Below are 55,675 nucleotides of genomic sequence, written 5' to 3' on the forward strand. Positions count from 1 at the left end.
GCCTTCACCGGTGGGAGAGTCGGTCGCCGCCAACCTTACACAGGAAATCCTCTTGGATGCTTTCACCAGCAACCAAGAGGATTTTTGCTGTCTGGACCGTACTTGGTCCTCATGTATTCATTTTGAGTTAAATTGTCATACTTATAAATAGCCGTTGGCTACCTATTAACCTACTGTAATAATTTCTTCTCTGATAGATGCGCTTGTTATATCCTTGGTTTTTGTTGGGCTTGTTCGCTGTTGCGGTACCTGTTGTTATACATCTGTTGCAGTTAAGGCGGCCGCAGCGAGTGTTGTTTACTAACACAGCCGTGATTAGACAGGTCGAACTTGTATCGACACGTCATCGGAAGGTGCAAAATTGGTTTATTTTGCTTGCTCGAGTGGGAGCGGTGGCAGCTTTGGTGCTTGTTTTTTGTCAGCCATTTATTCCGGCTATGGAAGGAAGTGATGTTAGAGGAGTTGATGTGGTGGTAGATAACTCTTTGAGTATGCAGTTGTCTGATGCTGAATCGGGCTCATTGTTGGATAAAGCTGTGGGCGAAGCTCGGCGGATAGGCAATGAAGCAGGAAATCAGTTGCGACTATTGACTGCAGGACCGGGTTTATTATCTAAGGCTGTTTATGATAATAAGTTGGATGAACTTCGTCCTACTTCGAAAGCGGCTTTTGTTAGTAAGTATGTTGTTGGCAGTGGATTCGGAGGTAGTAGCTCGACCTACTTATTTTCCGACTTTCAGAAGACGGCATTTTCGGCTGATATGCTTAATAAGTTGGCCACTGGTAGAGAAATAATACTTGTGCCATTAAGCGGACAGGAAGTTGGTAATATTTTTGTGGATAGTATATGGGTTGATGATGCTTTTTTGCGGATGCGCACTAACGTGGCGATGCATATCCGACTGCGGAATGGTGGACGGGCAGCGGTTTCCGATTGTCCGGTAAAAGTGTTTTTGGGGAATCAGCAGGTGGCGGCGTTTCGGGTGACGGTGGGAGCGGGGCAGGCAGTGGCATCGGTTGTGCAGGTGCAACTTGCGGATGAACAACTGGCTTTGGGGCGGGTGGTTACTGAGGATGTGCCAGTTATGTTTGATAATACGTTCTACTTTACGTTGCGGCCAGCGGCGGTTATTCGTGTGCTGGAGATTGGGGGGGAACCGATGGCGCGCCAAGTGTACGCTAATGAGCCGCTGTTTAATTATAGCTTTTCAAAGGTGCAGAATATCGATTATGGGATGCTGAGACAGGCTAATTTGGTGTTGCTGAATGAAGTGGACAGGCTGGATGCCGGTTTGCGCGATGCATTGCGAGGTGTAGTGAAGCGTGGTGGGAGTGTGGTATTGGTGCCGACGGCGACGACGACTGCACGGCAATCGTACGAGCAGTTGTTTCGGGATTTGGGATTGGGAACGGTGCAGTGGGAAGATGCCGGGGCAGCGCCAGCACTACGCGAAGTCGCAATGCCTAATGTGAGGGAACCGTTCTTTAGAGATGTATTCGGGGCGCAGTCACGGACGGTGACCATGCCACGGGTGGCACCCGTATTGCGGTGGTCGCGGACGGGAACGGACATTTTGCGGTTGCGGGATGGGGAGAGCTATTTGGCAAATTTTGCAAGTGGGGCAGGACAGGTGTATGTGTTTTCGGCACCATTTGCCAAGGAATATTCGGATTTTACGGCACAGGCTCTGTTTGTGCCGGTGATGTATAGAATGGCCATGCTCAGCTATAAAAGCGAGCAGCTACCGGCATACAAGTTGACGCAGGAGGCGGTGAGCTTGCACCTGCCGGCCGCAGTTGGAAGTGTGGGTGGGCCGGCAGATGCCGTGAACTTAAAACTGGTGAAGGATAGTCTGACCTTGATTCCAGGGCAGCGGGTGGTGGGGCAGGAAGTACGGATGGAGTTGCCGGTGGGTATTAGCGAGGCGGGATTTTACCAGGTGCAGCGGCAGGGCAAAGTGTTGACTACGCTGGCGTTTAACCAAGACCGGCGCGAATCGGAACTAGCGGCGTATTCGGCAGAGGAACTGCGGCAACTGGTGGGACCGAACCGGCCCAACGTGCGTGTAGTAGAGGCGGGGAATGCCGGTGCGGGCCTGGCAAAGTTTCGGGATGAGCGAACGGGTACTCCGCTGTGGCGGTACTTTTTGGCCTTGGCGCTGCTGGCGCTGTTGGCAGAAGCTTTGCTGGTGCGATTGGGCAAGCGGGCCACTGCTACAAAGCGGATGGCGGTGGCTGGCTGATGGAGGGGCCGCAGCTGTAAAACCCGGGCGATGGGGCTGCGGGCCGTATCTTGCCACTTTAATTTGCTGCGCGATTTATGGCTAATGCTTCTGAAAACCTAAACACGACCGCGCCCAACGAGGAAGCGGGGCTGGTGCTCCGGCTGGCGATGCGGTTTGGCGTAGTGGTGGGGCTGGCTTGTGCGCTGTGGATGGTTGGGTTGCAGCTGGCGGGCAGCAATGGTTTTGGGCCAAAACAATTGCTGGCGCAGCTGCTGGTACCGTTGGCGGCCGTAGCGAGTGAATGGATGCTGCGGCGCAAACTGCAGCCAAACCGGTCTGGCCTGGGCCGCTCGCTGGGCGTGGGAACGCTCACGGTGCTGATTGCGGCGCTGATTTCGGCAAGTAGTTTGGTTGGGCTAGCACACGGGGCGGGTGAGCCGGCACTTGCCCGGCACCGGGCCGAGGTGCTGGAAATTGTGCGCGCTCAGCAGCGCGAAAACCCTAAGGCGCAGCTGAGTGAACAGGCGCAGCAACAGCAGGTACGTAATGTAGCCAACCTGAACATTGGCGATATGGCCATCAGTAATTTTACGCAGGTGCTTTTGCTGGGCTTTGTGCTGGCAATTCCGGCGGGGATTTTTCTGCGGGAATAATTATTCCGGTTACCTTTCGGCTCACTTTACTCTAAATACTAATGGAAACAAATGCTACTTCAGTAACAACTTCATCGGTGGGCCTGCGCTATGGCTTGCTAACGGGCTTGGTCAGTATCATTATTTCATTTGCGCTCAACGTCGCGCACCTGGAACAAAGCCCGGCCAAATGGCTGTCAACAATCATCTTAATTGTAGGTGTTTTCTTGGCTCAACGTTTCTATAAGGAGCACAATGCGGGGTTCATGAGTTATGGCGAGGGGCTGAGTGTCGGCATGATGTTGACGCTTGTATCGGGGATAATGGGTGCGGTGTTCAGCTATATCTACATCAGCTTTATGGACAATGGCATGATTGCGCGGATGCTAGATAAAGCGCGGACCGATATGGAGAGCAAAGGTGGGGCATCAGACGAGCAAATTGACCAGGCGATGCAGCTAACTGCTAAGTTCATGACACCTGTTACTATATCGCTGTTTGTTGTGCTCTTTTCGCTACTATTCGGATTGGCCATTTCCTTGGTAGTATCGGCAATTATTAAAAACCCGAAGCCCGAGTTTGAATAAAGTATCTAATAATTTCCCGGTGGAAATTTCCATCGTGATTCCCCTGCTGAACGAAGCAGAGTCGTTGCCTGAACTCACGCGCTGGATTGCGCGGGTGTTGGTGGCGCGCGGATTGACCTATGAGGTTATCCTGATTGATGATGGCTCGACGGATGATTCCTGGGCTGTGATTGAAGCATTGGCCGTGGACGATGCCACTTTGCGGGGCATTCGTTTCAACCGCAACTATGGCAAATCGGCGGCGTTGAACGTGGGGTTTGAGGCGGCGCGGGGGCGGGTGGTGTGCACCATGGACGCCGACCTGCAGGACTCGCCGGAAGAGTTGCCGGAACTCTACCGCATGATTACGGAGGATAAATTTGACCTGGTGAGCGGCTGGAAACAGAAGCGGTTCGACCCGCTGTCGAAAACAATTCCGACGAAGTTGTTTAACGGTGCTACGCGGTGGATTTCGGGTATTCAGCTGCACGATTTTAACTGTGGACTGAAGTCTTACGACTCGCGGGTGGTTAAGAGTATTGAGGTGTATGGCGAAATGCACCGTTACATTCCGGTGATTGCGAAATGGAACGGATTTCGCAAGATTGGCGAGAAGGTGGTGCAACACCAGGAGCGCAAATACGGCGTAACTAAATTCGGACTGGAGCGCTTCATATTCGGGTTTCTGGATTTGATGAGCATCACGTTTGTGGGGCGGTTTCGGCGGGCACCAATGCACTTTTTTGGCACGCTGGGAACGTTGTCGTTTTTGCTCGGCCTGCTGATTACGCTGTGGCTGACGGGTGAGAAGGTGTGGCTGTCGCTGCACAATCTGAAGGCGCGGCAGGTGACGGAACAGCCATTGTTTTTTATGGCTTTGACGGCGGTAATTGTGGGCGTACTGCTATTTGTGGCGGGATTCCTGGGCGAAATGATTCAGCTGAACGGGCCGAAACGCGATGATTACCTGGTACGGGAAAGACTGAAGTAATTCAGTTAACATTTATCAATTAACATTTAACAGCTGTGTAATTAGCTGAATAAAAATTGTCGAATGTTAATTGTTAAATGCTGGATGAAATGAAAGTTGTGATAATTGGGCCGGCTTACCCTTTGCGCGGCGGGCTGGCGACGTATAACGAGCGGCTGGCACGGGCATTTCGGGAGGCTGGCGATGAGGTGCGGATTGTGACGTTTTCGCTGCAGTACCCGAATTTTTTATTTCCGGGCCAGACGCAATTCAGTACCGAGGCGGGGCCGGCGGACTTGGATATTGAGGTCAGCTTGAACTCGGTGAACCCGCTGTCGTGGCTGCGGGTGGGACGGAAATTGCGGGCGGAGCGGCCCGATTTGGTGATTTTCCGGTTCTGGCTGCCCTTTATGGGGCCGGCGCTGGGCACGGTGGCGCGGCTGGTGCGCGGCAACGGGCACACCCGCGTGGTGGCCATCACCGACAACGTGATTCCGCATGAGAAGCGGCCGGGCGATGGGCCGCTGACCCGCTATTTCCTGAGCGCCTGCGATGGCTTTGTGACAATGAGCCGCAGTGTGCTGAATGATTTGCAAAACCTGGGCTTCGGGCGGAAGCCGGCGCTGTACCGGCCGCATCCGCTGTACGATAATTTCGGGCCGCTGAAATTGAAAAGCGAGGCGTTGGCGGCGCTGAAACTGCCGGATACGATGGGGTATCTGTTGTTTTTCGGGTTTATCCGAGCGTATAAGGGGCTGGATATTATGCTGGAGGCGATGGCAGATAAGCGACTTGCCGACTTGCCGATTAAATTAATTATTGCGGGCGAATTTTATGAAGATGCGGCGCCGTATGAAGAATTAATCCGGCACTATAAATTAGAAGACCGGATTATTCGGGCGACGGATTTTATTCCCAACGAAAAAGTGGTGGATTATTTCTGCGCCGCCGATTTAATTGTGCAGCCGTATAAAAATGCAACGCAGAGCGGGGTGTCGCAAATAGCGTATCACTTTGAGCGGCCCATGCTGGTGACGGATGTGGGCGGGCTGGCCGAATTAATTCCTGATGGCGTGGTGGGCTATGTAGTGCCGCCCACGCCCGGCGCAATTGCCGATGCGGTAGTGAATTTTTATGCGGAGCACCGCGAAGCTGCCTTCGAGGCGGGCGTGCGGGAGCAGAAAAAGCAGTTTTCTTGGCCGGTGATGGTGGCGGCGTTGAAAGAAGTGGCGGCGAAATCGCAATAGGCTGCCGAGCCAGTAATTTGCGACTCCACCCAATGGCATGCGCTGATGAGCACGACAAGCGAAATTCCTTTCGATGATTTTATTGCGGCCTTGCCAACGGAGCGGCAGCAGCCGGCCACGCAAGTCTGGCAACTGGTGCGCCAAGCCGTGCCAGCGGGCTATACCGAGCACATCGGGCCGAAATACCTGGAGTTTCGGGCGGGGGCGCAGATGTACGTTGGGCTGGCTAATCAGAAAAGCCACCTGAGCCTGCACCTGGTGCCGATGTACTTGATGCCTGCCCTGCAGGAGCAGTTGGCGGCGGCGGCCCCCATGCTGAAAATGGGCAAAGGCTGCGTAAATTTCAACAAGATGGAAGAGCTGCCGCTCGATGCGCTGGCTGGGCTGATTGCCGCCACGCCTCTGGCCGATTATGTGGCTAAACTGCAGGTGGGGCGTGGGGCGTCGCGCAAAAAATAGGTTGTCAGGTATTTGTGTGGTAAGCTTTAGCTTGCCGTATTAGCGCTAACACGGCAAGCTAAAGCTTACCGCACGACGCTTTCGCGCACGGCTTGCAATACTTTTTCGGCCGGCAGGTCCTCCATGCAGCTAGTGCCCAGCTGGCAGCTGCCCCGGTAGAAGCACACGCAGTCTTTGTTGGGCTGCACGATTTGGCCGCGGCCGTAGAGGTCGAATTCGTGGGGGTTGAAGATGTTATTCATCAGAATGGTGGGCTTGCGCAGGGCGATGCTGATGTGCATGCCCATGGTTACCTGCGTCACGATGCCGTCCATCTGATTCATCAGGTTGATGAATTGGGGGAGGGGGAAGGTGCCGGGGTAGGCCGCGCCGGTGGCGGCGTGCAGCTCGCGGTTGCGGGCGTCTTCGGCCTCGCCGCCCAGCAGTATGGGCGTGTAGCCGGCGGCTTGCAGGCCGAGGATGAGCTCAATCCACTTGGCGGTGCTCCAGAGGCGGGTGGTCCAGCGGTCGCCGCAGCCGGTGTTGAGGCCGATGCGGGGGCCAGCGGCGGCGGGCAGGGTGCTCCAGTCGTAGCCTTTGTCGTCGTGGGTGTCGAAAACGTATTCTTCGCCCCGGAAATCGAAGCCGCAGAGCTCGAAAATTTCCTGCACGTAGGGCTTGGTATTGGCCTGGCTGATTTGGTCGAAGATGCCGGTGAGGTACTTGTGCTCGGCCAATTGGTTCACGGGCCAGGCCACGCCGTCGTGGGGGCGCAGGGCGTAGCCAAATTTCTCTTTGGCCTGGATGGTGTTGAGCAGGGCGCAGGCTTCCTTCTCCTTGTCGAGGTTGATAACCACATCGAACTCGCGGGCCTGAAGCTGTAGGGCGCTGGCAAAATCGAATTTCAAAATCTCCTCAATCTCACTCTGGGGCAGGATGGCGGGTGTGAGCGTGAGCCAGGTAATGGCGCAGCCGGGCCGCTCCTGGCGCAGGCGGCGCAGCAGCGGCGTGGTCCTGATAACGTCGCCAATGGCCCCGAGCTTGATGATGAGGATGCGCTGCGTGACGGGCGAATACACCGGGCAGCCTTCGCAGACGTAGCCGTGGGTTTTGTTGGGGCGGCAGGGGAGGTCGCCGCGAAAGTGGCGGCAGTCGGGGTGAACAACGGTATCGGAGAGCTGGGGCACGGGGCGGGGAGCGGGGCGGTTGAAGCGTAAAAGTAGCAGACAGTATCGCCCGTAAAAAAAACGCCGCAGCCCCAGGGGACTACGGCGGCTTGCGAAGCGCGGTGGGCGGAGGCTTACAGGCCCACGTTGAACGTGCCGTTGGTGATGGATTTGGATGCTCCGGCCGGGCCAATGCCCGTGAAGGTGAACGTGCCCGTGACGTTTGTCGCCGTGAGGGCCGTGACCACAATAGTGCCCGCGCCAATGGTGTTCTGTCCGCTTGAAGAGGGCAGCGCTCCGGCGTAGTACACGGCGTTAGTAGTGCCCGAATTGGTGCTGTAGGTGGCCGAGGCCCTGGCCGTTGAGCTGAACGTGTACGTTCCCACGGCATTGGGCATTTCTAGTGACAGGTAGTTGGATGTGCTGCCGTTGGTGACGGTGCCGGCCACTGAAACGGTATTGCTGCCCGTTTGCGATTGCACGGTGGTGGTACTCATGGCCGCGCCGTCTACGGTCCAGGCCAGGCCGCGCGCGGGGGTAGGGTCAGCACCGGGGGCACTAGACGAAGAGCAGGCACTGACAGATGCCAGGGCCACTACCGTGGCAGCACGGTAGGAGAGCGTACGGAAAGAAATCATGTAGTGAAAAGGAATAGGTAGTGGAGAAATACGCGGTAACTACAGCAGCGTACGCGCCAAAGGGCGGCGCTACCGCCCCACGTAGCTATGCGGCGTGATGCCGCGCAGCTCCGCTTTCACGCTTTCGCTCACGTCCAGCCCATCGATAAAACCCCCGATGCTGGCCGCTGAGATGGCCTCTCCGGTGCGAGTGAGGGCTTTGAGGGCGTTGTAGGGGTCGGGGTAGGCTTCGCGGCGGAGAATGGTCTGGATGCCTTCGGCCACCACGGCCCAGTTGGCTTCGAGGTCTTTCTGTAGGGCCGACTCATCGAGGGCCAGCTTGCCCAGGCCGCGCTGCAAGGCCCCCAGCGCGATGAGGATGTGGCCGAGCGGCACGCCCAGGTTGCGCAGCACCGTGGAGTCGGTGAGGTCGCGCTGGAGGCGGGAGATGGGCAGCTTGGCGGCGAAGTGCTCCAGCAGGGCGTTGGCCACGCCGAAGTTGCCCTCCGCATTCTCGAAGTCGATGGGGTTTACCTTGTGCGGCATGGCCGAGGAGCCCACCTCGCCGGCCTTGATGGTCTGCTTGAAGTAGCCCAGCGAGATGTACTGCCACACGTCGCGGGCCAGGTCCAGCAATATTGTGTTCAGGCGCTTGAGGGCGTCGCAGTGGGCCGCAAGGTGGTCGTAGTGCTCAATTTGGGTGGTAGGGAAGGAGCGGCTGAGGCCCAGCCGGTCGTTCACGAAGGTGGCGGCGAAGGCGTGCCAGTCGGTGCCGGGGTAGGCTACGTAGTGTGCGTTGAAGTTGCCGGTGGCTCCGCCAAACTTCGCCCCGAAGGGTATCTGGGCCAGTAGCGCCACCTGAGCATCGAGCCGGGCTACGAACACCTCAATTTCCTTGCCCAGCCGCGTGGGCGAGGCCGGCTGGCCGTGGGTGCGGGCCAGCATGGGCACGGCGGCCCACTCCTGAGCGCGGGCGGCCAGGACGTTGCGCACTTCGGCATAGGCCGGCAGCAGCACCCCCATCAGCGCATCGCGGAAGCTGAGCGGGATGGCCGTGTTGTTGATGTCCTGCGAAGTGAGGCCGAAGTGGATAAACTCGATGAAATTGCTCAGGCCAAGCCGGGTAAACTCCTCGCGCAGCCAGTATTCCACGGCTTTCACGTCGTGGTTCGTCACGGCCTCGTGGGCTTTGATGGCCTCGGCATTGGCTTCGGTGAAATGCTCGTAGAGGCCGCGCAACGGCGCGAAAGCCTCCGCTGGCACGCCCGCGAGCTGCGGCAGGGGCAACTCAGCCAGGGCGATGAAATATTCGACTTCGACCAGCACGCGGTAGCGTATCAGGGCCATTTCGGAGAAGCGCGGGGCCAGGGGGGCGGTGGCGCGGGCGTAGCGCCCATCGAGGGGCGAGAGGGCAGTAAGGGGGCTGGGCATGGAACAAAAGTACGGGCTGAACGAGCGGGACAGAACGAAAAAAGAAGGGGAGTTGGCCACTCCGGTCTCCGCTTGCGTATTCCCTCTACTTTCGTTGTTCTTACCTTTGGCGTTGGCGAAGCCGACCACCTTACTGATTTCCGTGCGCATATCCCCCTCCACCAAACGTCTTATTATTGGCATTGTCAGCAGCCTGGTGGCGGTGCTGCTACTGGCTTTTGCTGTGTTTCAGTGGAAGCGCCAGCAGCTGCTGGAGTATGCTTTGAAAGAGGTGAAGGCCAAAGTTGAGCGCAAGTATCCGGTCATTCTCACGCTGGGGCCGGCTCGGTTCGCGGGCTTCAAAACCGTCGAAATCCAAGGCATGAGCCTGGTGCCCCGGGCCACGCCCACCGATACGCTCCTGACGGCCAAGCGCCTGCAGGCCAGCCTGAGCGTGCGCTCGCTGTTTGCCGGCCGGCCGGTATTCAGCGGGCTCGAAATCATGACGGCCCGCCTCACGGCCCGCAAAACGGCCACTTCCGACAATTTCGGGTTCCTGGCCAAAAAGCAGCCGGCCAGCACCGTGCCGCGTGACACCACCAAGGGCACCAACTACGGCCTGCTGCTGAACCGCGCCCTCGAAGCGGCCTTTGATAACGTGCCCGGTGAGGCCGATTTCAAGAATTTCTACGTGAGCTACGTCAGCCCGCACCACACGGCGCTGCTGCGCCTGCCGGAACTGCTTATTAAGGACGGCGACATTTCGGGCCGCCTCACGGCTACCATCGATTCGGTGTCGAACGAGCTGGGCATCAGCGGGCACATCGAGCCCAGCGACTATGCACTCACGGCGCGGGTGTTTGGGGTGGGCGGCTCGGTGCAGCTGCCCTACGTGCCCCGCCGCTTCGGTGCGCTGGTGAGCTTCGACACGGTGCAGGTGCGCCTGGATAGCAAGGATTTCGACAACGACGACACCGGCGGCCGCCTCACGGTGCGCGGCTCGCTGGCGGCGCGCGGCTTCAGCCTCTATCATCCCAAGCTGGCCTCCAACGAGATTGAGGTGAAGCGCGGCTCGCTGGATTTTGTGGCCACGCTGGGCCGCGGCACCATCGCGCTGGAAAAAGGCAGCCAGATTACGGTCAATAAGCTGGTGTTGTACCCCGAAATCAGCGTGCGGATGAAGCCCAGCCGCGCCGTGAGCATCCGCGTGACTTCGGCCGAAACCCAGGCCAACGACTTCTTCTCGTCGCTGCCCACCGGCATTTTCGACGAAGTGCGCGGCACCACCGGCACCGGCACGCTCACCTACCACCTCAACACCAGCCTCGACATGGCCCAGGTGGACAGCCTAAAGTTCGATTCGGGCCTGCGGGGCAATAATTTTCACCTCACCAGCTTCGGCGAGGAAGACCTGAATAAGCTGAACACGGCCTTCCAGTACACGGCCTATAACGACAAGGGCGATTCGCTGCGCACCTTCGCCGTGGGCCCACCCAACCCGGATTTCGTGCCCTACAACGACGTATCGCCCTACCTCATCCACGCCATTACCACGGCCGAGGACCCGCGCTTTTTCTCGCACCACGGCTTCATGGAGCAGGCATTTGTAAAGTCGGCCATCCAGAATATCAAGGAGCGGCGCTTTGCGCGGGGCGGCAGCACCATTTCAATGCAGCTCGTGAAAAACGTATTTCTGAGCCGCCAGAAAACGGTAGGCCGCAAGGCCGAAGAAGCGCTGATTGTGTGGCTGCTTGAAAACGCCCACCTTGCCAGCAAGCAGCGCATGTTTGAGGTCTACCTCAACATCATCGAGTGGGGCCCCAGCAAGTACCGCTGGCCCAGCGGCAAGCGCGGCGTGTATGGCGTGAAGGATGCGGCGCTGTTCTACTACGGCAAGCGGCCCGACGAGCTCAGCCTGCCCGAGAGCCTGTACCTGGCCAGCATCATTCCCAAGCCCAAGTATGCCCGCTACTCGTTTGATGCCTACGGCGACCTGCGCCGCAGCACGCGCTACTTCTTCCGCCTCATTGCCGACATCATGGCCACCCGTGGTCTTATTACCGGCACCGACCGCGAAAACCTGCCCTATTCGCTGCACCTCGGTGGCCCGGCCCGCCAGTACATGGCCTTCGCCGCTCGCCCTGATACCACCCGCGCCACCGTTCAGGCCGATTCGAGCCAGTTTGAGCCCCTCAACCTGATTGACCTGCTGAATACTGGCGCGACCCCCGATGCGGGCGTGAACACCAATGTGCCGGATGCTGAGCCGGCCAAAGCCCCGAAGTAGGGCTTAGAGCAGTTTTCGGATTTGTGTACACCTTAGGAGGCCAGCAGGCAGTAGCGCGAACTTTGTAGTTCGCGTCCCCGCGCCATCAGAGCCGTTCTAATGGCGCGGGGACGCGAACTACAGAGTTCGCGCTACGTGTACACGAACCTGAAAACCGCTCTATAATAAACAGAACGTCAGGCTGAGCTTAGGAAAACCCAACGTTCTGTTGCTCGCTGCTCATTGCTCGCGCTTCGGCCACACCAACGAGGCCAATACGCTCATCACCAGTAGCCCGCCTACTACGCCCAGCGCCACGGGCATGGGAATGGTTATTACGCTTTCGAGCAGAATCTTGGCCCCGATGAATACCAGAATCAGCGACAGGCCGTAGTGCAGGTGGTGAAACAGGCGCATCATGCTGGCCAGCGCGAAGTACATGGCGCGCAGCCCCAACAGGGCAAATACGTTGGACGTGAAGACGATGAACGTGTTGCGCGTGATGGCCAGGATGGCCGGGATGGAATCGGCCGCGAACACCACGTCGGTAGTTTCCACCATCACCAGTACTACGAAAAGGGGCGTGGCAAAGCGCAGGCCGTCCTTGCGGACAAAGAATTTGCCGCCTTCCAGCTGCCGGGTGATGGGCAGGTGGCGGCTCAGGAAGCGGACCACGGGGTTGTTTTCAGGGTCGATTTCGGGGTCGCTGCTGCTCGTACCCATCCGAATGCCCGTGTACACGAGGAACGCGCCGAGCGGGTACATCAGGAAATGGAACCGGGCCAGCAGCGCCGCCCCGGCCAGAATGAACACCGCCCGCAGCAGCAGCGCCCCCAGTACCCCCCAGAACAGGATGCGGTGCTGGTATTGCACCGGAACCTTAAAGTAGTTGAAAATGAGCAGAAAGACGAAGAGGTTATCCACGCTCAGGGCCTTTTCCACGAGGTAGCCCGTGAGCCATTGCAGGCCCGCCTGATGGCCCATGGTGCGGTATACCAGCCCGTTGAAGCACAGTGACAGGACTACCCAGAACGCGCTCCAGCCCAGGGCTTCGCGCATCTTTATCTCGTGCGCCTGGCGGTTGAAAACCAGCAGGTCGAGCAACAGCAGTGCCACCACGAATACCGTGAAGGCCAACCAGAACAGGGGCGTATTTTCCATGCGTATGGTAAGATACGCCGGGGCGGGTGGCTGGTTGGCGCCAGGGCGGCCGGCCGGGTAAAAGGCTTGTCCTTAGCGGCTGCCCACCCGCTTTAGCGGGTGCAGCCAGCTGCTGATTTTCATCTGCAGCACGCCGAAGAAGGCTTCCTGCACAATGCCCTTCGACATCTTGGAGGTGCCCCGGGTGCGGTCGGTGAAGATGATGGGCACTTCCTTGATGCGGAAGCCCAGCTGGTAGGCCAGCCACTTCATCTCAATCTGGAAGGCATAGCCCACGAAGTGAATGTTGGCCAGGTCGATGGCCTGCAGCACCCGCGCCGTGTAGCACTTAAAGCCCGCCGTGGCATCGCTGATGGGCATGCCGGTTATCAGGCGCACATACCAGGAGGCGAAATACGACATGAGCACCCGCGACATGGGCCAGTTCACCACGTTCACGCCCTGGATGTAGCGCGAGCCAATGGCCATGTCGTAGCCCTCTATGGCGCAGGTGTCGTGCAGGCGCAGCAGGTCCTCGGGGTTGTGCGAGAAGTCGGCGTCCATCTCAAAAATATACTCGTAGCCATGGGCCAGGGCCCAGTGGAAGCCGTGCAGATAGGCCGTGCCCAGGCCCTGCTTGCCGCCGCGCACCTCCAGAAACAGACGGCCCGGAAACACGATTTGCAGCCCGCGTACGATGGCGGCCGTGCCATCGGGCGAATTATCATCGACAATGAGCACATCGAAAGCCCGTGGCAACGACATCACCTTGCGGATAATCAGCTCCACATTTTCGTGCTCGTTGTAGGTAGGAATCAGGACGAGGCCTTCGCTCATGGAATTCAAATTGACCCCAAAGATAGGGTTTAGAGGCCCGAAGCTGCATGGCCGAAACGGCTACCCGCTACGATTAGGCTGGCCACCGCCGGCAAATAGGCCGGTGGCTGACAGCCGCCGGGCTAAAACAGGTTAATGTTCAGCCGCTAAGAGGGCTGCCCGCACCCGCGCCTGGCGGATGCAATCGGGCACGCTCACGCCCACGCGCCAGTTGGCCACGGCCACGATGTGTTCGGCTTCGAGGGTGTCGGCGGCGCGGTGGGCGTCGATGATGCGCGCATCGAACTGCGGAATGCTGCGCGGCCAGGCGTAGCGCCCCTGCCAGCGCGGCGCGCCCGTGATGCCGTAAAATTTGCTCAGCTCGGCGTGAACGGCGGCTTTCTGCGCGTCCTCGGGCTGACTGGCGGCGGCTTCGTACTGCGCGCCGCCCACGAAGGTGGTGAAGAGCACCTGCCCGGCCGGCACCCGTTGCGGATATATCGAGCTGGTCCAGATGGAGCCGGCGGCGTAGGGGCCCTCCACTTTGGGGTGCAGCGCCCCGAAGCCGTTGAGCGGGTGCGCCACGGCGGCGCGGTCGTAGGCCGAGAATACGGCCGTCATGGGCGGGTAGTGCACGGCGGCCAGCGCGGCGGCGGCTTTCGGAAATAAGGCCTCCAGCAGCGGCGCAACTGCATAAGTGGGCAGCGCCAGGGCCAGGTGGGAGTAGCCGGGCGCGGCTTCCAGGCCCTGCGGGCCCTTTAACTCCAACTGATAGGTGCCATCTGTGGCGCGGGAAATGGCGGTGACGGCCGTGCCGGGCTGGTAGCTGGTGAGCAGGGCCGCCAGCGTGTCCGGAATGGTCTGGATGCCGTTTTTGAGGGTAATGATGCGGCGGCGGCCCGCGCCTTTGCCGCCCTTCATGAGGCCGCGCAGCACCGAGCCGTGCGCTTGCTCCAGGGCCGTGAGTTGCGGGAAGGTTTTGTTGATGAGCAGCTGCTCGGGGTCGCCGGCGTAAATGCCGGCCATGAAGGGGTTCACGGCGTAGTCCAGGATTTCGGGGCCGAAGCGGCGGCGGAAAAAGTGGGCCACGGTTTCCAGCGGGTCGATAGGCGCGGCGGGCTGGCGGAATTCTTTCAGCAGCTGCCACTTGGCTTTCAGGCTGAAAAAGCCGTTGGTGAGCAGGGTGGGGGGCGAGCCGGGCAGCACCTGGTAGCGGCCGTCGCGCAGCACGTAGCGCTGCTGGCTCACGGCGGCGGCGTCCTCAATCTGGTCGGTGAGGCCGAGGTCGGCGAGCAATTCTTCCAGCTCGGGGCTCAATTGCAAGGAGTTGGGGCCGGTTTCGAGGAGGTAGCCTTCGGGGGTGGCCCAGCTGCGCAGGTTGCCGCCGGGGCGGGTGTCGGCCTCGAACAGGTCGTAGGCCACGCCGCTTTTTTGCAGGTACCAGGCGAGGGTGAGGCCGCTGATGCCGCCGCCGATGATGGCAATTTTCATAGTAGCACGAAAAGTAGTAGCGAGTAGTAGCGCGAACTTTGCAGTTCGCGTCCCCGCCCCGACCGGACAATGCGAACGGCGCGGGGACGCGAACTACAAAGTTCGCGCTACTTCCTTTGTTATCATGACACCAAAAAACAAAGCCATATTTCTGGACCGCGATGGCGTGCTGAACGAGGAAATCGGCACCTATGTGTGGCAGCCGGAAAAATTCAGCATTATTCCCGGCGTGCCCGAAAGCCTGGCCCGCCTCAAAGCCGCCGGCTACCTGCTCATCGTGGTTACCAACCAGGCCGGCATCGCCAAAAAGCTCTACACGGCCACCGAGGTACGCGCCTGCCACGCCAAGCTGCAAGCCGCCTGCAACGATGTTATCGACGCGCTGTATTTCAGCGATGCCCACCCCAGCGTGAGCGAATCCATTCTGCGCAAGCCAAATTCCGGCATGCTGGAAAAGGCGGTGGCCCGCTTCAACCTGGATGTAGCGCAGTGCTGGATTGTGGGCGACCGCCTCCGCGACATGGAAGCCGGGGCCAACATCGGCGTGCGCGGCATTCTGGTGGGGGAGGAGGATACGACATTCGCGCCGCACGTAGCGGACCTGCGGGCGGCCACGGCGCTTATTTTAAAAGCTGTTTGAGTTAATTCTTCTGATTTTAAACGGTGTAGAGACGCATCTTTGCGTCTTGTCGTTGGGCGATTCCCTTCAACGACGAGACGCAAAGATGCGTCTCTACACCGTTTCAGCGGTATTCTTCGCTAACTTAAACAGCTTCTTAGGGCAATGACAGGCACCGAAAAAAAGCCGGGTTGGATAGCCCGAAACCGCAATACCGTTTTTTTGATGGTGTGCGTCATCATTGGGCAGGTGATTTTTTATTTCAACACCACGGCCAATAGCAAGCGCGAAATCGAACGCTACAAAGCCCTGCAACTAGCCGGCCGGGTAGAGAAAATCCTGTCCAATTCGCGGGGTATTCAAAAGGTGAAGCTGGCCACCGGCGAAACCCAGGCGCTGGGCCTGACGGCTGCCGGGCAGCAGTACCTGCAGGTGGGCGATTCGGTGGTGAAGGCGGCGGGCAGCGACAGTGTCACTTTGTATCGCCGGTTTTCGGCTTATACCGAGGTGTCGGTTTTCGGGCCGAGTGCGGCCGATGATACGGGGCTCATCAGGCGTTACCAAATCAAGCGGCCATGACCGTCATGCCGAGCATTCTGCGCGTCAAGCAGATACCGAGGCATCTCGCTCGCTTCGTTGGAACGATTGAGTTACTGCGGCACGCGAGATGCCTCGGCTGCGCTCGGCATGACGTAACAAAAAAGGCCGGCCTCCCATGCGGGAAGCCGGCCTTTCTACTTCAAATTCAAAAGCACTACTGGCGGGCCGCCGGGGTAGCCGTGCTGGCCGTGATGGGCGAGGAAACGCGGTTGGCTTCCTTGGTGCTGCTGTAGGCGGGGCACTTCTGGCGGTTGCAGGCGCCCAGGGAGAGGGCCGCGAAGCCGGCGGCGAGCAGAACGTACTTTTTCATAATTTATATAAAAACGGGTGAGGGGTTGCAGGGTTGGGCTTCAAAGATAAGCAGCCAGCCTAATATATCGCTGCAATTCCCTAACGCCGAAATTGAATTATTCGTACCCGAGGATGCGCATCATGCTGCTGGCTTCCTGCTGGGGCGCAAACACGGTATCGGTGAGGGTGCCGTCTTCGGCGCGGTCGAGGATGATGTGCTGCGGGGCGGGGATGAGGCAGTGCTTGATGCCACCGTAGCCGCTGAGGCTTTCCTGGTAGGCGCCGGTGTGGAAGAAGCCCACGTAGAGCGGCTGCGCATCCTGGGGCTTGCGCTCGGGCAGGAAGGTCTGGTAGATGTGCTTCTCGGAGTTGTAATAGTCCTGCGAGTCGCAGGTGAGGCCGCCGAGCTGGATTTTCTTGTAGGACTTCTCCCAGCCATTGAGGGCCAGCATGATGAAGCGCTGGTTGAGGGCCCAGGTATCGGGCAGGTTGGTGATGAACGAGCCGTCAATCATGTACCAGAGCTCCTTGTCGTTCTGCAGCTTTTCGTCGAGAATGCTGTAGATGGTGGCCCCGCTTTCGCCCACGGTGAAGATGCCGAACTCGGTGAAAATATGCGGTTCGGGCACGCCCTCTTCCTTGCAGATGCGCTGGATGGTACGCAGGATTTCGGCCACCATGTAGGGGTAGTCGTAGTCGGGCTGGATGCTGGTCTGGATGGGCAGGCCGCCGCCAATGTCTATGGTGGTGAGGGTGGGGCACACCTTGCGCAGCTCGCAGTACTTGTGCACGAAGCGGCTCAGCTCGGACCAGTAATAGGACGTGTCCTTGATGCCCGTGCTGATGAAGTAGTGCAGCATGGTGAGCGTGAAGCGCGGGTCGTCCTTGATGCGCTGCTCGTAGATGGGGATGGCGTCGGCGTAGCGGATGCCCAGGCGCGAGGTGTAGAACTGGAAGCGCGGCTCTTCGTCGGAGGCCAGGCGCATGCCCAGGTTCACGTTTTCGCGCACGTGGTCGTGGTAGTACTCGATTTCGTTGGGCGAATCGATGATGGGCATGCAGTTCACGAACCCGTCGTTGATGAGGTCGGCGATTTCCTTCTTGTAGGCCTCGGGCTTGAAGCCGTTGCAGATGATGTGCTTCTGCTTGTCGACCTTGCCCTGGGCGTGCAGGTTGCGGATGATGCTGATGTCGAACCACGACGAGGTTTCGAGGTCAACATCGTTCTTCAACGCCTCCTCCAGCACGAAGCGGAAGTGCGACGACTTGGTGCAGTAAGCGTAGGAATAGGTGCCGGTGTAGCCGGTTTCGGCGATGCCGTCGGCAAACCATTTCTTGGCCCGCTGAATCTGGGAGCTGATTTTGGGCAGGTAGGTGAGGCGCATCGGGGTACCGTACTTTTCCACGAGGGCCATCAGGTCGATGTCGTGGAAGCGGAGCTCGTGGTCCTGAACGGTAAAGTCGGCCGTGGGGAAGTCGAAGGTTTGGGAAATGAGGTCGTGGTACGTATCCATTCGGGTTTTGAAAACGGCAAAAAAGCCCGACCTTTGCGGCGGGCCGTACAAAAGTACCGCCGGGGTCAGGATAACGGCTGGGAACCGATTGTTGTTCTCCCGCTACCCGGCCTCGCATCGTGACGATGGAATATTAGCGACTTGGCTACGGCAGATTCTTCTGCCGCAAGGCAGCGTTTTAATTAATTTTGAATTAAGAATTAACAATTAAGAATTAGCAGTTGCTGCCCTGGGTGCTCTCCTAATTCTTAATTTTTAATTATTAATTCTTAATTCAAAAAACGGTGCCGCCAACCTGCTTACTCAAATTCCCACCCTCCGATGAAACGCATTAAATTACTGGAAGTCCGCTCCGAGCTGGGGGCGGGTACCCGCGGGGCCGGCATGGGCCCCGACGCCCTGCGCGTGGCCTGCCTCAACAAAGGTTCTGACTATTTCCGGCGCTTCAATACAGTGGTGCTGCCCGATTTGAACCAGGTGCTGTTCGAGAAAAACCAGTTCCCGTTCGCCAAGCACATCGACGCCATTTATACCGTGCAGAAGGGCATTGCCGCCGCCGTGGAGCAGACGCTGCGCTTCGGCGAGTTCCCGCTGGTGCTGGCCGGCGACCACAGCAGCGCCAACGCCACCATTGCCGGCATCAAGGCCGCCTACCCGACCAAAACGCTGGGCGTAATCTGGATTGATGCCCACGCCGACCTGCACTCGCCCTATACCACGCCCAGCGGCAACGTGCACGGCATGCCCCTGGCCGCCGCCCTGGGCCTCGACAACCTGAAGCACCAGCGCAACATCCCCGACGCGGAAACCGAGTTTTTCTGGCGGCGGCTGCAAAACCTGGGTGAGCCCGGCCCCAAGCTGCTGCCCGAGCACCTGGTGTACGTGGTGGTGCGCGACACCGAGGAGCAGGAAGACGCCCTCATCGAAGAGCTGGGCATCAAGTGGATTCGGCTGCCCGAAATAAAGGAAAAGGGCTCGCGCCGTCTCACCCGCGAGATTTATGAGCACCTGCGCTTCTGCGACATGGTGTACATTTCCTTCGATGTCGATAGCCTCGATTCGAGCTTCAGCATGGGCACCGGCACGCCCGTGGAGGACGGCCTTTACCTCTCCGAAGCCGAAAATCTCTGCCAGGACCTGCTGGAAAACGAGCGGGTGGTGTGCTTCGAGATGGTCGAAATAAACCCCACGTTGGACAACGGGAATACGATGGCGAAGAATGTCTTCAACATCCTGGAAAAGGCGACGGATGCCATTGAGCGCCGCCTGCGGCTGGAGGAAGTGGTGAGTCGGTAGCGAGCTACCGGACTTGTTCCAGTAGTACCGTGTAGCCTTCCAGCCCCCCGCCGGAATTGTTGAATATCTCGGCTGGCTTGGCCGCAAAGCCCACCACGCGGTAGCCGTTTTCTGCCATAAAGTTGAGAATGGTAGCGGCGGAGGTACGGAAAAATCTAGTAGACAGCTCCGCACTGTTCAACCCCCCGACTAATTGCCCTCCGGTGTCGAAACTTGGGTTGTAGCTGTTTTTCAGCGCGTACAGGTACACTACTACCACTCTGCCGGGCTGGCTGATAGCTGCGGTGGAAGCGGGGGCCTGGGCCTGCGCCGGAGGAGCTAGCAGCAGAAATAAGGAGAAAACAATTATTGTCAGCGCTGGGATGATTCTTTTCATAGGGCGAATTGGATAGAATGCCAGAAATTTTAGAAGGCAATATAGAAAGGCGCAGTATACTCAAATTATCGGGGTGTTGACGTACCAAAGTAGTGATGTATGGTTGAATAAAAACGCCCTGCTAGTGAGCAAGGGCGTTTTTATTAGTTTCAGGACAGCGAATTAGTGAGCCACGCTGAGGCGTGAAGTGATGCGGGCACCACCAGATGTTTCGATGACGCATTGGTACAAGCCCGGCGCTAGTGCGGATGTGGAAAAAGCTTTTAGCTGTTCTCCGTTCATGACTTCCTCATCCCGCATGATGGTAACAACCCTGCGGCCGACCATATCGGTTAGGTAAGCGGATACCCGGCCAGCGCTGACTCCTGAAAAGCGGATGGTGGCCACCTCAGATGCTGGGTTTGGATAGACCTGAACATCGGCGATGACCGGAACTGCCGATGCTGGCGTGTTAGGAGCCGCCGAAAGTTTCCCAGGTCCGGAGCGTAGGTTCATAGCATTGGTATAAGTGGCGCTGCCGCAGAACGATTGCACCGTGGCAATATCTACTTGGGGCAATACGCCGCAGGAGCGAGGCAGCAGTTCGTCAAAACTCGTCACCTCTTGCACCATGACCGGGAATTTCAACACCAGAAGCACGTTTTGTGTCGTTGCCGTGGTATTGCGCCGCCGCAGGTTCAACATGAATTTCAAATAGATGGGATACAGTGAGCCAGGATTGGTATTTCGGGTTGGGACAAACTCGCTGCTGGCCGGGTCCTGAATATTATTGCCGCTTATGTCCAACTCCAGAATGTTATTGCTTAGGCAGTTGGCATCCAGGTAGTCGGTGCGCAGCACATGGGTGGTAGCACTGCTCATGCCCTCGTAGTGCCATGCGGTAGAACCGGCCGGAAAAACGACCGGATATTTGCGACCTTCCTGTAGCAAGGCTACCTGAAAATCCTGCACCTCCAAGCCAGAAGCTGGGTTGATGAGGTATTGAATGGGAGCAGGCACCCGGTACTGATACAGGCGGCGGTTGCGACCGTCGGTATCAACGTAGCCCGACTGTTTTACTTCTACAACGGGCTTGCGCAGCACGCTCAACACGCCCATGGCCTCGTTGTAATACGGGTATTCCTCTGGGGTAGTGATGGTACGGGTACCCGGGTTGTTGAACGTAATGGCTTCGTATAGTGCCGTGGCACTCATGGTGCCGGTCATCTGCGTCGTCATCTCAATGGCCATCGGCTGGATGCTGACCGCCTGAGTCCCGGCATCCTTGCCGCCCCCAAAAAAAGAATCCATGATGCTGACGGCCGTGCCGATGTAGGGCACGGCATTCAGCCCGGCACTCAGGAAGGAGTTGCTCCCAATGGCGGCGGTGAGCTGCTGCACGGCGTTTTTCTTGGCATTGGCATCCGCTACGCTACTCTTGGCCCCTTGGGCGTTGAGCTTGCCGGTGAGCGCCGAGGCATACGAGTTGAGGGTTTTGTAGGTGCTTTGGCCGGCGGTGATGACCCCGTTCGTTTTTTTGAACATATTCACGGCATCATCGAAGGTCGAGCTGGTCGAAGTTGCCCCGGTGCTGCTGTTGGTGCTCATCAGCGTGCCAGTCGTCACGCCCGTTAGCTTGATGTCGGCTTGGCTAATAAGCCGAACCTCAATTTTCAGCTTGGAGTCGAACTGACACACGCAGGGGTCGTATTCCATCGGGAAATCGGCCATGAACCATTTGGTGTCCTGATTCAGAAAACGGACTATGGATGAAAACTCGGAGTTGTCGCGGCCCGGCGAGGTGTTTTCCAGGGCCGTGCCAATGCCTTCGAGCCGGTTCAGGGTGCCGGCCTTTTTTTGCGGGCCGTTGGTGTTGAAAATCAGCTTGATTTCCGCAAACTGGTAGTCCTACACCCGTGCGCCCGTAGCGACGAACACGCGCAACATGCCTGAGTACTTGTTGTAGAGCACCACGTAGGGATTGACCAGGTTGGCCACCCGCGTGCCGCTATCATCATAGCCCAGGTTGCGCTTAATCAGCTCCCAGCCGTCGCCGGGCATATCCTCTTTGCCCAAAATGTGTGTCATCAGCGGATTATCGGACTGCTCCCAGGGCATCCAGATGGCGGTGGCGTTGGGCTGGGCCTGGCAGTTCAGGTTCCACCAGCGGCCGTTGTATTGCTGCCCGTAAGCCCAGTTGAACGTGTTGGTGCGGGCGGGGTACTCCGGGTTGTAAGCCAAGGGTCCGCGTTTACCAGACCAAGGGTTGGTGCTGATGCCTTTTATATCGCAGGGCGCGGCTGGTTGAGCCACTACAGGCTGGGCAAGGGCAATGGATAGGAGCCCCACCATTGTGGGTAAAAAATTCCTCATGATGTTGGTGTGGTAAAAAAGGACGAAAAAAGGCAACCCGTGCTACCTCCGGCCGGAGAAGTAGCAGCCACGCATTGCCCGGAAAAAGCAAAAATCTACCGCACCCGCCGGCCTCGAAAAACGCGATTTATGCGCTTGAAACCGGTCTTGGATTCATAGGTCGAGTAGTCGACCCGGATGGAATCGCGGGTGGTGAGGTAACCAGTGCCGGCCTCGCTCAGGCAATTGAAATCGTCTCTACCGTAGCTGAAATTGACCCCGCGCCAAGTGAGGCTTACGGTGAAGTAGGGCGACTGGCAGCCCCGGCCCAGGTTCCGCAAAAAGTCGTAAGGAATCGGACTGCCGAGGTTGTATGGGTCGGGCCCGGTCAGCACGCGAATGGTGAACGTGTCGCGGGGCGCGTCGCTGTTGCTGCCCAAAAACTTGCCGTAGACGGGGGCGTGGTACAGGGTGCGGGGCACGAGCGTGAGCGTCCGGGTCAGCGTATCGATGCCATCGTCTTTGGGAAAGCAGGCCGTGTTGAGCGGCCGCCGGGCAATGAGCTGCACCGGGAAATCGCCGGCGAAGGTTTCGGGGAAGTAGAGGCTGAACTTCCGTTGGGTAAACACCCGCGGGTCGTTGGCAATGTGCCACTCGTAGGTGGTGTAGGGCGCGCCGGGTCCCTCAAAGGTGATGTCCTGCTTGCTGTAGGCCGTGTCGGGGGTAGGCGTGCCGTAGCTTTCCAGAAATCGAAAGGTGAGCGGGTTGGCTTTGGCCGCCTGGCAGGGGTTGGGCTCGGAATGGTCGGAGCCGGACCGACAACCGGTCCACAGCACGGCGCTACCCAGCAGGGCCAGCACGGAGAGGGTTTTCATACGCATCGATTCAGGGTAGATGAATGAACGATGAGCAAATGTATACCCCCCCCCCCATCATATACAATACCAAAAACGAAATATTTTAATCGATTGCTTTACAAGGCACTCGGGTAATCAGTAGTTGAAGCTGTTTTCGAATTTGTTTGAGGATGCTAAACCGTATTGCTTACCCTCAGAAAAGCACGGTCTGACTGGATTTCAAGGGCTACACCCGGCTCATTATTCCCGGTGGGAGCGGCTCCCGAGGTGACCCGCCCCCCAGCCCGCTGCCTAAGCCGTTGAAGCTACAAAGAGCCACACCAGTAGCTGGTGGGGCGCTGCGGCTACTGTAATGATACTAATTGTCGGTTGTTGTGCAGACAATAAGTAGCGTGTTTTGTGGATGCGAGAACAGACTCTGAAAGCCTTCGGCCAAGAAGTACGCCACTGGCGTGCTAAGCGCCGCCTTTCCCAGGAAGTGCTAGCTGACCAGTGCGGATTTCATCGCACCTATATCGGCCAGATAGAGCGGGGCGAGCGTAATCCTTCGCTGCTTAATGTGCTTACCCTATGTCGCCATTTGGGGGTGTCGCTACCTGAATTTTTCACCCGTTACGAAACCGCACTTGGGACGTTCGCCTAATACCGTGGGGGGCGGGGCCAATACTACCCGCAATGGCTTGGCATTCGAGCGTGGGGCCGACTTGCGTGATGCTTTCACCGACCATCCCCGTTATAAATTGGATGGCGATAATGTCATTGACCGAGCAACCGACCAGAAGGTGGGGACGTTATTCGAAAAGAATAAGCTCTACAAAAACCTGCTGGAAGCAAAAGACATCGATTACAAGCAAATTTTAAGCAAGAAACTGCTGCCCGATGATGCCTTGCTGGTAGGGGGGATTCTACACATCATTGAAAAGAAATACCAAGCCGGAGCAGGCTCCGTGGATGAAAAGCTGCAAACCTGCCATTTTAAATTGCGGCAATACACCAAGCTGCTGGCACCTTTAGGCATTCGGGTTGCATTTCACTACTTGCTCAGCGATTGGTTCAAGGCTTCTTCTTATCGGGATGTGCTCGAATATATTGAGGAAGTAGGGTGCGACTATTTCTTTCTCGAAATTCCGCTTGAAAGGTTGGGCTTGTAGGCTATGTATTAAGCTAACTGTGGCATATCTGTCAGCGCGTAATTGTTGATGAGCAATTCGCTGATATGGCCTCGGCCCTCGGCTTTGGAATTTATAGTGCGCTTGGCTTGAACTCGTTGTAGCGCAAAGCCGGCGTATAAATCGTCGAAGTAGGAATTTCCCGAGTCCGTGTTCTGTACGTCCGAATTACTCAGTAGCCAGCGGTACCCTCGTGTATCCAGATTACGGCAAAATTCAGCTAGCCGGCACTGAGCGCCATCGTCAAACGTCTCCGTCGCGTAAGCATTGAATAAGGCTGTCTTACTCAGCGGTTTGTACGGCGGGTCAAAATAGAAAAGGCTGTTGGCCGAAACGTGGGGGAGAACTTCGGTAAAGTCACCGTTGAGGATAGTCACGCGGGCTAGTAGTGCGCTATCAGCACGAATGGTAGTGGGATTACAGATGCTGGGACGGTCGTATCGGCCAAAAGGGACGTTGAAGCCGCCCTTGCTATTAACCCGGTACAAGCCATTGAAACAGGTACGATTTAGAAAAATGAGCGCCACCGTATTCCGTAGCGGTGCGAGCGGCCGTTGGTTGAACTCGGCCCGCACCTCATCAAAGTAGGAGCGCCGGGCGTCCTCCGTACCCAACTTGTAGTAGAATTCTTGAATTGTATTCAGCGCCTTAATGAGTTCTTCCGGGCGCTGCTGAACCACTTGGTAAGCCGTGGTTAGGTCGGGATTAATATCGTTGATGACGGCGCGCCGAATGTTGGGATATTGTTGCAACATCCAAAAAAGCACAGCCCCGCCTCCAATGAACGGTTCAACGTAAGTGAGGTCGGTTTCCTGAGCGAGGGTAGCCGGTAGTATCGCCTGAATAGTGGGAATTAACTGGCGCTTGCCACCAGCCCATTTCAAGAACGGCTTTGCGCCACTTACTTCACCAAATAAATCCATACATCGAAGGTACGCAACGGGACGCTTTACATACAATAAGTAGCATTAGTAAAGCGAAAAGCTCCATCAGCGAATAACGGGCCTCCCCGGTGCTTCAAGTTTTGGGGGCTATTCGGCCGGTGCGGGTGGGCTTGGCCGCCTTGGATGCGGGCCCATCTCTCATGCCACTACCACCTGTCGCCCCCGCCACAGCGCCCACAGCCCCAGCGCCGGCCCCACGGCCAGCGGCAGCAGCAGCAGGTGCTGCGGCAGCTGCGGCCCCAGCCAGCCGGTGAGCTGCACGCTGACAATGGTGAGCGCAAAGCCCAGGCAGTTGACAATGGTGAGCGCCGCCCCGCGCGTGTCGGCGGGGGCGTGCCGTGCCACCAGGGTGGAAAGCATCGGCGAATCGGCCACCACCACCAGCCCCCAGAACCCCAGAAAAGCCCCCAGCACTGCCCCCGAGCCCGTGCCCAGCACCAGCACCGAGGCCAGGCAGCAAATGCCCGACAGCGCCAGCGCCCCGGTTGCGACGCGGGCCGGCCCCAGCCGCTGGGCCAGCATCCCCGCGCTCACGCAGGCCAGGCTGCCCCCGCCAATGATGCCAAACGACAGCAGCGGCACCGGCAGCGCCGCCCCCGCGTGCCGGGCATTGAAGGCCGCCAGCACCAGCGGCACGAAGGCCCAGAACGTGTAGAGCTCCCACATGTGCCCGAAGTAGCCAAACGCCGCCGCTCTGAACGCCGGCTGCCGGAACCCCGCTAGAAACGCCGTGAAAGCCGGGCGCGTGCCGGCCCGGCGGTAGGGGCCATCGGGCACCAGCAGCAGCAGGGCCGCGCCGCCCAGCAGCGCCAGGCCCGAGGTAGCCCAAGCCACCGCCTGCCAGGGCAGCTGCCCGCCCACGCTTTTGAGCAGATGCGGAAACGCGGTGCCCAGCACCAGCGCCCCCACCAGCCAGCCCAGCGAACGGCCCAGCCCGGCCTCGTAGTAGTCGGCCGCTATTTTCATGCCCACCGGGTAGATGCCGGCCAGGAAAAACCCCGTGAGTACCCGGCAGGCCAGCAGGCCCGCCACCGGCAGCCCCGGCAGCACCAGCCCCAGGTTGCAGAGCGCCGCTAGCGCCGCGCTCAGGGCAAATACACGCGACGGCGAAAACCGGTCGGCCACAGCCAGCAGGGCAAACGCCAGGGTGCCGGCAATGAAACCCAGCTGCACGGCGCTGGTGAGCGAGGTCACAAAACCAGGCCCCTGGTGCAGGCGCGCCGCCATATCGGGCGCTACGGCATTGCCGGCAAACCACAGCGAGGTGCAGCAAAACTGCGCCCCCACGATGGTGGGAAGAATACGGGACATGAACGGGAGCGGGTGGGAGAGAAGCGGCAAGGTAGCAGCTAGGTTCTGGCCTGGCCGCCCTGCGCAGCGCGCCTCATCCCCCGGCCCCTTCTCCGAAAAGGAGAAGGGGAGCCAGGGAGGCGCGCTCAAAAAGCATCTCTGAAGCTCGTTGAACGCACCCCTTCTCCTTTTCGGAGAAGGGGCCGGGGGATGAGGCGCCCGCGGAGGGCGACCAGGCCAGAACCTAGCTGGCCGCAGTTTAGCGCGTAGCTACGTGCCGCTGGTGGGGTGAGTCTGCGACTCACGGCCACCGCACGGCCAGGCAGTGCCGCACCACCTGGGCCAGGCGGCGAGCTGCAAACTCGCCTCACCAGCAGCCAGCAGTTACGCGCTGCGCGCTAAACTGCGGCCAGCGCTACGGCTACCCCGTACCAGCCCGTACCTTTGCCCCGTGCAACAGTTAGAAAACTCCCTCAAAACCGCCCTGCAAGCTGCCGCGCAGGCCGTATTCGGCGTAGAAATTCCCGCCGCCAGCCTCACGCTCCAGCCCACGCGCAAGGAGTTTGCCGGCAGCTTCACCCTCGTCACGTTTGCGCTCACCAAAGTGCTGGGCAAAGGCCCCGAGCAAATTGGCCAGGCCCTGGGCGAATGGCTGCAGGCCAACGAGCCCCGCGTGAGCGGCTTCAACGTGCTGAAAGGCTTCCTCAACCTCGAAATCGCCGATGCTGAGTGGCTGGCCGTGTTCGAGCAGCTGCGCGCCCAGCCCGCCACCGCCCCCGTGGCCACAGACGGCCCGCAGAATGTGGTGGTGGAGTACTCCTCGCCCAACACCAACAAGCCCCTGCACCTGGGCCATTTGCGCAATAACTTCCTGGGCTACTCAGTGGCCGAGATTCTGAAAGCCACCGGTGCCACCGTCACCAAAGCCAACCTGGTGAACGACCGGGGCATCCACATCTGCAAGTCGATGATTGCCTACCAGCACTTCGGCCAGGGCGAAACCCCCCAAAGCGCGGGCCTGAAGGGCGACCACCTCGCCGGCAAGTACTACGTGCTGTTTGAGAAGCACTACCGCGAGGAAATCCGCCAGCTCGAAGCCGAAGGCGTGACCAACGAAGTAGCCAAAAAAAGCGCCCCCCTCATGGCCGAGGCCCAGCAGATGCTGCAGGCCTGGGAAGCCGGCGACCCCGAAGTAAAAGCCCTCTGGAGCCTGATGAACGGCTGGGTGTACGAAGGCTTCGACGCCACGTACAAGAACATTGGCGTCGATTTCGATAAGTTTTACTATGAATCGGGTACCTACCTGCTGGGCAAGGAGCGGGTAGAGGAAGGCTTGGAGAAGGGCGTGTTCTTCAAGAAGGAAAACGGCTCGGTGTGGGTCGATTTGCAGGCCGAAGGACTTGACGAAAAGCTCCTGCTCCGCGCCGACGGTACCAGCGTCTACATCACCCAGGACCTGGGCACGGCCGAGCTGAAGTACCAGGATTTCGGCTACGACAGCAGCATCTACGTCATCGCCGATGAGCAGAACTACCACATGCAGGTGCTGCAGGCCACGCTCAAAAAGCTGGGCAAACCTTATGCTGATGCCATTCACCACCTCAGCTACGGCATGGTGGATTTGCCCTCCGGCAAGATGAAATCGCGCGAAGGCACCGTGGTGGACGCCGACGAGCTGGTGCGCGATGTGGTGGCCGCCGCCAAAGCCGCCACCCTCGAAAAAGGCAAAACCGAAGGCCTTTCTGATGCCGAGCTGGAGGAATTGTACCACATGCTGGGCCTGGGCGCGCTGAAATATTACCTGCTGAAGGTGGACCCCAAAAAGCGCATGCTCTTCAACCCCGAAGAGTCGGTGAACCTGGAGGGCGACACGGGGCCGTTTATTCAGTATTCGCACTCGCGCACGGCGGCCGTGCGGCGCAAAGCAGTAGAGCTGGGCGTTGACGAAACCGCCGACTGGGCCAGCGTGACCGAGCTGCACAGCGCCGACAGCGAGCTGATACAGGAGCTGGCCCGCTACCCGGCCGTGGTGGCCGAAGCCGCGAAGAATCTGTCGCCCGCCGTGGTGGCCCAATACGCCTACGACCTGGCCCGCAACTACAACCGCTTCTACGCCAAAGTGCCCATCTTCGCCGAAACCGACCTGGCCAAGCGCAACCTGCGGCTGGCCCTTTCGGCCCGCACCGGCGAGCAGCTGAAAGCTGCCTTCGGCCTGCTGGGCATTCAGGTGCCCGAGCGCATGTAAGAACCGGGTTAACGCTGCTCAGAACGTCATGTCGAGCGCAGCCGAGACATCTCGCATGCTGAAGTAATCAAATCCGTTTGCACGATTGATTTGCTAACACAAGCGAGATGTCTCGGCTGCGCTCGACATGACGGCCATTTTCCCTATCGACATCCAACGTATGAAAAGCATTGCCGTTTACTGCGGTTCCAGCGCCGGAACCAACCCAAATTACATTACACAGGCGCAGGCCCTTGCCAAAGCCATGGTGGCCCAAAACCTCACGCTGGTGTATGGCGGGGGCCGCGTGGGCCTCATGGGCACTATTGCTGATGCCGTGCTGGACTTCGGCGGCCAGGTAATCGGTGTGATTCCCGACTTTCTGGATGCCAAGGAGCTGGCCCACAAGGGCTGCACGGAATTGCACGTGGTAAAATCGATGCACGAGCGCAAGCTGATGATGGCCGACCGCGCCGATGGCTTCATCGCCATGCCCGGCGGCTACGGTACCCTCGAAGAACTGTTCGAAGTGCTGACCTGGGGCCAGCTCGGCCTGCACCAGAAGCCCGTGGCCCTGCTGAACGTGGACGGCTACTACGACCTACTCCTGCAATCCCTCGACCGCATGCGCGACGACCAGCTGCTGCGCGCCGAAAACCGCAACCAGCTCCTGCAATCGGCCAGCCCGGAAGAGCTGCTAGCGCAGATGACGGCTTACCAGCCGGTGCAGCTGGAGAAGTGGCTCACGCCGCGCACCACGTAGCGTACCGTGAACTCTGCGAGTCCGCGCTTCTGAACGGATTATCGAAAGAGCCTGCCACGCGCGGACGCACAGAGTCCACGGTACAGGCAGTCCAAAACCCTGCTGGCCTTCGTACGGTTACGCACGCAACTGCGCACTTTATCACTTTCAATTCATGAACAAGTCACTTCTCCTCACACTGGCCACTGCCGCTACGGCCGTGGTTTTCATCGCCGCCAAACCAGCCGCTCCCACCGCCATGACTGAAACTATGGAAACCGCCGCCCCCGCCTCCGTCTACGATTTCACCGTGAAATCCATTGATGGCAAGGACGTAAAGCTGAGCCAGTACAAGGGCAAGAAGCTGCTGATTGTGAACACCGCTTCGGAGTGCGGCTACACCCCGCAGTACAAGGAGCTGGAGGAGCTGTATAAAAAGCACGGCGACAAAGTGACCGTACTTGGCTTTCCGGCCAACAATTTTGGTGGCCAGGAGCCCGGCACCGAGGCCCAGATTGCCACCTTCTGCGAGAAGAACTACGGCGTGACGTTTCCGCTGTTCAGCAAGGTGTCGGTGAAAGGCATTGATACGGCTCCGCTGTTCAAATTCCTGGCGGATAAAACCAAGAACGGGACCGTGAGCGACGTGCCCACCTGGAATTTCTGCAAATACCTGGTCGATGAAAAAGGCCACGTCCTGAAGTTCTACCCCTCGAAAGTGACACCCCTGAGCCCCGAGCTGCTGGCTGATATCATGAAGTAATTTTTGTGCGGTAAGCTTTAGCTTGCCGTCACTGCTAACTATTCCGAACGCAGCCCAAGCTACCGCCCGGTACCTTGGGCTGTCTGTTTTCCTCCTTGTTTGCCGTTCCTTTACGGCAAGCTAAAGCTTACCGCACCCCCATGTCACCCTGGATTTCTGCATTCCGTCCCCGCACCCTGCCGCTGGCCCTGGCCAGCATCCTCACCGGCGGCTTTCTGGCCCAGGCGGCCGGCCACTTCAACGGTCTGGTTGTGGGCCTGGCGGCCCTCACCACCATCCTGCTGCAAGTGCTCAGCAACCTGGCCAACGACTACGGCGACTCCCAGAACGGGGCCGACAGCATCCACCGTCAGGGCCCGCAGCGCGCCGTGCAGAGCGGGGCCATCACCCCCGCCCAGATGAAGCGCGGCATGTGGATTTGCGGCCTGCTGGCGCTGGGCAGCGGCCTCGCGCTGCTGTGGGTGGCGCTGGGCGCGGCGGGGCTGGGGCTGTTTCTGGCGTTTGTGGCGCTGGGGCTGGCGGCCATCTGGGCGGCAGTGAACTACACGGCGGGCAATAATCCCTACGGCTACGCGGGCCTGGGCGACATTTCGGTGTTCCTGTTTTTCGGTATTGTGGGCGTGTGCGGCACGTATTTTCTCCAAACCCGCACGCTGCCCCTGCAAGTGCTGCTGCCGGCTGCCGCGCTGGGCTGCTTCGCCACGGCGGTGCTGAACGTGAACAACATCCGCGACATCAACTCCGATGTGCTGGCCGGTAAAATCACCATTCCGGTGCGGCTAGGGCCTATTTATGCGCGGCGCTACCACTGGCTGCTGCTGGTGCTGGGCCTGGGCTGTGCCACAGTGTTTGTGGCGCTTACGTACCATTCGCCGTGGCAGTGGCTGTTTGTGCTGGCCGCGCCCTTGTTTGCCTTCAACGCCCGGCAGGTGTGGCAGCGGCAGGAATCGATGCAGCTCGACCCGCTGCTGAAGCAGATGGCGCTGAGCACGCTGGTGTTCACGGTGCTGTTTGGGGTGGGGCAGGTGGTGGGGTAAACGGCCGGAAAATTAATTGGGGCCGCCGGTATATCTTTCCTGTCCAATGCCCGGCATATTTAGCCCTCAGTCAAGGTAGAATTCCTTGCCGGAAGAGGCGTGTAAGATGCTCATTGAAAAGTAGTTGCTGCTATTGAATAGCAGCAGTTAGTCGTCTCAGCCACCCCGCCAATGCAGCTGCCCAACGATTTTTTCGACAATCCCGCCCGCGATGCGGCCGAGCTGAACCAGCGCCTGACGGCGCATATAAACAGCTACAACAATACGCCGCTGGCGTCGTGTAGCGGTCTGAGCCCCAACCAGATGGCGGATGCGTTGTACCGGCCGCTGTCGGCCGCAGCGCCCGTGCGCCTGCAAAGCCCGCTGTCCGATGCCGTGCTCGACCAGGTGCCTTTTTTTCGGCAGGTGGAAGAACTGCTGCGGCTGGTGCAGCGTGAGAAAATCATCAAACTCACCGCTACCGGCGCACTTCCCCGCAAGTTTGTGCAGGAGTTGTACGAGCATGGGCTGATGCGCAGTAAATATGTGGATGAGGGGTTTATAAAGCTGAATCGGGAGTTTGACTCTCCCTTCATCGAAACCGTGCACTACCTGGCCCACGTAGCCAAGCTGGTGAAGAAGCCCTTGGGCAAGCTCAGCCTCACCAAAAAAGGGGAAAGTCTGCTGGTTGCCGGGCAGCGCCCCGAGCTGTTCCGGCTGGTGCTGGAGGTGTTTACGGGCCGGCTGCACTGGGGCAGTTTCGACTCGTTTGGCAGTGGCAAATCGGAAGTAGGGCAGCTGGGCTGGAGCTTTTGCGTGTATTTGCTGGCCCGGTTTGGGCAGCAGCCCCGGCCCTTTTCGTTTTATGTAGACAAGTACGTGCTGGCCTTCCCCAATTTTCTGGAGGAGCAGCCTCCGACGAATTACTGGACGCCAGCCACCTTTGTAGACCACCTTTTCAGCAGCCGGGTACTGTATTGCTTTGGCAAGTGGTTTGGCCTGGTGGAAATCGAAAATGACTCGTTGGAGGTAGGCGATGGGCCAGCCACCGTCAGTGCCAGCCCGGTGCTGTCGCAGCTGTTCATTGTAAGCCCGGGAGGCAAAGGATAACCGGATTTGTCGGTAGGGCGGAGGGGTATATAATCTGCTGAGGACTCCTGTAAACGCCTAGTAGCAAGACGAATACCGCAGGAAATACCCGAAAAATCCTTCTGGGGAAGTATTGTTAAGTACTTGTGCAGAAGGAATCGTATGCGCCGGTCCGACCGCCCTAGGCGGTCTGACCGGTTGAAGCACCCCTGATTTCGTCCTCACGACAACCGGTCAGACCGCCTAGGGCGGTCGGACCGGCGCATACGATTCCTTCTGCACAAGTACTTAAATCAGCCTTTCTCCAACGCGAAGAAGCCTCCGCTGCATGTGCAGCGGAGGCTTCTTCGCGTTGGGAAATGCGGCTACTCAGCCGCGCCAGTTTCGGCAGAGCTGCTAGTTTCGCTCGGAGTGCCGCCTTCCGGCTTGGGGCCGCGGCTGCGGTTGCGGCCACCACGGCTGCGGCGGCGCTCGCCGTCGGCGCGGGGTTCGCTGGTTTCCCCTTCGGGCCGGGGCTCGCGGGGCGGGCGGCTTTCGCCTTCGGCGCGGGGCTCACGCGGGGGGCGCGGCTCGCCTTCGGGGCGCGGGGCACGCGGCTCACGCGGCGGGCGGGCTTCACCTTCGGGGCGCGGGGTGCGCTCGGGGCGGGGGCCCCGGTCGCGGCGCTCTTCGCCTTCCGGGCGCGGTGGGCGCTGGTAGGGCACAGTGGGGGCGTGGCCGGCATCGAGGGCCGCCAAGGCGTTTTTGGCGTTGGCGAGGCGCTCCAGGTGCTTGGGGTCTTTGGGGTCGGGGGCATCGCGGCGGGGCTTGCCGCCATCGCGGCCACCGTCACGGCCGCCACCGCCACCTTCGCGGCGCGGGCCACGGTCACCTTCGGGGCGGGGGGGCCGGTCGCGGCTGCCACCGCCGCCACTACCGCCACGAACCGGGCGACCGCCAATTTTACCACCCAGGCCGGCGAAGCGCTTGGGGTCGAACTCGGGGGCCGGACCCAGGCCCAGCTCCTCGGTGATGGCGCGCTTTTCGAGGTCGCGCTCAATGAGCTTCTCAATCTTCAGCACCCGGTCTTGGTCCTGGTCCGAGATGAAGGTGATGGCCGTGCCTTTGGTGGCGGCGCGGGCGGTGCGGCCGATGCGGTGCACGTAGTCCTCGGCGGCGCGGGGGATGTCGTAGTTCACCACGTGGCTCAGCGAGTCGATGTCGATGCCGCGACTGAGCACGTCGGTGGCTACCAGGATGGGGAACTGCTTGTTTTTAAAAGCGCGCATGATTTCCTCGCGCTCTTCCTGGGTGCGGTCGGAGCTGATGCCGCGGGCCTCGATGCCGAGCTTGTTCACGGCTTTCACGATGCCGGCCACGGCCGCTTTCTGGCTGGTGAAGAGCACCATGCTCTGCACATCCTGGGTTTTGATGATGTGCTCGAGGACGTAGATTTTCTGGCGGTCGAAGGCCATGTACAGCTGCTGGTCGATGCCGGCGGCGGGCTTGGACACGGCCAGGCGGATTTCCTCGGGATTGTTAAGAATCTGCTGCGAGAAGTCGCGGATTTTGCTGGGCATGGTGGCCGAGAACAGCAGCGTCTGGCGCTCCTTGGGCAGCTGGCGCACGATGTTGAAGATGTCATCACTGAAGCCCATGTCCATCATCTTATCGGCCTCGTCCAGCACCAGGTACTTAATCTGGTCGAACTTTACGTAGCCCATCTGCAGGTGCGCGATGAGGCGGCCGGGGGTGGCAATGATGATGTCGGCCCCCGAGGTGAGGGCGCGTTTCTGCTGCTCCCAGTTCTCCGATTTGCCGCCGCCATAAATGGCTATTGAGCTGGCTTCCACGTAGTAGCCGAAGCCCATTACCTGCTCGTCAATCTGGGTGGCCAGCTCGCGGGTGGGCACCAGAATGAGGGTAGTGGTGTGGCCGTGCTTGGCGTGCGAAATCTTGTCGAGCAGCGGCAGCAGGTAGGCGGCCGTTTTGCCAGTGCCGGTTTGGGCGCAGGCAATCAGGTCTTTGCCTTCAATGATTTTAGGAATGGCCTGCTCCTGAATGGGGGTAGCCTGCTGGTAGTTCATGGCGTCGATGCCAGCGAGCAGGTCGTCGTGGAGGTTGAATTCGTGAAACGTCAAGGTTCAGCTTATTAGAGTTGTAAAAGGGCTGACCTTGATGCTTGGGCCAGCAAACCGCTTGATTTGAGGTAAAGATACGGCCGGCGGCGCACCTCACCCCCGGCCCCTCTCCCGCGGAGAGGGGTGCCTGACGATTCTCGTTGCACATGCTTTAGCTTGTGCCCTGTAGTGCCGTATTGTGCAACAACACACAAGCTAAAGCATGTGCTACAACCTAACGTCGTCAGGCTCCCCTCTCCCTAAGGAGAGGGGCCGGGGGTGAGGTACCTCGGCTACGCTCGGCATGACGTTCTTTGAAGCCTCCATCAGCTTCTCACCCCATGCCCGCCCTCGACCGTTTCTCTGCCCAGGCCGCCGACTACGCCCGCTACCGCATTGCTTATCCCGCCGAGCTGTACGACTGGCTGCTGCCCCAGGTAGAAAGCCGCGAGCGGGCTTGGGACTGCGCCACCGGCAACGGCCAGGTAGCGGCCGTGCTGGCCGATTCATTTATCCGGGTTGATGCCACCGACCTTAGCGACAACCAATTGGCGCAGGCCCCGCCGCGCCCCAATATCCACTACCAGCGGGCTACCGCCGAGCACACGCCCTTCCCCAACCAGCGCTTCGACCTGATTACCGTGGCCCAGGCCGTGCACTGGTTCGATGGCCCAGCCTACCACCGGGAGGTGCGCCGCGTGGCCCGGCCCGGCGCAGTGCTGGCCGAATGGGGCTACCAGCTGTGCCGCCTCGAAACCCCCGAATTAAACCAGGTGCTCGACGAGTTTCACGATGTGACCTCGGGCCCTTACTGGGACACCAACCGCCGCCACATCGAAAACGAGTACGCCGACCTGCCCTTCCCGTTTGCCGACGTGCGGCGGGCACGCTTTGCCGTGGAAAAGCACTGGATGGCCGACGACATGCTAAACTACCTGCGCACCTGGTCGGCCACGGCCAACTACGCCCGCCAGCACGCCGGAGCCGACATGGTGGCCCTGGTGGCCGAGGAGCTGACGCAACTGTGGGGTCCCCAGCCGCGCAGCATCACGTTTCCGGTTTTTGCGCGGGCCGGGCGGGTAGAATAAATCGGCCCGGCCGGCGTTGGCGGGCCGTTCCACTTTTCCCGGCCGATGAATTTACTGCTTACCCAAGTGCGCGCCACGCTGCTGTTCTACCGCAGTGTCGCCCCGTTTATGCTGGGCGTTTCGGGCCTGTTGCTCGGAGCCGCCATGGTGTCGGCCATGCAGGAAGGCTTCACCCGCAACCTCGTGTTCCGGTTGCTGCTGCTGAAGCTGGCCACCGCGCCGGTGGTGTGGTACCTGTCGGAGCAGCTGCGGCCGGGGCAATACTGGTTTTATTTCAACCTGCATATCTCGCGCCGCCAGCTTTGGGCAAGCATGGTGGGCCTGGATGCCGCGCTGTTTCTGGGCGGTGTGGGGCTGGTGCTGGCGGTGATGTCATGAGGAATATTGCCCCAAGTCCAACCGGCCCGCAGGTGCTGGAGGCCGACGGTATTCGCATTGCCTTTGGCGGGCGGGAGGTGTTGGCCAGCATCTATCTGCGGGTGCAAACCGGCCAGATTGTGGGCCTGCTGGGCCGCAACGGCAGCGGAAAGTCGGTACTGCTCCAAACCATTTTTGGAGCCCGCGCCGTGGCCGATGCTTCGGTGCGCGTGAACGGCCGGCGCGTGGTGCCGGCCTTCCGCCAGCCGGGCCTGCTCAACTACCTGCCGCAGGAGCCGCTATTGCCCACCTCGCTGTCGCTGGCCCGGGCGGCCCGGCTGCTGGGCGTGGATATTGAGCGGGCCACGGCCCGGTTTCCGGAGCTGCGCCCGCAGTTTGGCCGGCGGCTGGGGGAGCTCTCGGGCGGGTCGGCGCGGCTGGTACAGGCGCTACTGCTGCTGCACGCCAATACGGCTTTTTCCTTGTTCGATGAGCCGTTTTCGGGCGTGATGCCGGTGCACGTCGAATCCCTGGCTGAGGAAATGCAACTGATGAAGCAGCACAAGGGCCTGCTCATCACCGACCACCGCTACGCCGAGGTGCTGCCCATCTGCGACGTGGTGTACCTGCTGCACCAGGGCCGCCTGCTGCGGCTGGATGGCGACGTGCGCGAGCTGCTGCGCGACTACGGGTATCTGGTGAGCTGAGGTTTTAGCCGTGGCGCGTAGCTTGCCGCTTTTCCAGCCTGCCTGCTATGTTGTTGCCACTTCCCTTCGCCCACCTCCGCGTCCTTGAGCTCGCCTCGGTACTGGCCGGCCCGCAGGTGGGCCAGTTTTTTGCCGAGCTGGGGGCTGAAGTTCTCAAAATAGAAAGCCCCGCCGGCGACGTCACCCGCACCTGGAAAACCAGCGCCGAAACTGCTGCCACGCCAGGGGCTGAGGCATCTTCAGTGTCAGCCTATTTCTCGGCCTCCAACTGGGGCAAAAGCTCATTGGTGCTCGACTTAACCACTACCGCCGGCCAAACCGAGCTGCGCCGTCTGGTGACCTCGGCCGACATCGTGCTGGCCAGCTATAAGCCCGGCGATGCGGAGAAGCTGCGCGCCGACTACGCCACGTTATCGAAAGAAAATCCGCGCCTCATTTACGGCCACCTCACCGGCTACGGCCCCGATAATGCCCGCGCCGGCTACGATGCCGTGCTGCAGGCCGAAGCCGGGTTCATGAACCTCAACGCCGCCGGTCCCGGCCAGCCGCCCCAAAAAATGCCCGTGGCGATGGTGGACTTGCTGGCTGCCCATCAGCTGAAGGAAGGGCTGCTCACCGCGCTGTTTCAGCGGGAGCGCACCGGGCGCGGGGCCCTGGTGCAGGTGAGCCTGCTCGATAGTGCCCTCGCGGCCCTGGCCAACCAGGCCGCCACCTATCTCGTGACCGGCCACGACCCGCAGCCGTTGGGCTCGGGCCACCCCAGCATCGTGCCCTACGGCACCGTGTACCGCGCCGCCAATGGCCGCCAGCTGGTGCTGGCCGTGGGCTCCGACGGCCAGTTCCGGCAGCTGTGCGCCGCGCTGGGCCAGTCCGGATGGGCCGTCGATGCTCGCTTTGCTACCAACGCCGCCCGCGTGGCCCATCGCGCCGAACTGGAAAACAAGCTCACCGAAGCCATTGCCGCCGTGGATGGCGACGCGCTGCTGGCCGACCTGGAGCGCCGCGCCGTGCCCGCCGGGGCCGTGCGTTCGGTGGGGGAGGCCCTGCGGTTGCCATCGGCGGCGGCAATGCTGCTGCCGACGGTTGGGTCGGGCCCGGTCGGGCTGCGCACGGTGGCGTTTCGCAGCTCGCAGTGGCCGGAGGTGGCTGAGTTGAGCGCACCTCCGGCATTGGGGACGGCAAATGCTACGGGTTTCGGCACGGTTTCGGCGGATATGGCTGAAACTACGGGTGGGGTAGGCGACGTACCTACCCTGATGCCCAGTTGAGGGCGCACGGCGGCTGCCAGCCCAATCCGGTTGCAGCTGGATAGCCCGCATCGTTGGCAAGACTACCCCATAATACCCTGGTCCCGCCACCGTAGTGGGCGTGCAATTCTTTTCTCTCATGGCCAAAAAAAACACCCCGAAACCCGTCGCTCCCAAGCTGTTCAGCCCTGCCGATGTGCCGCCGGTGCCCACCGAGCTGCCCCCGCCCGTGCCGCCGCGCAAACGAACCGCCCGCCCCACCCAGCCGGCGCGAACCAAGCCCGCCAAAGCCACTTCGGTCAAAGTCACTGCGGCTAAAGCCAACCCCGCTGCCGACGCGCTGGCGCACTCCGGGGCCACCGCCACCGACAACCGCCCCACTGCCGAGGCGGGCTCGCCCACGGAAGCCCCGGCCGACCGCCTAAACCAGATTTTTGAGGGCCTTAAGCAAAAATCCACGGCCAAGCAGGCTATTTACCGCAACACGCTGGCGGCGTTCGATTGCCTGCGGCTGGTGTCGCAGGAGCTGGTGGTGGAGCTGAGCCGCAAGCTCACGCCCCTCGATTCGAGCGTGGTTATCGAGTATCGTTCCATCAACGACATGGAATTTCACATCCGGTTTTCGGGCGATTTGCTGGTGTTTGTGCTGCACTCCAACATCGTCACCTTTCCCGATGACTACGGCCCCATGCCCAGCAAATATGTCGAATCGGACTTCCGCCGCCGCTTCTTCGGCCACATCATGGCCTACAACTTCATGGCCGATAGCATCAAGTACCAGCGCCTGAACGACCCCGGCTATCTCGTCGGCCGCCTGCTTGTCAATATCGAAAACCACTACTTCCTCGAAGGCGTGCAGCAGCTCGAATTGCCCGATAACGACATGATTGACAATATTATCACGCCCGATATGATGAAGCTATTCGTGGAAAGCGCCATGATTGCTGCTGTCAACAACGACCTTATCGCCCCGCCGCTGCCCGAAATCCAGAAAATCAGCGTGAAACAGAAGCTGGAAAACCAGCAGGTGAGCCGTGGCAGCAAAGTGGGCTTCAGCTTTTCGGCCCAGCAAATTATCTGAACCGCAGATTCGTCGGATTTTGTGGACGATGATATCACCAGAAAAGGCTGCCATTTGGCAGCCTTTTCTGATAACAGTGAGTAGTCATTCTTGGAGCTGGATTTAGTCGTCCACAGAATCCGACGAATCCGCGTTTCAGATACCGTAGCCCACCTTCTGGCGCACCTTAGCCAGCACGCTGGCACCGTACTCCTGCGCCCGCCTGGCACCAATGGCTAGCGCCGCGTCCAGCTCGGGCAGGTTATTCATGTAGAAATCAAACCGCTCGCGCTCCACGGCAAAACGGCGCAGAATCAACTCATACAGTTCTTTTTTGGCGTGGCCGTAGCCGTAACCGCCAGCCAGGTAGTTGGCGCGCATCGTCTCAATCTCGGCGGGCGAGGCCAGCAGCGAGTACAGCTTGAACGTCACATCCGTGTCCGGATTCTTGGGCGCTTCGAGCGGCGTGCTGTCCGAAACAATGGTTTTGATGGCCTTCAACAGTTCCTTCTCAGGCAGGAAGATGTCGATAGTGTTGCCGTAGCTCTTGCTCATCTTGGCCCCGTCGGTGCCGGGAATGGTCATCAGCTCGGCATCGACGCGGGCCTGGGGCTCCACGAGCGTCTCGCCGTAGCGGCTGTTGAAGGCTTTGGCAATGTCGCGGGCAATTTCGAGGTGCTGAATCTGGTCTTTGCCCACGGGCACGATTTCGGCATCGTAGAGCAGGATGTCGGCCGCCATCAGCACGGGGTAGGTGAAGAGGCCGGCGTTCACGTCCGACAGCTTGTCGCTCTTGTCCTTGAAGCTGTGCGCGTTGGCCAGCATGGGGTAGGGCGTGAAACAGCTCAGGTACCAGGTCAGCTCCGTTACCTGCGGCACGTCGGACTGCCGGTAGAACAGGTTTTTTTCGGTGTCGAAGCCGCAGGCCAGCCACGCGGCGGCCACGGCGTAGGTGTTGGCGCGCAGCACGGCGGGGTCGCGCACGGTGGTGAGCGAGTGCAGGTCGGCAATAAAATACAGCGAGTCGTTGGCCGGGTTTTTCGACAGCTCGATGGCGGGCAGGATGGCCCCGAGCAGGTTGCCGAGGTGCGGCCGGCCAGTGCTCTGGATGCCGGTAAGGATGCGGGACATGGATAATTAGAAGTGTGAATTAATGGCCTGCCTGATTAGCGCGACGCACGTATTCGGGGAAATTTTCAAAGGTGGCTGTGCCGGATTTAACGGCTTGCTGTAGCTCAGGCCAGCGGGACAGTTCTTCGGCCAGGTCCTGGCGGTCATCCTTGCTCCATTTCTTGAAAGCATTCGGGCCTAATATAAACTCTTTATCGCCCCGGCGGCGTAGCAGGTATGTGGCAAAGGAAACCGTTGTGCTCCCAATGGGTTCGGCGGTATGAAAAAGGGCCAGTTGCAGGTAGCCGGAAGTGTCGGCGTATTCGATGAACGTGTTTTCGGCGTGATAACTGTGTACGCCAAATTCAAAATCGAAATTCCCGGCAGGAACCAGCGTGTGACTGTTGATGGTGAAAGACCTAACTTCTTTGGCTGAAAATTGAAGATTGTTGCCAACGTATAAGGTGGTTTCACCACGCGTACGGAAGCTCAGCTTGCCCTCTCCCACAGAACCATTGGCCAAGGTATATGAACCAGGACCACGCAAATAGTCAACGATATAAGACGTGAAAAACCCGTGCGCTATGCTGCCGCAGGTGACCAAAAAACCAGCAGTTACAATGAGGATTTTTTTTCGCATAGCACACAAAATTATACGCTCACATTTTCCACGGCCTCTTCCTGAAGCTCGGTGGTTTCTTCCTGGCCCAGGTACCTATCAATCAGAAAATGTGCTAGGTAGAGCACCGGCGTGAGCAGAATAGCCGCCGCAAATTTGTACCAGTAGTTGGTGTTGGCCACTGAAATAACCTGGTCCATTGTCCAGTTACCGAACACGTAAAAAGCCACGTATAGCACCACAAACGAATCCACCAGCTGCGAAATCAGCGTTGAGCCCGTGGCGCGCAGCCAGATATAGCGCCCGCCCGTGGCCTTGCGAATGGCCTCAAAAATAGTTGCATCCAGGACCTGCCCCACTCCAAATGCCACAATCGAGCCCGTGATAATGCCCAGGCCCTGCCGGAAAATGCTCTGGTAGGCAAAGTCGATATTGAAGGGTCGGCCCTCGTTATCGGTCTTGTTCACATCGAGCCAGAAATCGGCCGGGGGCAGCTTGGTGGTGAGGTAAATAACCCCGAACGCGAACAGGATGAGCACCACCGTGAGGTAGCTGATGCGCAGCACGCCGGCCTTGCCGAAATACTCGTTGATGATGTCCGTGGTCACGAAAACCACCGGCCAGATGAGCACGCCCGCCGTGAGGTTGCCGGGCAGCCCCATCAGCTTGTCGGCCGAGAAAATTTTGACGCCGATGATTTCGGCCAGCAGCGCATTCACCAGGAAAATTCCGCTGAGGACGAGGTAAAGCTGCTGTTTTTTATGGGCAAAGGTGTTCATTGAGAAGGCAGACTATAGGCTTACCACCAACCCTTCCGTGGCCAGCTCTACGGTGGGAAATACACCCTGGGCCTCGTGCAGCAGTGGCTCAAGGGCCTTGTAGCGGCTGGAGAAGTGGCCCAGCAGTAGGCGCTTCACACCCGCTTCGTGGGCAATCTGGGCGGCCTGGCGGGCGGTGCTGTGGTGGGTTTGGGCGGCGCGCTCCCGCATGTCTTCCAGGAAGGTGGCCTCGTGGTATAGCAAATCGACGCCCTGAATGTAGGGTACCAGCGCGGGTGTGTAGAGCGTATCGGAGAAGAAGGCGTAGCGGCGGGGGCGGGGGGCGGGGCCAGCCACGTCGGCGTGGCGCAGGCCGGGCTGCTGCTCATCGGCGGGCAGGTCTTCGCCCTGGGCCAGGCGGGCCAGTTGGGCGGGGGTGAGGCCGGCAGGCAGCTTCTCCTTCAGGAGGTTGGCTCGGCGTGGCCGCTCGGCAAACAGGTAGCCGGCGCACGGCACGCGGTGGCGCATGGGCAGCGTGGCCACGGTCAGGTTTTCATCTTCGTACACCACGGCGTGGGCCTCGGTGTTCACGGCCGTGAACTCCATGGCAAACCCCAGCTGCATGTTGGAAACGCGGGCCTGGGTCACCAGCACCTCATCGAGGCCGGGTGGGCCGATGATGGCCAGCGACTGCGTGCGGCCCTGCAAATGCATGGTGCCCAGCAGCCCAAACAGCCCAAAGTAATGGTCGCCATGCAGGTGCGAGATGAAGATGGCCCGGACGTGGTGCGGCCGTACGCGGTACTCCAGCATCTGCCACTGGGTGCCTTCGCCGCAGTCAATGAGGTAGTTCGACGCGCCGACGGTGAGTACCTGGGCCGTGGGGTGGCGGCCGGCCGTTGGCGTGGCCGAAGCCGACCCCAGAATCTTCAGCTCAAAAGTCATGCGTTGTGAAAAGGCTACAAGCCATAAGCTGCAAGCCGCAAGCTATTGTCCTGGCTAAAAGCAGAACAGCAGCTTGCGGCTTGCAGCTTATAGCTTGCGGCTAAAAAAATTACTCCTTGTCCGTCAGGTCGCGCTCGATGGCGTGCAAAAACACGCGGTCGATGCCTTCTTCTACCGTGGGTAGGATGTGCAGTACCGACTCGAGCTTGCTGATGGTGATGAGTTTCAGCACATGGTCTTGCAGGCCAGTGAGGACCAGCAGGCCGCCCGTGGAGTTGCACAGGCGGTTGGCAATAAGAATGGAGCTGAGGCCCGACGAATCCGTGTATTTTACGTTCGTGAGGTCGAGTATCAGGTTGTTAATGCCTTCAGCGTTGAGCTTCACGAACTCCGACTTGAGGTCGGGCGCGACGGTGGTGTCGAGCTTCTTCTCCTCAATGGTGATGATGGTGTAGCTATCTTTTTTATCAATCGTGTACTTCATACAGCGTAGGGCCAGGGAGGGTAAGAGAACGGCGAAGGTAAAGAAAAAACCTAAAATTCTGGGTGAAGTTGGCTAATGTTTTGTGGGTAGGCGCGCAGTTGCGGCCGGACCGGCGAAGGTTAGCGAGGCCCAGGTCGATTGCCAATCGGCGCGGGCGCGCAGTTTGGCGGGGGCAGCGCTCATGTCCACGGCCGCCAGCAGGTAAGGGCCGGGTCCGGATAAGCGTAACAGGATACGGCCGTTTTGGTTGGCGCGGGTGGTGAAATGGGTGGTGGGCAGGCCGCCGGGCTGGCGCTGCCACACCTGCACGGCCGCGCCAAACGCCGGCCGACCGGCGCGGAGTACGCGCACGGTCAGGGCTTTGTCGGCGGCCAGGCGGTAGGGGTTTTGTTCGGGCACCAGCTCCAGCGGCAGGCCGTAGACGTGGCGGCAGGCACTGTCGGTGACGGCCGCAGTAGCGCCGGCCTCGCCCACCTGAATCAGGGTTTTGGCGCAGCGGCGGTAGGTTTCGCGGCCGGGCTGGGCCATCTGGTCGTTCTCCTGGCGCAGCTTCAGGGCGTAGTCGAGGCCTTCTTCGCGCAGGTAGGCGGTGAACTGGTCAGCGGGCAGTTCGATGAACGAGCTGGTGCTTTGCAGCAGCACAATGTGGGTGCCGGGTCGGGCAAAGGTGAAGCCGGTGCGGAAGGTGTCGGTGTCGGTGGCGTTTTTAGGCGTGAGGTCGGTTGAGTCTCCCGGGGTGGGGCCAAAACGGGTGAGGCACTGGATTTTGGCGGCTTTGGTGGTCCAGGGCTCGCCCTTGAAATCAGCCCCGATAAAAGTGTGCACGTTCACCGTGTCGCCCGGCTGCAGGCGGAAGCGCGGGGCTTCGAGCCAGAACTCGTGGGCGAGCGCGGCGGTAAACACAAAAGCACTCAGGACAAGCGTGGCGAGGATTTTTGAATTCATGTTGCAAAAGCTCAGCGCACCTCCGCGCTTACCTCTGCGGACCTCAGCGAGAATAAACGGCTAATGGTGTTTCTCGCTGAGGTTCGCAGAGGTAAGCGCGGAGGTGCGCTGAGTTTATGGTTTACTGCCGCTCCAGGGCCAGCGCATAGGCCCGGTCGTAGTGCACGCGGAGGTTTTTCCAGTCGAATAATTCCGCCGAGCTTTCCACGGCGTTGCGCTGCATGATGCGGTCGCGGCGGTTGAGCTGCACGAACTGCCAGAGCATGTCGCACAGCTCCTCGGCCGACTCGTCGAAGGATTTTTCCTGGCGATGCACTACGAAAATACCTTTCGATTCGGGGTCGGGCACGTTTTGCAGGGCGTAGTCGCCAAAGCCGGAGAGGTCGGAGGTGATGGCGGGCACGCCGCGGGCCACGCACTCGAGCGGGGTATAGCCCCAGGGCTCGTAGTAGCTCGGGAACACGCCCATGTGGCAGCCGCGCACAAACTGGCCGTATTCCATGCCCAGCAGGGGCGAGGCGGGCGACACGAAATCGGGGTGGTACACCATTTTCACCCGGTCGTGGCGGTGGTTGAGCAGGTTGGACCGGCGCAGGTAGTTCAGGATGTCGTCGTCGGCATCGTTCACCAGGTTGTGGGTGATGACCGGGGGCAGGGCGTTGGTTTTCCAGCTTTGCAGCTGGCGGCGGTAGCGCAGGCGCCAATAGTCGTCCACCATCGCGCTGAGCTCGGGCAGCTTGTGGTCCTGGCTGGCGGCGGCGGCGTAGAAGAGGCGCTCGCCCACCTGCCGCTCAATGGCCTTGCAGGTTTCGTGCACCTCATCGAGCATGGCGCGACGCTCCAGCACCTGCGGGTTGATGCTGGTGAAGGGCCGCTTGGTGATGAAAAACATCACGACCTGGGTTTCGAGGCCGCTTTGCTGGAGGCGGTAGTTGAGGCGGGCCAACGCTTCGAGGGTCAAATCAAAGCCCTTGTTGTGGTACTCGTAGCGGCCCGAGGTGAAGAAGTACAGCGTCTTATCCAGGTCGAAGGCATACGACTGGAAGAAGTGGGCCATCACGAATTCGTGGATTTTGGCCTTGTACTGCTGGTGCAGGTTCTGGAACTCGTGCAGGGCCACGAAGCGCTCGATGTTGAGGCCGTTGGGCAGCACCGCGTCCGGAATTCTGTCCAATAAGTAGATGCACTCGCGCACCGTCAGCTCGCTCACGGTGGTGAAAACGTGGCTGCCGTGGGCGGCGGCGCGCTCCATGCGCACGGCGGGCTCGATGTTGAATTTTTTGGCCTCAGCTTCCCAGTTCACCCACATGAGGTGGTCGTAGAAGGCGGGGTCGTTCATGGCCAGGTAGCGGCCCAGCAGCGTGGCGTGGGTGGTGAAGAGCAGGTGCGAGGGTACTTGCAAACGGCGCAGCTCGGGAATGGCCACGCCGGTCATCCACTCGTGGAAATGGCCCAGCAGGCGCTGTTCTTCCAGCTTCTGGGCGGCCAGGTGCTGGAAGAAAACGGTGGTGAGGTGCCCAAAGGCGATAACCTGGTGCAGCAGGTCGTCGGTATCGGGGGCCGGGATGCCGTGGCGGCTCCAGAGGTCGGTTTTGAGCTGGCCCAGGCGGTCGTAGGCTTGGAAGGGGTTGATGAGCACCACCCGGGGGCGGCCCGTCACGAGCCAGGTGCCAATCTGCACATCGTAGCCCTGAGCGCGCATGGTGCGCACGGCGGCCATAAAAGGGTCGGCCCCGGTGTGCACCGTCAGCTCGTCGTAGGGCTCAAACTCGCCCTGGGCCATATTGGGAAAGTAGGGCCCCAGCAGGCAGTACCGGTCGCCCCAGACGGGCATAGTGGCCGGCACCTTGCTGCGAATAACGGTGTAGATGCCGCCGACTTGGTTGCAAACTTCCCAGGCTACTTCAACCAACAGGGAATCGGGAAACAGGGCGTCGGGGGCGTGGGGCGTGGGCTGCATAGGCGGGGAGCGGGAATTTGAGCGCGGGGAACTGGAGAAGGAACGTGGCGAAAGGTAAGTCGGTTGGGGTTGAATTGGCAGTGCAGGCCGTATCTTTTCAAATTAAGCGGGAAAAACAGGACTGCAGATGGGTCAAAACTTCGTGCTGGCGTGGCGGTTGTCCGCCTTCACCCTTGCTTATTTCTCACTCTGATGGCCGATACCACCAACGTTCTGAAACTCGAACACGAAATCATGCCCGTGCTGACCCAGCGCCGCAGCCCCCGCGCCTACTCCGACAAAGCCGTGTCGGCCGGGGTAGTGGAGCAGATTTTCACTGCCGCTTCATCGGCCGCTTCTTGTTTTGGCGAGCAGCCCTGGCGCTACATCATGGGTAGCCAGTCGAGCAGCCCCGAGGCGTTTGAGAAAATCCTGGGTGGTCTGCTGGAGTTCAACCAGGTGTGGGCCAAAAAGGCCCCCGTGCTGGCCGTGGGCGTGGCCAAGCTGAATTTCTCGCACGACGGCAACGCCAACGGCTGGGCCAAGTACGACGTAGGCCAGTCCACCGCCACGCTGGCCGTGGAGGCCACCGAGCTGGGCCTGCAAATCCACCAGATGGCTGGTTTCTCGCCCGATGCGCTGCGCGCCGCGTTCAGCATTCCGGAGGGGTTCGAGCCGGTGGTGGTGTTTACGCTGGGCTACCCCGGTCCGGCTTCCGACCTGCCCGCCGGGCTGAGCGAAAAGGAAACCGCGCCCCGCGCCCGCAAGCCATTGGCCGAGTTCCTGTTTGAAGGCGCATGGCCCACACCCGCCGGCGAGCGGTACGACCAGGCCCCGGTGTAGCCGGGCTGGCTGACGCCCAAAGCAAGAAAACCAGAACGTCCTGCTGAACTTGCCGCAGCAGGACGTTTGCTTTGTGCGCTTACTGGTTGCCCGCAACGGCTTTCTCCACTTCCAGCACGCCCGGAATAACCACCCGCTCCGGCAGCATGCCGGTGCGCGCAAAGTCGGCCCACAGCTGCCGCACCTGCCGGCCCGCCGCGTCAAATTCCTCCCAATTAGCCTCGCCCAGTAGCGGCGTGGCAGCCCAGCTGGCCTGCGTGCCCAGCAGCAGCGGCAGGTCAACAACGTGCGCGGCACCGAACGGGCTCCCGGGCGGCTGGTACGTGAGCAGAAACCGCCAGGCCCGGCCACCCGCCCGCGCCTGATGCGCGGCAAATGCCTGGGCTGGAGCCAGGTAGATGCGGCGGGAAGTGACGCTGGTGAGCAGGCGTACGAGCCGACTGCCTGCTACCGGCAGGCGCTGCAACCAGTTGAAAGTGGGGTCGATGACGGCGAAAAACCGGGTTTCTTCGGCTGTGGCCCCGATGAGAAGGTCAATATGGGGAGCTATGGCCGCCCAGGCTGCCTCAATTTCGGCTTCGGGCGGCAGTGGGGCCGCTCCGTATTGAGGGCCGAAGGGCATGCCGCTTTTCAGGCCCTGCCAGCGGGCGGCTTTTATTACGGCGCTTTCGCGGGCCAGGATTTCGGTGGTGGAAGCCGTGGCCGGGATATGGCCGACGGCCCGGCTCATGGCCCGCAGCATGCGCTGGCGGTTGCGGGTGAGGCCCAATGGCGCGCTGTGCAGCATCACGCGCCGAAACAAGCCCGGGGCACCCGCCACCAGCATGAGTTGGGCAATGGCATCGGCCCCCGAGGAATGGCCCAGCAGAGTAACCAACGCCGGGTCGCCGCCAAATGCGGCAATGTTGCGCTGCACCCAGCGCAGGGCTTCCAGCAAATCGAGCAGGCCGAGATTGGGCGGGGTACTGCTAGTGCCCAGAAACCCAAACAGCCCCAGCCGGTAGGTGACGGCCACAAACACCACCCGCTGCTCCGTCACCCAGGTGGCGGGGTCGTAAATCGCCAGGTCGCCCGCGCCGGACACGTAGGAGCCGCCGTGCACCCACACAATGACGGGTAGCCGCTCATCGGCCCGCAGGTCGGTCGGCAGCGTGATGGACAGGCGCAGGCAGTCCTCGTCGAAGCTCAGGGCCGCAAATAAGCCGCCCATCACCTGGTCTACCCGAGGGTCGGCGAGCTGCGGGCAGGCCGGCGCGGGGGCCGTGGCCCGGATGGGTTCCGTAGCGGGCGGCTCGGGTGTTGGCGGCTGAAACCGCGCGGCCCGGGCGTAGCGAATGCCCGTGGCGCGCACCACCGGCCCGTCGGCCCGGCCGATGATGAGGCCGGCGGAGGCGTGAAAGTGGGGCGTGGTGGGGGTGGGTTGCAATTGGGGAGTAGGGTATTATGGAATTAAGAGGCTGACCGATTGAGGATTTGTCATTCCGACGAAGGAGGAATCTGGGGAAAACCGTCAGGGGCAGGCCTCAGATTCCTCCTTCGTCGGAATGACAAATCCTTGCCTCGGCTGCGCTCGGCATGACGGCATCATTTATTGCAAGAGACAATACTAGTGCAGCGCCCGCTTCTTAATGATGCCGCCCTGCGCATCGTCAATGCGGTATTGCACGATGAAGGCCCGCGGGTCGATTTCCTGCACGGCCGTGCGCAGGCCGGGCAGCTCCAGGCGGGTGACCACGGTGAACACGATGTCGCGCTCCAGGCCCTGCTCGCCGCGCGTGCCGTAGCCCGATTTGCCCTGGTACATCGTCACGCCCCGGCCCAGCTTCTCGGTGATGACTTTGCGGATGGCGTCGCTGTGCTCCGACACGATGGTGACGCCGGTATACTGCTCGATGCCATTGAGCACGAATTCCAGCACGCGGGCGGCGGCGAAGTAGGTCAGCATGGAGTACAGGGCCGGCTCGGTGCCCAGCACCAGTACGGCCACGCCGAAGATAACGACGTTGAGAATCAGAATCAAGTCGCTCACTTTCAGGAGTACCACGTAGCGGCTCACGAGCAGGGCCGCGATTTCGGTACCATCGAGCACGGCCCCGCCGCGCATGGCCAGCCCGATGCCCGCCCCAATGAACACGCCGCCGAACACGGCCGTGAGCAGCAGGTCGTGGGTCACATCGGGGAAGGGCACCACGGCCAGCACCAGCGCCAGCCCGCCAATGCCCAAGGCACTGCGCAGGGCAAACCGCCGCCCCAGCTGCCGGTACCCCAGGGCAATAAATGGCAGGTTGATAACCATAATGAGCAGCGAGAGGGGTAGCTTGAATCCGGTGGCCAGCAGCATGGAAACCCCCGTTACGCCCCCATCAATAAAGTGGCTGGACAGCAGGAAAGATTCGAGCCCAAACGCGGCCGAAAATACGCCCGCAATGATGAACAGCGCATTTTTTAGCTCGGAATTGGGGTTGTTGATGCTTTGGGCAGGCGTGGCAGGGGTTGAATTCATAGGAAGAAAGCGTATTCGATTAAAAACAAAGAACGTCATGCGGCGCGGCGCATGACGTTCTTTTTTCGTGCTATAGAACCGGAATTCTAACCTTCCTGCGACAAAATCAGCACCGCGTAGGGGGCGATGGCAATGCTGCCGTGCCAGCCAAAACCATCGTATTTGCCTTCCTCGGCATCAATGCCGAAGCTTTCCATGTCGCTGAAATCGCCGTCGTAGCCCTGCCAGTCGCTGTTGAAACGCACCTGCCAGTGGCCGGGGCCGGGCAGGCCAATGGTGTAGGCCTCGTGCGCCTGGTTGGCGAAATTGGCCAGCACCACGGTGGTATCGCCGGGGCCACCCTCGCCGGCCTGGCGGCCGAAGGCTACCAGCTTGTCGGTGTCGTTGATATGGAAAACCCTGGTGTGCTGGCCGCACAGGCCGCGCGTGGTGCCGTGCAGGTTGCGGCGCAGGCCAATGAGGTCGCGGTAGAGGTGCACCAGGCCGCCGCGCTCCTCCACCCGCTCCCAGCGAATGGGTTCGGTGTCGGCAAACGAGCCGTCGGCGAGGAATTCCTGGCCCTGAAACAGCATGGGGATGCCGGGGGCCGTCATCACCAGAGCCGCGCCCAGGCTGGAGCGCTTTTTCGAGAACCAGTGGTCGGCCGCGCCGGGCATTATTTCCTCGGGCACGCGGCTTTTGCCGTTGGCTACTTCGTCGTGGCTTTCGGTGTAGATGACGCGGCGGAAAGCGTTGTCATTATAGAGTTGCGTGAGGGCCTGGGCCACGGCATTCATGTCGCGGTCGGCGTCGTTGGGCGTGGTGAGGGCCTCGCGGATGGGGTACACAAACGAGCCGTCCCATTGCGAGTCGAAGCCCTGGCCGCCTTCGGTGGTGGCTTCGGTGATGGCGGCGTTGCCGCGCAGGTCCTCGGCGATGGTGATTTTCCAGGGCATGGTCTGGTCGATTTCCTCGTTAATCCAGCGCATCAGGCTCCAGCCGTCGGGCAGGTCTTCTTCGGGGTTGTCCTCGCCGTTCACGTTGCGGATGAAGGAGATGGCGTCGGCGCGGAGGCCGTCGCAGCGGTACTCGTTCAGCCACATCAGGGCGTTGTCGCGGATGTACTGGCGCACCTCGGGGCGGCCGTAGTCGGGGCGGTTGTCGCCCCAGGGCGTTTTGGCGCGCCAGTCATTATAGAAGTAAATGCCGCCGCCGTCGTTCTCGCTCCAGCCATCAAACTGCCACAGGTCCAGGTCGCCGGGGCCGAAGTGGTTGTACACCACATCGAGCACTACGGCGATGCCGTGCTGGTGGGCCTGCTTCACCATTTCCTTGAAGGCCACCGGCCCGCCGTAGTCGCTTTCGAGCGCAAACGGACACGCCGGGTTGTAGCCCCACGAGCGGCTGCCCGGGAACTCGGTAGCCGGCAGCAGTTCGATGCAGTTGATGCCCAAATCGCGCAGATAGGGTAGCTTTTCGGCCACGCTCATAAACGTGCCCACGTTCTCGGCATCGGGGGCGTTGAAGGTGCCCACGTGCAGCTCGTAAATCACCAGCTCGTTCCAGGCGGGCATCTGGAAATTATCGTCGCCCCAGTCGAAGTTGGGGTCGTACACCACCGACGACCCGGCCGAGCTCGTGACCTGCCGGGCGTAGGGGTCGTTGCGGTCGATGGGGTTGCCCTTGTTGAGGAGGTGAAACTTATACTCGTCGCCGGGCTTGACCCCGGGCACGTCGGTGGCCCAGTAACCATTCTCTTCGGCTTGCAGCGGGGTTGCATCGCCCTGCCAGTCATTAAAAGTGCCGATAACGGACACCGAATCGGCATTGGGGGCCCACACCCGGAAGGTGGTGCCGGTGGCGTGGGGCACCGCGCCCATGCCGGGCTGTGTGGGGCTGAGGGCCGCTTTCGGGTGGGCAGCGGGGGCCGGTTTTGTAGTTGCTTTAGGGGCGCTTTTGGCGCGGGAAGCGGGTTCGGAAGCGGAAGCGTTAGGCATTAGTAAAAACGACTACCCGCCGCCCGGGCAGCCGAAAATGCGGCCGGTATTGGACGGTAGGTAAGGCGAGCATACGAAACTGCCGGGTTTTTGGCCGAAGATGCCCCGGTGCCGCGCACAGCCTGGGCCCCGACGTAAATTTGCCCCTCACCGGAGCAAATTGCGCCGTTTGCGTGTTTGTTACGCAATAATCAGCCCTTACTACCTTTTGAAGACTCGTCCCAAACCCGTTGTTTTTGGCCTCTATGGCTGGTCGCCCGACTACGGCTTCCGCTACATTCACCCCGCCAACCGCCGCGCTTTCGAGCTGCTGGAGCCCGTGGGCAAGCTCTTCGAGAAAATTGCCGAAGACGATGAAGGCGAGTGGATTACCATTCGCTACGACGAGCAGCAGTTCCTCGTGCGCCCCGAGCTGTTCAAGGAAATCTATCACAAGCCCAAATTCAGCTTCGGCGATTCGGTGGAGGAAACCACGCCCCAGCCCGGCCAGTACCGCCACTTCGGCCACATCTCCGACGTGTTCTGGAACGAAGCCACCGATACCGCCACCTACCAGATTGTGGAGCGCAAGCGCAAGCTGCCGACGGTGTTTGCGGCTGACGAATTGCGGGCGGATTAGGGTAGAGGGGTGTGGGGGTAGGAGGGTAGGAGGGTAGGAATGGTGCGGATTTTCCCCTCCTACCCCCACACCCTCCTACCCTCATATCCTAAAAAACTCAAACCCCCGCCGCAATCCCCACCACTACCGCCACCGCGCCCAGCGCGAACAGCGCGGCCCACAGCGGCGCGGCAAACTTTATCCACTGCTCGAAGCGTACGCCCGTGGCTGCCAGCATGGCCATGAGGGTGCCGTTGGTGGGCGTGATGAGCTCGCACAGGCCCGCCCCGTACTGAAACGCCAGTACCGTAACCTGCCGCGAGAGGCCCAGAATATCGGACAGCGGCACCAGCAGCGGCATGGTGAGCGTGGCCTGCCCGCTGCCGCTGGGCACAGGCACGTGCAGCAGGGTTTGCACGCCCATCATGCCCAGGGAGGCCAGCGCCACGGGCAGGTGGCCCAGCGGCTCGGCCAGGCCGTGCACAATGGTGTCCACGATGTGGCCTTGCTCCAGCACCACGAAAATGGCCCGGGCAAACCCAATCAGCAGGGCCGAAAAGGCAATGTCGCGGAAGCCCGCGATGAAGCCCTCGGCCGTGCCCGTGAGGCCGCGCCCGCCCACCAGCCCGGCCACAATGCCCAGCCCCAGGAACAGTGCCGCCATCTGCTCGAACTCCCAGTGCAGCTGCACTACCCCGTAGGCAAACACGCCAAACGCGGCCAGCATAAGCAGTAATACCAGGCCGGAGCGGCTGGTGGTGGCGGGGCCGGCGGCTGCCTCATTGGCATCGAGGCTAAGGTCGGGGGCCTGGCGGTGGCGCACGGCGTGGCGCGTGGTGGCCCACAGCCACAACCCCACCGCCACCAGCAAAAAGCCCATGCGGTAGGCCCCGCCTGAGAGCAGTGGCAGCTGCGCCAGCTTCTGGGCAATGCCCACCTGGAACGGATTTATCGGGCTGAAAGAAGCCCCCACGAAGGCCGCCCCCACGCTGGCCGCCACCGCTGTGAGAGTGGGATAGCCGAGCCGCCGCATCAGCACCAGCAGCACCGGCACCAGCGGAATTATCTCCTCGCCCATGTTTTCCAGCGCGCCCATAGTGGCGAAGAGCGTGCCCACCAGCGGAATCACGAGCACCTCGCGGCCGTGGGCGCGGCGCAGCAGCCAATCGATCCCGAAGCGCAGCGCGCCGGTCTGGTCCACCACCGTAAAGGCCCCGCCGGCCAGGAAAATCAGGAACACCACGGCGGCCGCGTCGGCCATGCCTTTGGGCACGTCCACCAGCACATCGAGCGGGCCTACCGGGGTGGCGGGCACGGCGTGGTAGGAGCCGGCCACTACCACCTGCCGCCCCGTTACGGCATCGAGGTGGCGCGTGAATTCGCCAGCCGGCAGCACGTAGCTGAGTGCGGCGGCCAGGATGATAAAACCCACGATGAGCACCAGCGGGTGCGGAAAACGGAATCCATTTAACATTTATCAATTAACATTTAACAGGTTCATTAGAGCATGCGGAACTTCGTGCACCCCCACTACTTTTAGGCAGTAGTTGATGGCAAGATAGGCCGGACGACCACGCAAGGCGACCAGCCGAGCGGTTAAATGTTAATTGATAAATGCTAAATGTCTTGACCATCACCGCCTTCAAAGCCCTGCACCAGCGCAGCCAGACCGAGCACCTGGCCCGGCACGGCACCCGCCTGGCCGAGCGCCAGGAAGACAGCTTCGAGCTCACGCTCTATGCCGTGGAGGGCTTTTATGCCGAAACCTGGCGCAGCCGGGGCGACGAGCATATTCTCTTCATCCACGTTTTCCAGAAGCCCGCCGGCCTGGGCGACTACCTGCGCCTGGTGCAACTGCCGCACGGCCTGTAAGGTCCTTGCGCCGCCCCGGCACTACCGCCGCTGCGCAAAAAAGCTGTATGCGGCAAACCCTACTGTTTTTGATACTGATGCTGCCGGTGAGTCTCAGCCGCCCCAGCTTCGCCCAAGCTACCCCCGCCGCCCCGCGCCCGCCCGAAGCCTTCGGTTACCGCCGCCTCGTGGTGATGTTCGGGCGCGACAGCGTGCAGGTGCTGCTGCTCTCGAAGCCTGGCGAGGAGAAGCTGAAGAAGCCGCTGTTGCTGTGGGAGCAGGGCTCGATACCCACGCCGCTAGTGCTCTACGATGCGCGCGGGCCCTACCCGGCGTTTCCGTTTCACCCCAAAAAGGTGCTGGAGAATTGCCATATGGCCGTCATCAGCAAGCCCGGCATCCCGCTTACGTTCGATGTGACGGGGCAAGACCCCAACCGCATTTTCCGGGAGCGCCAGCCGCCGGCTTACTACTGCGCCCGCAACTACCTCGACTATTACCTGCGGCGCGACGAAGCCGTGCTGCGCTACCTCAAAAAGCAGCCGTGGGTTGAGGCCGGGCGCGTGGTCATCGGCGGGCACTCGCAGGGCACTTCGGTGGTAGCGCACCTGGCCGCCGTGCCGGGCCTGGTAAGCCGGGCCGTGTATCTAAGCGGCAACCCATTGGGCCGCAATATGTCGATGCTGGCCGAAGCCCGGCAGGCAGCCGACACGGCCGGCGTGGGCTATATCTTCCGGCGCTGGCAGGAAGTAGTGGCTGACCCCACCCGCGCCGACTGTCAGGGCGACGACCCGCGCAACGCCTACGGTTTCGGGGCTTCGGAAATGCCCGAGCTGCTGCGCACGCGGGTGCCGGTGTTCGTAGGCTTCGGCACGCTGGATAAAGGCGTGGCCGGCGACGACTACCTGCGTCTGGAAACCATCCGGCAGCACCGCACCAACTTCACCTACCGCGAATACCCCGGGCGTGAGCACAACTTCTTCGGCGTGAAAAACGGCCAAACCGACTACGACGACTTCTACTGGGACCAGGTGGGGGAGGACTTTCTGCGCTGGGCCGGGCTGTGGCCTGGTTCGAAATAGCAGTGCCGTAATACCTGGATTTTGCCGACCTTGCCGGGCATGAACCGCCGCCTCCCGCTCGCCTTTGCCCTGCTCAAGTTCGTTTCCGGCTACTTCCTCATCAGCCCGCAGTACGACCTGCACCGCGATGAATACCTATACCTGACCCAGGGCCAACACCTGGCCTGGGGTTATCTGGAAGTGCCCCCGCTGATTGCGGCGCAGGGCTGGGTGAGCATGGCCCTGGGCGGCGGCTTTTTCTGGGTGAAATTCTGGCCGTTTCTGTGGGGTGCGGCCACGCTCTACCTCGTGATGCGGCTGGCGCAGCGGCTGGGTGGCGGCTGGTTTGCCACGGCGCTGGCGGGCACCTGCTACCTGGGCACGGCCTTCGCCCGGCTCAACCTGCTGTTTCAGCCCAACTCGTTTGAGGTAGTTGGCTTTGTGTTTTGCCTGTACTGGCTGGTGCGGTATGTGCAGGAGGAGCGGCTGCGCTTCCTCTACCTGCTGGGCCTGGGCCTTGGGCTGGGCTTGCTGAACAAGTACACCACGCTGTTTTTTATTGCCGCGCTGGGTGGGGCGCTGCTGCTCACGCCCTGGCGGCGGTTGCAATTGAACCGGCACTTCTGGGGGGCGGCGGGGCTGGCGGGGCTGCTGTGGCTGCCCAACGTGGCCTGGCAACTTTGGCACGGCATCCCATTTTTACACCACATGCAGCTGCTGCACGACAGCCAGCTGGTGCACGTGAAGGCGGCCGAATTCTGGAAAATGCAGCTGCTGATGTGCATCGGGGCGGTGTGGGTGTGGGTACCGGGCCTGCTGGCCCTGCTGCTGAGCCGCGCCCTGCGGCCCTACCGGGCGGTGGGGCTGGTGGTGGTGTTCGGCATCGGGCTGCAAGCGCTGCTGCACGGCAAAGACTACTACACGCTCGGGTACTACCCAGTGCTGTTTAGCTTTGGGGCGTGGTGGTGGGAGAGCCGATTTAAGCCGCTCCGGCAGCTAAATCAACCAGGTGCTTTGGCCTGGCGGCCGGTGGTGCAGGCGGGCCTGCTGGGCCTGCCGCTGCTTTTGCTGCTGCCGATATTGCCGTTCATTTACCCGTTGCGGCCGCCGGCGGCCATGGCTGCCCTGCGGTCGCGCTACGCCGCCCTGGGCCTCTACCGCTGGGAAGATGGCCAGGACCACGCCCTGCCCCAGGACTACGCCGACATGCGCGGCTGGCGCGAAATGGCCGACAAAACCTGGGCCGCCTACCAAAGCCTGCCCGCTGCGGTGCGCGCCCACACCCTCATCAAATGCGATAACTACGGGCAGGCCAGCGCCATCAACTACTACAACCGCCACCGGGCCATGCTGCTGGTCCACAGCTTCAATGGCAGCTTT

General features: G+C 60.6%; 53 protein-coding genes (1 of these 53 cut by a window edge). 27 read left to right on the plus strand and 26 right to left on the minus strand.

Features of this window, described 5'->3' with window-relative positions:
• Positions 1–197 precede the first annotated feature (197 nt).
• The 6 genes from HBN54_RS21360 to HBN54_RS21385 all read left to right on the plus strand — a co-directional run bounded on the left by HBN54_RS21360 (position 198) and on the right by HBN54_RS21385 (position 6,099).
• A complete protein-coding gene (locus tag HBN54_RS21360) occupies positions 198–2,243 on the plus strand; it encodes a BatA domain-containing protein (RefSeq protein ID WP_168675272.1) in 2,046 nt (681 codons plus the stop codon).
• Positions 2,244–2,320: 77 nt separating this feature from the next.
• Complete coding sequence (locus HBN54_RS21365; protein ID WP_168675273.1) at positions 2,321–2,878, plus strand: DUF4199 domain-containing protein; 558 nt, start codon at positions 2,321–2,323, stop codon at positions 2,876–2,878.
• 41 nt (positions 2,879–2,919) lie between these two features.
• Positions 2,920–3,444 carry a DUF4199 domain-containing protein gene (locus HBN54_RS21370; RefSeq protein WP_168675274.1) on the plus strand — a complete coding sequence of 175 codons (525 nt, stop codon included), beginning with the start codon at positions 2,920–2,922 and terminating at the stop codon, positions 3,442–3,444.
• Positions 3,445–3,463: 19 nt separating this feature from the next.
• Entirely contained in the window at positions 3,464–4,414 is a 951-nt protein-coding gene (locus HBN54_RS21375; RefSeq protein ID WP_168675275.1) for a glycosyltransferase family 2 protein, read from the plus strand.
• 89 nt (positions 4,415–4,503) lie between these two features.
• Positions 4,504–5,640 carry a glycosyltransferase gene (locus HBN54_RS21380; protein ID WP_210428143.1) on the plus strand — a complete coding sequence of 379 codons (1,137 nt, stop codon included), beginning with the start codon at positions 4,504–4,506 and terminating at the stop codon, positions 5,638–5,640.
• Positions 5,641–5,685: 45 nt separating this feature from the next.
• Positions 5,686–6,099, plus strand: a complete 414-nt coding sequence (locus HBN54_RS21385) for a DUF1801 domain-containing protein (RefSeq protein WP_168675277.1) — start codon at positions 5,686–5,688, stop codon at positions 6,097–6,099.
• 65 nt (positions 6,100–6,164) lie between these two features.
• On the opposite strand, the gene HBN54_RS21390 is transcribed toward HBN54_RS21385, so the two are convergent.
• The 3 genes from HBN54_RS21390 to purB form a co-directional block, all read right to left on the minus strand.
• Positions 6,165–7,265, minus strand: coding sequence for a glycosyltransferase family 9 protein (locus tag HBN54_RS21390; RefSeq protein ID WP_168675278.1), 1,101 nt, complete (start codon positions 7,263–7,265; stop codon positions 6,165–6,167).
• Between the two features lie 113 nt (positions 7,266–7,378).
• A complete protein-coding gene (locus HBN54_RS21395; protein ID WP_168675279.1) occupies positions 7,379–7,882 on the minus strand; it encodes a DUF6252 family protein in 504 nt (167 codons plus the stop codon).
• A gap of 69 nt (positions 7,883–7,951) precedes the next feature.
• On the minus strand, positions 7,952–9,292 hold the full coding sequence (gene purB, locus HBN54_RS21400; RefSeq protein WP_168675280.1) for an adenylosuccinate lyase: 1,341 nt from the start codon (positions 9,290–9,292) through the stop codon (positions 7,952–7,954).
• Positions 9,293–9,434: 142 nt separating this feature from the next.
• On the opposite strand from purB, the gene HBN54_RS24090 reads away from it, so the two are divergent.
• Positions 9,435–11,558: a transglycosylase domain-containing protein gene (locus HBN54_RS24090; protein ID WP_168675281.1), complete on the plus strand. Its 2,124-nt coding sequence runs from the start codon at positions 9,435–9,437 to the stop codon at positions 11,556–11,558.
• A gap of 219 nt (positions 11,559–11,777) precedes the next feature.
• Here HBN54_RS24090 and HBN54_RS21410 read toward each other — a convergent pair whose 3' ends face one another.
• The 3 genes from HBN54_RS21410 to hemG form a co-directional block, all read right to left on the minus strand.
• Entirely contained in the window at positions 11,778–12,698 is a 921-nt protein-coding gene (locus HBN54_RS21410) for a TerC family protein (RefSeq protein ID WP_168675282.1), read from the minus strand.
• Between the two features lie 72 nt (positions 12,699–12,770).
• A complete protein-coding gene (locus HBN54_RS21415) occupies positions 12,771–13,514 on the minus strand; it encodes a polyprenol monophosphomannose synthase (RefSeq protein ID WP_168675283.1) in 744 nt (247 codons plus the stop codon).
• Between the two features lie 132 nt (positions 13,515–13,646).
• A complete protein-coding gene (gene hemG / locus HBN54_RS21420) occupies positions 13,647–14,984 on the minus strand; it encodes a protoporphyrinogen oxidase (protein WP_168675284.1) in 1,338 nt (445 codons plus the stop codon).
• 124 nt (positions 14,985–15,108) lie between these two features.
• Here hemG and HBN54_RS21425 point away from each other — a divergent pair, with 124 nt between their 5' ends.
• Both HBN54_RS21425 and HBN54_RS21430 read left to right on the plus strand, forming a co-directional pair.
• Entirely contained in the window at positions 15,109–15,624 is a 516-nt protein-coding gene (locus HBN54_RS21425; RefSeq protein WP_168675285.1) for a D-glycero-alpha-D-manno-heptose-1,7-bisphosphate 7-phosphatase, read from the plus strand.
• 204 nt (positions 15,625–15,828) lie between these two features.
• A complete protein-coding gene (locus tag HBN54_RS21430; RefSeq protein ID WP_168675286.1) occupies positions 15,829–16,182 on the plus strand; it encodes a hypothetical protein in 354 nt (117 codons plus the stop codon).
• Between the two features lie 175 nt (positions 16,183–16,357).
• Here the strand turns inward: HBN54_RS21430 and HBN54_RS21435 are convergent, their stop codons facing one another.
• Both HBN54_RS21435 and HBN54_RS21440 read right to left on the minus strand, forming a co-directional pair.
• Entirely contained in the window at positions 16,358–16,513 is a 156-nt protein-coding gene (locus tag HBN54_RS21435; RefSeq protein WP_168675287.1) for a hypothetical protein, read from the minus strand.
• Between the two features lie 97 nt (positions 16,514–16,610).
• Positions 16,611–18,008, minus strand: a complete 1,398-nt coding sequence (locus tag HBN54_RS21440) for a type III PLP-dependent enzyme domain-containing protein (protein ID WP_168675288.1) — start codon at positions 18,006–18,008, stop codon at positions 16,611–16,613.
• Between the two features lie 321 nt (positions 18,009–18,329).
• Between HBN54_RS21440 and HBN54_RS21445 the strand changes: the two genes are divergently transcribed.
• The gene (locus HBN54_RS21445; protein ID WP_168675289.1) at positions 18,330–19,304 is read left to right on the plus strand and encodes an arginase; all 975 of its coding nucleotides are present in this window, start codon (positions 18,330–18,332) and stop codon (positions 19,302–19,304) included.
• Between the two features lie 4 nt (positions 19,305–19,308).
• Here HBN54_RS21445 and HBN54_RS21450 read toward each other — a convergent pair whose 3' ends face one another.
• The 4 genes from HBN54_RS21450 to HBN54_RS21465 form a co-directional block, all read right to left on the minus strand.
• The gene (locus HBN54_RS21450; RefSeq protein WP_168675290.1) at positions 19,309–19,680 is read right to left on the minus strand and encodes a hypothetical protein; all 372 of its coding nucleotides are present in this window, start codon (positions 19,678–19,680) and stop codon (positions 19,309–19,311) included.
• A gap of 162 nt (positions 19,681–19,842) precedes the next feature.
• Positions 19,843–21,390, minus strand: coding sequence for a T9SS type A sorting domain-containing protein (locus tag HBN54_RS21455; protein WP_168675291.1), 1,548 nt, complete (start codon positions 21,388–21,390; stop codon positions 19,843–19,845).
• Between the two features lie 177 nt (positions 21,391–21,567).
• Positions 21,568–22,032 carry a hypothetical protein gene (locus tag HBN54_RS21460; RefSeq protein ID WP_168675292.1) on the minus strand — a complete coding sequence of 155 codons (465 nt, stop codon included), beginning with the start codon at positions 22,030–22,032 and terminating at the stop codon, positions 21,568–21,570.
• Between the two features lie 95 nt (positions 22,033–22,127).
• Positions 22,128–22,886 carry a hypothetical protein gene (locus HBN54_RS21465; protein WP_168675293.1) on the minus strand — a complete coding sequence of 253 codons (759 nt, stop codon included), beginning with the start codon at positions 22,884–22,886 and terminating at the stop codon, positions 22,128–22,130.
• A 385-nt stretch (positions 22,887–23,271) separates the two neighbouring features.
• Between HBN54_RS21465 and HBN54_RS21470 the strand changes: the two genes are divergently transcribed.
• Together HBN54_RS21470 and HBN54_RS21475 are read left to right on the plus strand one after the other, a co-directional pair.
• Entirely contained in the window at positions 23,272–23,511 is a 240-nt protein-coding gene (locus HBN54_RS21470) for a helix-turn-helix domain-containing protein (RefSeq protein ID WP_168675326.1), read from the plus strand.
• Entirely contained in the window at positions 23,495–24,019 is a 525-nt protein-coding gene (locus HBN54_RS21475) for a hypothetical protein (protein WP_168675294.1), read from the plus strand. Before HBN54_RS21470 ends, HBN54_RS21475 begins: the two co-directional genes overlap by 17 nt.
• Positions 24,020–24,027: 8 nt before the next feature.
• Here HBN54_RS21475 and HBN54_RS21480 read toward each other — a convergent pair whose 3' ends face one another.
• Together HBN54_RS21480 and HBN54_RS21485 are read right to left on the minus strand one after the other, a co-directional pair.
• A complete protein-coding gene (locus HBN54_RS21480) occupies positions 24,028–24,960 on the minus strand; it encodes a DNA adenine methylase (protein ID WP_168675295.1) in 933 nt (310 codons plus the stop codon).
• A gap of 159 nt (positions 24,961–25,119) precedes the next feature.
• Positions 25,120–26,292: an MFS transporter gene (locus tag HBN54_RS21485; RefSeq protein ID WP_168675296.1), complete on the minus strand. Its 1,173-nt coding sequence runs from the start codon at positions 26,290–26,292 to the stop codon at positions 25,120–25,122.
• A gap of 430 nt (positions 26,293–26,722) precedes the next feature.
• Between HBN54_RS21485 and argS the strand changes: the two genes are divergently transcribed.
• From argS to HBN54_RS21510, 5 genes are all read left to right on the plus strand, one after another.
• Positions 26,723–28,516 carry an arginine--tRNA ligase gene (gene argS / locus HBN54_RS21490; protein ID WP_168675297.1) on the plus strand — a complete coding sequence of 598 codons (1,794 nt, stop codon included), beginning with the start codon at positions 26,723–26,725 and terminating at the stop codon, positions 28,514–28,516.
• A 160-nt stretch (positions 28,517–28,676) separates the two neighbouring features.
• Positions 28,677–29,258, plus strand: coding sequence for an LOG family protein (locus HBN54_RS21495; protein ID WP_168675298.1), 582 nt, complete (start codon positions 28,677–28,679; stop codon positions 29,256–29,258).
• Between the two features lie 154 nt (positions 29,259–29,412).
• A complete protein-coding gene (locus HBN54_RS21500; protein WP_168675299.1) occupies positions 29,413–30,000 on the plus strand; it encodes a glutathione peroxidase in 588 nt (195 codons plus the stop codon).
• A gap of 140 nt (positions 30,001–30,140) precedes the next feature.
• A complete protein-coding gene (locus HBN54_RS21505) occupies positions 30,141–31,037 on the plus strand; it encodes a 1,4-dihydroxy-2-naphthoate polyprenyltransferase (protein ID WP_168675300.1) in 897 nt (298 codons plus the stop codon).
• A 171-nt stretch (positions 31,038–31,208) separates the two neighbouring features.
• A complete protein-coding gene (locus HBN54_RS21510) occupies positions 31,209–32,126 on the plus strand; it encodes a hypothetical protein (protein ID WP_168675301.1) in 918 nt (305 codons plus the stop codon).
• A gap of 344 nt (positions 32,127–32,470) precedes the next feature.
• On the opposite strand, the gene HBN54_RS21515 is transcribed toward HBN54_RS21510, so the two are convergent.
• Positions 32,471–34,225, minus strand: coding sequence for a DEAD/DEAH box helicase (locus tag HBN54_RS21515; RefSeq protein WP_235955652.1), 1,755 nt, complete (start codon positions 34,223–34,225; stop codon positions 32,471–32,473).
• A gap of 320 nt (positions 34,226–34,545) precedes the next feature.
• Here HBN54_RS21515 and HBN54_RS21520 point away from each other — a divergent pair, with 320 nt between their 5' ends.
• The 5 genes from HBN54_RS21520 (at position 34,546) to HBN54_RS21540 (ending at position 38,684) form a co-directional block, all read left to right on the plus strand.
• On the plus strand, positions 34,546–35,292 hold the full coding sequence (locus HBN54_RS21520; protein WP_168675302.1) for a class I SAM-dependent methyltransferase: 747 nt from the start codon (positions 34,546–34,548) through the stop codon (positions 35,290–35,292).
• 45 nt (positions 35,293–35,337) lie between these two features.
• Positions 35,338–35,670, plus strand: a complete 333-nt coding sequence (locus tag HBN54_RS21525; protein ID WP_168675303.1) for a hypothetical protein — start codon at positions 35,338–35,340, stop codon at positions 35,668–35,670.
• Complete coding sequence (locus tag HBN54_RS21530; protein ID WP_168675304.1) at positions 35,667–36,356, plus strand: ATP-binding cassette domain-containing protein; 690 nt, start codon at positions 35,667–35,669, stop codon at positions 36,354–36,356. Before HBN54_RS21525 ends, HBN54_RS21530 begins: the two co-directional genes overlap by 4 nt.
• 47 nt (positions 36,357–36,403) lie before the next feature.
• A complete protein-coding gene (locus tag HBN54_RS21535; RefSeq protein WP_168675305.1) occupies positions 36,404–37,624 on the plus strand; it encodes a CaiB/BaiF CoA transferase family protein in 1,221 nt (406 codons plus the stop codon).
• Between the two features lie 118 nt (positions 37,625–37,742).
• Positions 37,743–38,684, plus strand: coding sequence for a hypothetical protein (locus tag HBN54_RS21540; RefSeq protein ID WP_235955653.1), 942 nt, complete (start codon positions 37,743–37,745; stop codon positions 38,682–38,684).
• Between the two features lie 135 nt (positions 38,685–38,819).
• Here the strand turns inward: HBN54_RS21540 and trpS are convergent, their stop codons facing one another.
• The 7 genes from trpS to HBN54_RS21575 all read right to left on the minus strand — a co-directional run bounded on the left by trpS (position 38,820) and on the right by HBN54_RS21575 (position 45,484).
• Positions 38,820–39,794 (minus strand): tryptophan--tRNA ligase, encoded by a 975-nt coding sequence (trpS, locus tag HBN54_RS21545; RefSeq protein WP_168675306.1) that lies wholly within the window; start codon positions 39,792–39,794, stop codon positions 38,820–38,822.
• Between the two features lie 19 nt (positions 39,795–39,813).
• Positions 39,814–40,413: a hypothetical protein gene (locus HBN54_RS21550; RefSeq protein WP_168675307.1), complete on the minus strand. Its 600-nt coding sequence runs from the start codon at positions 40,411–40,413 to the stop codon at positions 39,814–39,816.
• An 11-nt stretch (positions 40,414–40,424) separates the two neighbouring features.
• Positions 40,425–41,171, minus strand: coding sequence for a queuosine precursor transporter (locus tag HBN54_RS21555; RefSeq protein ID WP_168675308.1), 747 nt, complete (start codon positions 41,169–41,171; stop codon positions 40,425–40,427).
• Positions 41,172–41,183: 12 nt separating this feature from the next.
• Complete coding sequence (locus HBN54_RS21560) at positions 41,184–42,095, minus strand: ribonuclease Z (RefSeq protein ID WP_168675309.1); 912 nt, start codon at positions 42,093–42,095, stop codon at positions 41,184–41,186.
• 109 nt (positions 42,096–42,204) lie between these two features.
• A complete protein-coding gene (locus HBN54_RS21565) occupies positions 42,205–42,579 on the minus strand; it encodes an STAS domain-containing protein (protein WP_168675310.1) in 375 nt (124 codons plus the stop codon).
• A gap of 72 nt (positions 42,580–42,651) precedes the next feature.
• The gene (locus HBN54_RS21570; protein ID WP_168675311.1) at positions 42,652–43,524 is read right to left on the minus strand and encodes a DUF4198 domain-containing protein; all 873 of its coding nucleotides are present in this window, start codon (positions 43,522–43,524) and stop codon (positions 42,652–42,654) included.
• 121 nt (positions 43,525–43,645) lie between these two features.
• Positions 43,646–45,484, minus strand: a complete 1,839-nt coding sequence (locus HBN54_RS21575; protein WP_168675312.1) for a glycosyltransferase — start codon at positions 45,482–45,484, stop codon at positions 43,646–43,648.
• A 192-nt stretch (positions 45,485–45,676) separates the two neighbouring features.
• Between HBN54_RS21575 and HBN54_RS21580 the strand changes: the two genes are divergently transcribed.
• Positions 45,677–46,306: a nitroreductase family protein gene (locus HBN54_RS21580; protein ID WP_168675313.1), complete on the plus strand. Its 630-nt coding sequence runs from the start codon at positions 45,677–45,679 to the stop codon at positions 46,304–46,306.
• A 79-nt stretch (positions 46,307–46,385) separates the two neighbouring features.
• On the opposite strand, the gene HBN54_RS21585 is transcribed toward HBN54_RS21580, so the two are convergent.
• From HBN54_RS21585 to HBN54_RS21595, 3 genes are all read right to left on the minus strand, one after another.
• Complete coding sequence (locus HBN54_RS21585; protein WP_168675314.1) at positions 46,386–47,732, minus strand: carboxylesterase family protein; 1,347 nt, start codon at positions 47,730–47,732, stop codon at positions 46,386–46,388.
• A gap of 180 nt (positions 47,733–47,912) precedes the next feature.
• Positions 47,913–48,809, minus strand: a complete 897-nt coding sequence (locus HBN54_RS21590) for a YitT family protein (protein ID WP_168675315.1) — start codon at positions 48,807–48,809, stop codon at positions 47,913–47,915.
• Between the two features lie 86 nt (positions 48,810–48,895).
• Entirely contained in the window at positions 48,896–50,785 is a 1,890-nt protein-coding gene (locus HBN54_RS21595) for an alpha-amylase family glycosyl hydrolase (RefSeq protein WP_235955654.1), read from the minus strand.
• A 208-nt stretch (positions 50,786–50,993) separates the two neighbouring features.
• Between HBN54_RS21595 and HBN54_RS21600 the strand changes: the two genes are divergently transcribed.
• Positions 50,994–51,404, plus strand: coding sequence for a DUF6960 family protein (locus HBN54_RS21600; protein WP_168675316.1), 411 nt, complete (start codon positions 50,994–50,996; stop codon positions 51,402–51,404).
• A gap of 97 nt (positions 51,405–51,501) precedes the next feature.
• Here the strand turns inward: HBN54_RS21600 and HBN54_RS21605 are convergent, their stop codons facing one another.
• Positions 51,502–52,857, minus strand: a complete 1,356-nt coding sequence (locus tag HBN54_RS21605) for a YfcC family protein (protein WP_168675317.1) — start codon at positions 52,855–52,857, stop codon at positions 51,502–51,504.
• Positions 52,858–52,997: 140 nt separating this feature from the next.
• Between HBN54_RS21605 and HBN54_RS21610 the strand changes: the two genes are divergently transcribed.
• The 3 genes in view from HBN54_RS21610 to HBN54_RS21620 are tightly spaced (at most 47 nt apart) and all read left to right on the plus strand, a layout consistent with a single transcriptional unit that may run on beyond the window.
• Positions 52,998–53,255 (plus strand): hypothetical protein, encoded by a 258-nt coding sequence (locus HBN54_RS21610; RefSeq protein WP_168675318.1) that lies wholly within the window; start codon positions 52,998–53,000, stop codon positions 53,253–53,255.
• A 47-nt stretch (positions 53,256–53,302) separates the two neighbouring features.
• Complete coding sequence (locus tag HBN54_RS21615) at positions 53,303–54,316, plus strand: alpha/beta hydrolase family protein (protein WP_168675319.1); 1,014 nt, start codon at positions 53,303–53,305, stop codon at positions 54,314–54,316.
• Positions 54,317–54,355: 39 nt separating this feature from the next.
• Positions 54,356–55,675: the 5' portion of a glycosyltransferase family 39 protein gene (locus HBN54_RS21620; protein WP_168675320.1), read on the plus strand. It continues 246 nt past the right edge of the window; 1,320 of the gene's 1,566 nt are visible here — the first part of the coding sequence; it begins with the start codon at positions 54,356–54,358; its stop codon lies beyond the right edge, outside the window.

The organism is Hymenobacter artigasi (assembly GCF_012275535.1).
In the GTDB taxonomy this organism is placed as follows: domain Bacteria; phylum Bacteroidota; class Bacteroidia; order Cytophagales; family Hymenobacteraceae; genus Hymenobacter; species Hymenobacter artigasi.

Coding starts and splice junctions, on each gene's coding strand:
- HBN54_RS21385 (WP_168675277.1), top strand. CDS start 5,686: ATGAGCACGACAAGCGAAATTCCTTTCGATGATTTTATTGCGGCCTTG.
- HBN54_RS21535 (WP_168675305.1), top strand. CDS start 36,404: ATGTTGTTGCCACTTCCCTTCGCCCACCTCCGCGTCCTTGAGCTCGCC.
- HBN54_RS21440 (WP_168675288.1), bottom strand. CDS start 18,008: ATGGATACGTACCACGACCTCATTTCCCAAACCTTCGACTTCCCCACG.
- HBN54_RS21450 (WP_168675290.1), bottom strand. CDS start 19,680: ATGAAAAGAATCATCCCAGCGCTGACAATAATTGTTTTCTCCTTATTT.
- HBN54_RS21470 (WP_168675326.1), top strand. CDS start 23,272: ATGCGAGAACAGACTCTGAAAGCCTTCGGCCAAGAAGTACGCCACTGG.
- HBN54_RS21465 (WP_168675293.1), bottom strand. CDS start 22,886: ATGAAAACCCTCTCCGTGCTGGCCCTGCTGGGTAGCGCCGTGCTGTGG.
- HBN54_RS21425 (WP_168675285.1), top strand. CDS start 15,109: ATGACACCAAAAAACAAAGCCATATTTCTGGACCGCGATGGCGTGCTG.
- HBN54_RS21445 (WP_168675289.1), top strand. CDS start 18,330: ATGAAACGCATTAAATTACTGGAAGTCCGCTCCGAGCTGGGGGCGGGT.
- purB (WP_168675280.1), bottom strand. CDS start 9,292: ATGCCCAGCCCCCTTACTGCCCTCTCGCCCCTCGATGGGCGCTACGCC.
- hemG (WP_168675284.1), bottom strand. CDS start 14,984: ATGAAAATTGCCATCATCGGCGGCGGCATCAGCGGCCTCACCCTCGCC.
- HBN54_RS21550 (WP_168675307.1), bottom strand. CDS start 40,413: ATGCGAAAAAAAATCCTCATTGTAACTGCTGGTTTTTTGGTCACCTGC.
- HBN54_RS21525 (WP_168675303.1), top strand. CDS start 35,338: ATGAATTTACTGCTTACCCAAGTGCGCGCCACGCTGCTGTTCTACCGC.
- HBN54_RS21500 (WP_168675299.1), top strand. CDS start 29,413: ATGAACAAGTCACTTCTCCTCACACTGGCCACTGCCGCTACGGCCGTG.
- HBN54_RS21575 (WP_168675312.1), bottom strand. CDS start 45,484: ATGCAGCCCACGCCCCACGCCCCCGACGCCCTGTTTCCCGATTCCCTG.
- HBN54_RS21380 (WP_210428143.1), top strand. CDS start 4,504: ATGAAAGTTGTGATAATTGGGCCGGCTTACCCTTTGCGCGGCGGGCTG.
- HBN54_RS21605 (WP_168675317.1), bottom strand. CDS start 52,857: ATGTTAAATGGATTCCGTTTTCCGCACCCGCTGGTGCTCATCGTGGGT.
- HBN54_RS21410 (WP_168675282.1), bottom strand. CDS start 12,698: ATGGAAAATACGCCCCTGTTCTGGTTGGCCTTCACGGTATTCGTGGTG.
- HBN54_RS21415 (WP_168675283.1), bottom strand. CDS start 13,514: ATGAGCGAAGGCCTCGTCCTGATTCCTACCTACAACGAGCACGAAAAT.
- HBN54_RS21430 (WP_168675286.1), top strand. CDS start 15,829: ATGGTGTGCGTCATCATTGGGCAGGTGATTTTTTATTTCAACACCACG.
- HBN54_RS21540 (WP_235955653.1), top strand. CDS start 37,743: ATGGCCAAAAAAAACACCCCGAAACCCGTCGCTCCCAAGCTGTTCAGC.
- HBN54_RS21495 (WP_168675298.1), top strand. CDS start 28,677: ATGAAAAGCATTGCCGTTTACTGCGGTTCCAGCGCCGGAACCAACCCA.
- HBN54_RS21365 (WP_168675273.1), top strand. CDS start 2,321: ATGGCTAATGCTTCTGAAAACCTAAACACGACCGCGCCCAACGAGGAA.
- HBN54_RS21590 (WP_168675315.1), bottom strand. CDS start 48,809: ATGAATTCAACCCCTGCCACGCCTGCCCAAAGCATCAACAACCCCAAT.
- HBN54_RS21370 (WP_168675274.1), top strand. CDS start 2,920: ATGGAAACAAATGCTACTTCAGTAACAACTTCATCGGTGGGCCTGCGC.
- HBN54_RS21595 (WP_235955654.1), bottom strand. CDS start 50,785: ATGCCTAACGCTTCCGCTTCCGAACCCGCTTCCCGCGCCAAAAGCGCC.
- HBN54_RS21610 (WP_168675318.1), top strand. CDS start 52,998: ATGCTAAATGTCTTGACCATCACCGCCTTCAAAGCCCTGCACCAGCGC.
- HBN54_RS21505 (WP_168675300.1), top strand. CDS start 30,141: ATGTCACCCTGGATTTCTGCATTCCGTCCCCGCACCCTGCCGCTGGCC.
- HBN54_RS21555 (WP_168675308.1), bottom strand. CDS start 41,171: ATGAACACCTTTGCCCATAAAAAACAGCAGCTTTACCTCGTCCTCAGC.
- trpS (WP_168675306.1), bottom strand. CDS start 39,794: ATGTCCCGCATCCTTACCGGCATCCAGAGCACTGGCCGGCCGCACCTC.
- HBN54_RS21560 (WP_168675309.1), bottom strand. CDS start 42,095: ATGACTTTTGAGCTGAAGATTCTGGGGTCGGCTTCGGCCACGCCAACG.
- HBN54_RS21530 (WP_168675304.1), top strand. CDS start 35,667: ATGAGGAATATTGCCCCAAGTCCAACCGGCCCGCAGGTGCTGGAGGCC.
- HBN54_RS21395 (WP_168675279.1), bottom strand. CDS start 7,882: ATGATTTCTTTCCGTACGCTCTCCTACCGTGCTGCCACGGTAGTGGCC.
- HBN54_RS21360 (WP_168675272.1), top strand. CDS start 198: ATGCGCTTGTTATATCCTTGGTTTTTGTTGGGCTTGTTCGCTGTTGCG.
- HBN54_RS21455 (WP_168675291.1), bottom strand. CDS start 21,390: ATGGCCGATTTCCCGATGGAATACGACCCCTGCGTGTGTCAGTTCGAC.
- HBN54_RS21570 (WP_168675311.1), bottom strand. CDS start 43,524: ATGAATTCAAAAATCCTCGCCACGCTTGTCCTGAGTGCTTTTGTGTTT.
- HBN54_RS21565 (WP_168675310.1), bottom strand. CDS start 42,579: ATGAAGTACACGATTGATAAAAAAGATAGCTACACCATCATCACCATT.
- HBN54_RS21615 (WP_168675319.1), top strand. CDS start 53,303: ATGCGGCAAACCCTACTGTTTTTGATACTGATGCTGCCGGTGAGTCTC.
- HBN54_RS21510 (WP_168675301.1), top strand. CDS start 31,209: ATGCAGCTGCCCAACGATTTTTTCGACAATCCCGCCCGCGATGCGGCC.
- HBN54_RS21485 (WP_168675296.1), bottom strand. CDS start 26,292: ATGTCCCGTATTCTTCCCACCATCGTGGGGGCGCAGTTTTGCTGCACC.
- HBN54_RS21520 (WP_168675302.1), top strand. CDS start 34,546: ATGCCCGCCCTCGACCGTTTCTCTGCCCAGGCCGCCGACTACGCCCGC.
- HBN54_RS21580 (WP_168675313.1), top strand. CDS start 45,677: ATGGCCGATACCACCAACGTTCTGAAACTCGAACACGAAATCATGCCC.
- HBN54_RS21435 (WP_168675287.1), bottom strand. CDS start 16,513: ATGAAAAAGTACGTTCTGCTCGCCGCCGGCTTCGCGGCCCTCTCCCTG.
- HBN54_RS21460 (WP_168675292.1), bottom strand. CDS start 22,032: ATGAGGAATTTTTTACCCACAATGGTGGGGCTCCTATCCATTGCCCTT.
- HBN54_RS21480 (WP_168675295.1), bottom strand. CDS start 24,960: ATGGATTTATTTGGTGAAGTAAGTGGCGCAAAGCCGTTCTTGAAATGG.